The organism is Amycolatopsis thailandensis (assembly GCF_002234405.1).
GTDB classification, from domain to species: Bacteria; Actinomycetota; Actinomycetes; order Mycobacteriales; family Pseudonocardiaceae; genus Amycolatopsis; species Amycolatopsis thailandensis.
This window is the reverse complement of the sequence record NZ_NMQT01000059.1, coordinates 1-54,573: the sequence shown is the minus strand read 5'-3', so window position 1 is coordinate 54,573 and position 54,573 is coordinate 1. Positions and strand designations below refer to the sequence as shown.

Sequence of the window (54,573 nt, the reverse complement as noted above, 5' to 3'; positions counted from 1 at the left end):
AGAGTGAGGGTGAACATTCAGTTTTTTTTTTTTTTCAAGCATAAGCCGTAATACGATCTGATCATGTGACTGGAGTTAAAAGGTTTGCTCTTCCGTTCTCGGACCTGTGGCGCCGGTTCCCGCATCAGCTCTCGGGCGGGCAGCAGCAGCGCATGGCGCTGGCGACCACGCTGGTGACCCGGCCGGAGGTCCTCGTACTCGACGAACCCACGAGTGGTCTCGACCCGGCGAGCGGAGCGGCGCTCGCCGCCCGCCTTACCGAGCTTTCCCTTGCCGGGACGGCGTTGCTGATCCTGACCCACGACCTGACGCTGGCTCGCGCGTTGCCCGGCGACGTCGCCGAACTCCGGGACCGCCGGCTGGTTCCGTGCGAAATCGAGTCCGGCCAAGACACTCCTGACAAGTCTCCGTCGCCTTCACCGGCGTCACCGGTGCTCGTCGTTCGCGGGCTCACAGTGCGCGCCGGGCGGACGGCGCTCATCGAGGACCTCGACCTGGAACTGGCCGCGGGCAGCCTCACCACGCTCACCGGCGTCTCCGGAGCGGGCAAGACGACACTCGCCCGCGCGCTCGCCGGACTGACCCCGCCGAGCGCGGGCACCGTCGAAGTCGACGGAGTCCGCCTCCACCGGCAAGCCCGCCGTCGCGGGCACGCGCAGTTGCGGGCCTTCCAATACGTCCACCAGGACAGCCGCGCCTCTTTCGACGAGTTCCGCGGGGTGCTCGACCAGGTGGCCGACACCGCCTGCCTCCTTCGCGGCGCAGGCCGTTCCGCCTCTCGGCTCGAAGCGTCGGAAGTCCTGCGCGCTCTCGGTGTCGACCAGTCCGGTCATCGCCCGGGACAGCTCTCCGGCGGGCAGCTGCAACGCTGCGCCGTGGCCCGCGCTCTCCTGGCCCATCCGAGAGTGCTGATCTGCGACGAAGTGACGTCGGCTCTCGACGCGGCCAACCGCGCACGGCTTCGGGAAGTCCTCACGGCCGCGACGAAACGGCATGGCACCGCGCTGCTGATGATCAGTCACGACGACGCTTTCGCCGCGGATCGCGTACTCGCCTTGACAGAAGGGCGGCTGACGGAGCCCTGACCTCCTTCGCGAACGTTCAGCCGGTAGCCGTTTCGGCGAGCAGCGCGGCGAGTTCGACAGGCATGGTGATCATGCAGTCGTGACCGGTCGGCAACTCCCGCGTCCGCTCACCCGCCGGGACCGGACGACGCGTGATGCCCTCAGGTTTCCCCTTGACACAGTGGATGTGCGTGCGCGGGATCGTGCGCGCGGCCGGATCGTCCAGCCGGACCGGCTCCTGGAGACATCCCACGGGCTGGTCCGACAGCATCGAACGCAGCCAGGCGACGTCGTCCGGTTCGGTGACTCCGAACAGGCCGAGTGGCGGCGGCTGCTCCGGCAGCGGCGGAACCCGCCAGCCGTCCACAGCGGCGTCGACGAGCCGTTTGGTGACGGGAAGGACGTCGACGGCGGTTTCGCCGTCTTCGGGGACCATCGCGTCGAGGAAAACCAGATGCGCGATCCGCCCGGGGACGCGGTTCGAGACCCCCGAAATGACCATGCCGGCGTAGCTGTGCCCGACGAGGACGACATCGTCGAGGCCTTCTTCTTCGATCAGGGCGACTACGTCGTCGATATGGGTGCCGAGGCCGATCCCTGGGCTCAGCAGGTGCGCCTTGTCGCCGTAGCCGGTCAGCGTCGGCGCGAACACCCGATGCCCCGCCGACTCCAGCTCCGGGACAACGCGATCCCAGCTCCGTCCGCTGTGCCAGGCCCCGTGTACCAGCAGAAATGTCGCCATGACCGGCAGTTCCTCCTCGTGCCTCGGTATGCTTTGGTAACCATGACCATGGTGTCCGTGCGATGACCGGCGGGGCAATACGGCACTTTCAGGTGCCCCGGTTCTCAGGAGGTAACCGTGCAGGATCCGTGCAAGGCGCGTGAGGTTCTCGGGATCGTCGGGGACAAATGGGCGCTGCTGATCGTGCGCATGCTCAAGGACGGGCCCCGGCGCTTCACCGAACTCAAACGGGCCGTCGACGGCATCAGCCAGCGCATGCTCACCGTGACACTGCGAGACCTCGAACGCGACGGGATCCTGACCCGCACGGTCCGCAACGTCATGCCGCCGCACGTCAGCTACGAACTCACCACGATGGGCCGTACCCTGCGCGAGGCCACCGCACCGCTGCTCGAATGGAGCGTCACGCATCTGCCGCAGATCGATGCCGCCCGCGAGGCCTACGACGGACGCTCTATCAGTTGATTGAATCAAGTGATAGCCTCACGCGGTGAGCAGCACCGAGCAGCGGCTGATCGCCGCCGCGGAACGCCTTTTCGCCGAACAGGGCGTCGGTGCGGTCTCCCTGCGCACCGTGATGCAGGCGGCGGAAACGAACGTGGCGGCGATCCACTACCACTTCGGCTCCAAGGAAGGATTGCTCGACGCGGTCCTGCGCGGCCGCCTCGACCAGGTGACGGGCGAACGGAACGCGGCGCTGGCCGGACTGGCCGAGGGCGAGGTCACCGCGCGCGAACTGGCCGTCGCGTTCGTGCGGCCCGTGGTCGCGGTGCTCGGCTCCGGCGGCGAGCATTGGATCCGCCTCGTCGGCCGGCTTCTCACCACCGACGAGAAGGGGCTGAGCACCCTTTCCGACTCGTTCCTCCAGCGCAACGCGAGGTTCGTCGAACTGCTGGAGCGCGAGTCCCCCGGCACGCCCCGGAGAACGCTCGATTTCCGGCTGACCCAGGCCATGCACCTGACTCTGAACGTCCTGGGCGACATCGAGCGTGTCCGCCGGCTCGTCGCTCCGGACGCCGATCCCCGCGCCTGGCCGCTCGACGAGGTCGTCGCCGATCTCGTCGACGTCGTGACGGCCGTCCTCGCCGGACCCTCCGGCGAGCGCCAGATCCCGCCCAGCTTCAGGAGTTGACGATGGGACGTTTCAGCCTGCCCGAGGAGACCCCCAAGGGCCTGGACTCGCCCGTGACCGCCGCCGCCATGAAGTACATGGCCAAGGCACAGGTGAAGATCTTCGAACTGACCAACGGCCGCGTCGGCGCCAAATGGCGGGTCGGGGCCGCCTTTCGCAAACCGGCCCCGACATTGCTGCTGGAGCACCGAGGGCGCAAGTCCGGCCGCTTGTTCACCACTCCCCTGCTGTATCTGCGCCACCACGAGGATCTCGTCATCGTGGCTTCCCAGGGCGGTCTTCCGCGGAACCCGCAGTGGTACTTCAATCTGATCGCGGATCCCGCGACCCGGGTCCATCTCAAAGGGCGGCGCGACGTTCCCGTCACGGCGCGCGTCGCCCCACCGGAGGAACGGAGCGAGCTCTGGCCTCTCCTGGTCGATCTGTACGCCGATTTCGCGAAATACCAGGCGTGGACCGAAAGGGAGATCCCGGTCGTGGTGCTCAGTCCGCGCTGATCGCCGCGCGGCGCTTCCGGCGCTGACGGACGAAGGACGTCCAGTAGTGACTGCTGCTCAGAAGCAGCCACGCTCCGAGTCCTACGTTGAACCAGTTGTTCCAGCGCATCGGCCCCTCATCGGTCAAGCCCAGCACGATCCAGGAACTCCCGACGACATCCCAGAGCAGAGCGAGCCAAAGCGCTACCTTCGCGGGCATTCTCGTCTCGCCGAAACCCCATTTCCCCGAAGCCATAGCGTTCCCCTTCGCCGCCGATCGCCTCGCCACCGTGGTACCCGGAGCCGCAGTCGGCAAACCGCCTTCCGGTACCCGTTCCAGCGAGCGGCCGAAGCGTCAGAACGCGCCGCGGACCGTGCCCCCGTCGACGCGGATCGTCGCGCCGCTGACGTATTCGGCGTGCGGGCCGCACAGATACGCGACCGCGCCCGCGATCTCGTCGGGCCTCCCGTAGCGAGACCTGTCGTTGGGCACGAGCTCGCAAACCGAGTTGCGCTCGATCTCTTCCCAGCTCTCGCCCCAGCCGCGTTCCGGCGACAGCGCGGTCAGGAAGTCCTGGACCGCGGGGACGAGGATCGCGCCGGGCGCGACGACGTTGGAGGTCACGCGCGTGCCCGCCAGATCTCGGGCCAGTGAAACCGCCAGATTGTGCCGGGCGGCCAGTGACGCGTTGTAGTGCGGGTGACTGCCGAACGGCTGGGTGGCCAGGCCGCCTCCGATGGTGACGATCCGTCCGTAGTCGCGCTCGCGCATGGCGGGGACGAGCCGCTGGATCATCCGCACGCCGGAAACGACGTTGACGTTGTAGGTGTGCAGCCAGCTGTCAGAGGTGGCCTCGGCCCAGTTCAGGTGCTCGTAGGCGCCGGCGTTGTTGACCAGGATGTCGATGACGCCGCCCGCGAGCGCGTCCTCGGCGACCCGGTCCGCCCCGGCGTCGGTGCCGAGGTCGCCCACCGCGACGACAGCTTTTCCGCCGTTTTCGATGATCGAGCCGGCGATCGCCTGGGCCCGCTCGGCGTTCCGGCCGTGAATCACGACCTCGGCTCCCTCGGCGGCGAGCAGCCGGGCGGTGGCTTCTCCCAGCCCGGAGGTCGAGCCGGTGATCAGCGCCCGACGTCCCGTGAGCTGCAGATCCATGAAAATTCCTTCCGATCAACGCTATGTCTACAGCTGTATACTACGCTCCGTTATGTATCCACCTGTAGACTTGCTCGCATGAGCCGCACCACACCCCGCACCCGCAACGCGGCCGCGACCCGGCAAGCCATCCTCGAAGCGGCGATCACGGCGTTCACCCGCCACGGTTACGACGGCGTCGGCCTCCGCGAGATCGCGGCGGCGGCAGGCGTGACGGCGATCCTGATCAACCGCTACTTCGGTTCCAAAGAAGCCTTGTTCACCGAGGTCGTCGACGTCTCCTTCGCCCAACCCACGATGGTCCCGAAGGAGCCGGCGGACGACCTCGCTGCCCTGACCGCTCGTGCCCTCGTCGAGCGCACCGCCCCGGAAGCCGACCATCTCGGCCCGTTCGAGCTGCTGCTCAAGTCGGCGGCCAACCCGAGGGCGGCGGAGATCATGCGGGAAGGCATCCGGAAACACGTCGGCGCGCGGTTCACCGACGCCCTGTCAGGCGCTCACGCGGAGGAGCGCGCCGAGTTGGGCCTGGCCTTGCTGGCGGGCACCTGGCTGATGCGCCGGATCATCGGCACCCCCGCTCTGCGTGAAGCCGATCCCGAACAGCTGACGGCTCAGGTCGCCCACGTTCTCGCCGCGATCGTGGAGCTGGGGTCCGCGAGCGGCTGACCCGACGGGCAGGACCGCAAGTCGCGCGGACCGCCGCGTGCCGGAGTTCGCCGTGGCTTTACAAAGGCGTCTTTACTCTTCTGTCCGTGCCCGGTGGAAGGACTGCGAAGACGGCCGCGCGGCTGTTCGCCGTGCTGGCCGCGTTCACCATCGTCGCCCTGGTCCAGAGCGCGCTGTGCAGTGACGGCGCCGCCGCGGCCGGATCGCCCTGCGCTCCCCTGTTCGCCACGGAAAAGACCCATGCCGCGGCCGACGAATGCGAACCGGCGGCGCCGCAGGCGAGCCCAGCGGGTGACCACGCCGCCCGGCTCGTCCCGGGCGAGCCTCCGCACAACCACCTCGACGACGCCGCCGGGATCGGCCTGGCGCTGGCCGCGCTCTTCCTTCTCGTCCGGCGCCGCCGCCCCGACACCGCGGGCCTGTCACACGGCCTGCCGTTGTCCTCGCTGTCCAGGCGGTTGGCGACCACGCCGCCGCTCGTCCAGCTCTGCGTTTCCCGTACCTGATCGGCGATGCCGGTCGTGACCGGTCCGCCCCGAGGCGGACCGGCAGGCCATGCCGCCTTCAGTTGCCCGGAACCGAGCCAAGGACTCAGCAGAATGACCAAGAACACCAAGGTTTCCCTGACGGTCGTCGCCGTCGTCGTCGCGGTGGTGGCCGCGCTGCTCGTCTTCACCACGCGGGGCGAGGACGCCCCTGCCGCCCAAGCGGACGCGCCCCCGGTGGTGCCCGCGTCGATCCTGGTCCGGCCGGACAGTCATCGGCTGTCCGATCCGGCCGGCGCCAAGGTGACCGTCGTGGAGTTCCTCGACCTGGAGTGCGAGGCGTGCGGCGCCGCGTTTCCCGGTGTCGAGCGCCTGCGCGCCGAGTACGGCGACCGCGTCACCTTCGTGATGCGCTACTTCCCCATCCCCAGCCACCAGAACGCCGAACTCGCCGCGCGGGCCGTGGAGGCCGCCGGCCAGCAGGGCAAGCTCGAACCGATGTATCGCCTGATGTTCGAGAAGCAACCGGAATGGGGCGATCAGCAGGTCTCCCACCGCGACACCTTCGTCGGCTTCGCCCGCCGGCTCGGACTCGACACGGCAGCCTTCGAGACCGCGCTGGACGACCCGGCCACCCTCGGGCGGGTCCTGGCCGACCGCACCGACGGCGCGGACATCGGCGTCGAGGGCACGCCGACGTTCTTCGTCAACGGCGTCAAGTTCTCGGGGTCACCGTCCTATCAGGCCCTCAAGGCCGTCCTCGACCGGGAGCTGGCGAAATGACCGGGGAACGCGCGCCGTTCGCGGTCCGCGTGACACCGTGGGTGCTGCTGATCGGCGGCGCGATCGGCCTGGTGGCCGCGCTGGTGCTCACCGTCGAGAAGATCAAGCTCCTCAAGGACTTCTCCTACATTCCCACGTGCAGCGTCAACCCGGTCCTCAGCTGCGGGTCGATCATGAAGACGCCGCAGGCGGAGCTGTTCGGCTTCCCCAACCCGTTGCTGGGCATCGCCGGGTTCACCGTGGTCCTGACGACCGGCGTCGCGGCGCTGAGCGGGGCACGGCTCCCCCGCTGGTACTGGCTGGGCCTGCAAGCGGGTTCGGCGCTCGGCGTGGTGTTCGTGCATTGGCTGATGCTCCAAAGCCTGTACGTCATCGGCGCGCTCTGCCCGTACTGCATGGTCGTCTGGGCGGTCACCATCGCCGTCTTCTGGTACACGACCCTGCACAATCTCCACAAAGGACGGACAGTGCTCCGCTACCACAGCGTGGTGCCCGTCCTCTGGTACGCCGCCATCGCCGCCGCGGTCCTGCAAGCGTTCTGGAGCTACTGGAAGACGCTCGTCTAATACTAAGCGTCTTAGTAGGACTTCACCGTGCGCTCACAGCCGTCCCCGTACTACTAAGCACGATAGTTGACCCTGTACGACAGGAGATTCGGCACCCGTGACCCCACACCGGCGCTCACCGCGGCATCCCCTCGCCGCCACCGCCGCCGTCATGATCCTCGGCCTCGGCGCGCTTCCCGCGAGCGCGCAACCCGCACCGCCGGACGGCCAGGACCCGATGCGGCGCTACCAGGAACTCGGCGCCCAGGCGGCCAAGGCCGACGAGGACCTGCTGGAATCGCAAGACCGGCTGAAGACCCGCGAGACGGAACGCGACCAGGCGACGGCCGCGCTCGGACAGGCCGACAGTGACCTCACGCAGGCACAGTCGGCCATCGATCGCTTCCGGCCGCAGGTCGAGGCGATCGCGCGGTCCGCGATGAACGGCGAACAGCTCGGCAACGCGGTCCTGTTGCTCGACAGCGGAAGCAGGCAGGAGTTCCTCGACCGCTCGTCCGCGCTGGCGGTACTGGCCGGGGAGAAGGCCAACGCGTTGAACGGTCTGCGCGACGCGCTCGGGAAGGCGCGGACAGCCCGCGCCACCGCCGCGGGCGCGCGGGAGACGGCCCAGCTCGCGGCGAACGACGCGACCTTGGCGCTGGATCAGGTCCGCACGCGCAAGAAGGACCTCGACACCCAGATCGCCAAGGTCCGCGAAGCCCTCGGCGACCTTCCCTCGCCGGACAGGGCGAAACTCGGCAAGGTCCAGGACAAGGGCTCCTATCTCGGCCCGCCCGGCGCCGCGAACGACGCGCTCCAGGCGGCGTTGTCCAAACGCGGCTCGCAATACGAATGGGGCGCCACCGGGCCGAGCGAGTTCGACTGCTCCGGCCTGACGTCGTGGGCGTACAAACAGGCGGGCGTCTCACTCCCCCGCACCAGCCGCCAGCAGTACACCGTCGGCAAACCCGTCCCGCTCGACCAGCTCGTCCCCGGCGACCTCGTCTTCTACGACGACGGCACCGGCGATCCCGGCGCGATCCATCACGTCGGCATGTACGCCGGGCCGGGCAAGATGGTCGACGCGCCGACCGAGGGCCAACTGGTCGACGTCCGGTCGGTCAAGGGAGACGGGCATCTGATGGGCGCCCGGCGCATCGTCGGCTGAGCGGGACGCGCGCAGTATCCTTGCGGGCGGAGGTGTCATGCAACGGCTGGGCGAACTCGAAGCGTCGGTGATGGACGTGCTCTGGAATTCGGCGGAACCCTTGCGGGTGCGCCAGGTTCTCGAGGCGATCAACCAGCACCGCGATCTCGCCTACACCACGGTGATGACGGTGCTCGACAATCTGCACCGCAAGGAATGGGTCGTGCGGGAGATGGAGAATCGCGCGTACCGCTATCGCGCCGTGGCGACCCGCGAGGAGGCCACCGCGCAAAGCCTGCGCGAACTCCTCGACGCCTCGGACGACCGGGAATCCGTGCTGCTGCATTTCGCGCGTTCGGTCACCGAAGAGGAGTCGGACATCCTGCGGCGGGCGCTGCGGCGGAAGCCCGGCAAGCGATGATCCTGGCGGCGGTGCTCCTGTCCGGCGTCGTGCTGATCGGCTGGTTCTCGCCGCGGGTGCTCGGCAGGCTCACCGCGGGCGGGATCAGCCCCGGCACCGCGATCGCGTGGTGGCTGCTGACCGCGCTCGGCGTCCTCGCCGGCGCCTTGGGCGCCGTCCTGCTCCTCGTCCTGCCGGACCACGGTCCCGCCACGGCCATCACGCGGGTTCTCCACGACTGCTGGGCCGCGGTGGGCCACAGCGACCTGCCCGGTCTGGACCCCGTCGCCGCCACATTCGCGGGCGCCGCCTTCGTGCTCGCGGGGGTCCGGCTGGCCGTGGCGTCGGCACGGCGCCGGAAACGCGGCATCCGCCTGCACCGGCGTCATCTCGACGTGCTCCGGCTGTCCGGCGCCCGGCCGGGGCCGACGCTGTGGCTGCCCGAAGACCGTCCGATCGCCTACAGCCTCGGCGGCCTGATCGTCGCCAGCGAAGGGCTGGCCGCGCGGCTCTCACGCCCCGAACTGGACGCCGTCCTCGCCCACGAACGGGCTCATCTGCGCGGCAGGCATCACCTTCTGACCGCTTCGGCCGACGTCCTCGGCCGCGCGCTGCGGTTCGTCCCGCTCATGCGCGAACTTCCGGGCGCCGTCCGGCTGCTCGTCGAACTGGCCGCCGACCGGGCCGCCGCCGCCCGGCACGGATCCGGGACCGTGCGCTCGGCGCTGCTGTCCATCCACGCGGCGGACGGGCCGCGCCGCGCGCTCGGCATGGCAGGCGGCGACACCGAGATCCGGCTGCGCCTGCTGACCTCGTACCCCATCGGGCGGTTCCGTTTCCCGGCCCGGGCGAAAGCGGTCGCGGGCGGCACCCTCGCGTTGCTGGCACCGCCCGCCTTCGCCACCGGACTGCTGTTCGCGACCGGACTCGTCTCCTGCTGGTGAGCCTCAGGCCAGCTCGGGGATCAGCTCACCGATCAGGCGGATGCTCTTCAGCACCTTCTCGTGCGGGATGCCGCCGATCTGCTGCAGGCACATCATCCGGTCGATGCCCAGTTCCGCGTAGGCCTTCAGCTTCTTGCGGCAGGTCTCCGGGCTGCCGACGATCAGCGAGTCCTGCTCGCTCAGCACGGTGAAGATCTCGTCGTCCGGCACGGACTCACCCTGCAGGATCCGGGCGATGAGGAGGTTCGCCTCCGTCGGGGCGTTCGACGCCTCACCGCGCAGGAAGTCTCCGGTGAGCCCGCCACCGCCGGGCGCGGTGACGATCTCCTCCTGCCGGGCGTTCAGGCGCACGAACTCGCTCGCGGCCTCGAAGAACGTCAGCGCCGTCACCGTGTACCAGGCCGCGGCCGCGGCGGCACCGTTGCGCATCGCCTCCTCGTCGGTGTCCGCGCAGTGCACGAAGGTGAAGAACCCGACCTGGTCGTTGACGAACGCCCCGACCGGATCCGCGCAGCGCCCGGCCGCGTCCCGGTACAGCTTGATCAGCCGTCCCGCGCGTTCCAGCGATTCCCACATCGTCGTGCCGAGGACACCCACCCCGCGCCGTCCCGCCTCCTCGAACGACGCCGGACTCGCCGCCGCCTGCCAGAGCGGGGGATGCGGTTTCTGGACCGGTTTCGGCGAGATGGGCACGTCGTCGACGCGATAGGCGGCGCTTTCGTAGGAGAACCGTTCGGAAGTCCACATCCGCGGCACCATTTCGAACGCTTCCTGGGTCTGGGCACGCGCCTCGTCCGGTTCGATGCCGAAGAGGCGCCACTCCGGGATCGTCGACCGGGTCAGGCCGAGTTCGACCCGGCCCCCGCTGAGGTGGTCGAGGGTCGCGGCGCGTTCGGCGACGCGGATCGGGTGGTTGAACCGGCCGGGCGCGAGCACCGCGGAATGACCGAGCCGGATGCGGCTGGTGCGCTGCGAAAGCGCGGCCAGCATCAGCTCCGGCGCGGACGACAGGCTGAACTCCCCCGCACCGTGGTGCTCGACCTGCCACCAGCAGTCGTACCCGAGCTCGTCGGCGAGGACCGCCTGTTCCATCGCCTGGGAGAACCTGAGCCGCTCGTGTCCTTCGGGCCACGGCCGCGGGTTCTGGATCTCGTTGAACAGGTCGATCTTCATCCACGGCCTCCGTCTGCTCCGGGGTCACCGAAAGATCAGTCCGCAGGTGCGCGAGCCGCGTTACAGAGGTCGCACGTTCGGCGCAGCGAGACCTGTTCGTCATCAAAGCGGGCAAACGGGTTCAGCCGCACACAATCAGGTGACGAACGCGGAACCGGCCTTTTCCCGAATGCCACACCCCCGTCGCGGATTGTCGTGGACCGGACAACACATCGGGGACGGTAAATCGGGCATTCTCCACTCACAAGAGTGAGCGACACCCGGAAATGGCGCGCTCCTTTGCGCCGGAAAGGGGAATTGCAGGCGCTACTCATTCGGCGGCATTCGAACGGGACCGCGCTGTCGTAACGTCGATTCTCGCTGTACACCCCGCGAAGCATTCCCGCGATATCTGGAGGTTTTCGTGATACGACGTCCTCTGCGCACCTTCACCGTCCTGATCGGAGCCGCGGCAGCCGTCACCGCGTTCGCGACCCCGGCTTCGGCGTCCCCGGCGCTGAACGAAGCGGCGGGTCCGGCCACCCTGGCCGCCGCACAGCAGAAACTCGGTACGTCGCTCGGCGCCGCGTTCGCCGGGTCCTGGCTGGACACGGCGACCGGCGAACTGGTCGTCGGCACCACCGACGCTGCCCAGTCGGCGAGGATCCGGGCGGCGGGCGCCGTCCCGAAGGTGCTGCGGCACAGTACGGCCGAACTGAAGCATATTCAGTCCACATTGGACAACAGAACCGTGAGCCTGCCCGGCTCGGTCGCGGGCTGGTACATCGACGTCGTGGCCAACGACGTCGTCGTCAGCGTGGTGGGCGGCGACGCCACCGGCCGGGCGTGGGCCGCCTCCGCCGGAGTCCCGGTCCGGGTGGAGCAGGTGAAGAGCGCGCCACGACCGCTGTGGGACGTGATCGGCGGACAGGGTCTCTACTTCAGCGGCGGCGCGTGTTCGGTCGGGTTCAACGCCTATGACGACGACGACCGCTACGTGATCACCGCGGGGCACTGCACCGAACTCGGCGGCACCGTGCACGGCGTCGACGGCACGATCGGCAAGGTCGCGAAGTCGTCCTTCCCGGGTAACGACTACGGGACCGTCAAGGTGACCCACTCCGACGTGGACACCCCGCCCCGGGTCGACCGGTACGAGGACGGTAACGATGTGCGGATCGAAGGCGCGGACGTCGTCGGCGTCGGCGGGCGGATCTGCCGCTCCGGGATCACCACCCACTGGCAGTGCGGACGGGTCGAAGCGCTGGACCAGACGGTGAACTACGGCAACGGGAACGTCGTCCGGGGACTGACTCAGACGGACGCGTGCGCCGAACCGGGTGACTCCGGCGGCTCGTTCGTCAGCCGTCCGTCGTCGGGTTCCGGCACGAAGCTGGTGCAGGCGCAGGGTATGACCTCGGGTGGTTCCGGTGACTGCCGCTCGGGCGGCACCACCTTCTTCCAGCCCGTCAAGGAGGTGCTCAACCGCTACGACCTGACGCTGGAAAAGGACTGATCACCCCGCCGGGAGGGGCGGCCGATCCCTCGGCCGCCCCTTGACCCGTCCGGCGAGTTCGTCCGCCTCGTGGACGAGTTCCTCGATCTCGGCCCACCGGCGCCGGACCCGTTCGCCGTCCGCCACCAGCGTGCCGGAAACCATGCCCAGGAACAGGTTCGCGTCCGTCCCGATCTCCGCCAGCCGCAGGAAGGGAAGGCGATCTTCCTCGGTTCCCGCTCCGTGCGCCGCCGCCCATTCGCGGGCCCGCATCCCGGCGTCGTGACACGCGTCGACGAGGAGCGTCCGGATCTCCTCCGTCCGGTTCCCCGGACTCGCGGGAGGTTTCCCCATCAACGGGAAGATGTTCCAGGCCACCGAGAGCAGGCAGTCGGCCACGTCGTCCATCGACTCCACGTTCACCGCGCGGAGTGTTCCGGTCCGGGCCCGCTGCCAGGCGGAATGACTCGCGCGATCGGCAGGATCGACCCGATCGTGTGGCCGACGGCAGAAGCGGCTGGAACGCCCGCGCGGACGTTCCAGCCGCGAGCAGGAGGTGTCGCGAAAGCCACCTTCGCACCCTTCAGAACCGGCGCCCAGTCAGGCGAGACAAGCCGAAAGAAATCGCCTCGGCAAGGTTTCTCTTGAACCGTTCGGCACAGGTGTCCTGCCAGGTGACAAGTCCGTGAAGGTGAGGCGAAGGGAGCTTTCCCCTCATCGCACGCGCGGAAAGTCCCCTTCACCACAGGTCTTGCGGTCCCCGACGCCGGCACCCAGCGACCCCCGGACACGCCAAACCGGCCTTACCCCTCAAGAACGTCGGCCATCCCCGTCCTGACCGGCACCACTGTGAACGTCGACGGAGGCGGACGGCTTCTCCGAGACGTCGATCGCGCGCGCGTCGACCATCCGCAGCCCGGCGACGAGCCCGGACAGTCCTTTGTGGCCTTGCGGCCGGATCGCGAGGATGCCGCTGACGAAGAACAACAGGTTCGCCAGCGGCTCGAACCCGCCGTTCACCACCGATGCCAGGGTGAGCAGGGTGAAATAGCCGCCGGAGCCGGTCAAGAACCGCACGATCATCCGCCACAGGGCGGGTTTCCCGCCGTCCGGTCCGGCGGGGCGCAGCAGGACGACCCGCTGGCCGAAGCTGGCGCCGTTGCCCGCGACAGGGATGACGAAGAGGAGGAGCAGAGCCGGCGACAGGGTGCCGATCAGCGCGGTGACCACGGTGTTCGGTTCGCCCGCCAGCAAGGTCGTCACGATCCCGACGGTCGTGCCGAGCAGGACGACCGAGACCACGTCGACGGCCATCCCGAGCAGACGGCGGCGCGCGGTGACCGGCCGGGGCGCTCCCGGCGGCGCGGACGGCTCGTTCCCCGGCAGCAACCGCAGCAAGGGGGCGAGTCCGAAGCCGACGGCGGCGCCGAGGGTGTTCATCAGCAGGTCGTCGACGTCGGCCAGCCGGTACGGGCACTCGAACAGGAACCAGACGCCGGTGAGCTGGGTGACTTCGATGAACAGCGAGACCGCGAACCCGATGGCGACGGTGGTGAGGAAGCCCCGGCGGAAGAGATGGCGGACGAACATGCCCAGTGGCACGAAGAGCGCGATGTTGAACACCGCCTGCTGGACGGCGGGATTGCGCAGGAACGCCCGGAGACCGGCCCCGGCCTGTTCGCGGTGGATGTCGGCGACGAACTGGAACGGGCGCGGTTGCAGGTGACTGGACGCGTGCCCGGCGCACCACGACGCCGTCGTCTCCGGAATGGGCAAGAGCGTGTACGTCCACAAGGACATGACGTAGACCAGGAAACCGAAGACCAGCAGAACCCGCCAGAACCCGAGTTCACCGCGTCGCCGGTAGCTCGCGGCGACATACGGGACGGCCAGGAGGCCCGCGAGCACGAAACCCGCGAACACCGCGATGACCGCGGAGATGGTCGGATCAGTCACTCGCGGAAGCTAACAACGCTCGCTCCGGAGCACCCGTTACGCCACCTGGCCGGGTGACGGTTTCGGCCAGAGCTCGCTGATGCGCGAGAGCGGCGATGGCGAAAGTCAGATGGACGACGACCCAGTTCCGGTCCTCGCGGTGAACCTGTTGCAGGAGGTCGAGAGTGGCGTCGCCCGGAGCGCGGCCCTGACGGCAGGCGTCGATGTACGCCTGGGCCAGGTCGTCGACGTTCCTCCGGAATTCCGCGAAGGCGTCGGCGGGTTGGGCGTTGCTGCAGAGATCCACGGTCACGTCACTCAGCGTTCCATAGCGCGACACAAAGTTACGACTTCACAGGTTCGGAATCACTCACGTGAGGTAGCCCCACGCGACGATCTGTGCTCTGCGTCACGCCGAAGCGAGTCCGGCGGGCACCCGGTGTTCCCGTTCGGCCGCTTTGGCGGCCTTGGCCTGACGGGCGACCGGGAAACGCTGGTCGAGTTCGACCAGCAGCGGGGTCGCCGCCATCAGCACCAGCAGTGCGAACCCGGCGTAAGCGCCCAAAGTCGCGAAGATCGTCATGTCTGCCTCCTCGTCCCCGTGCCACCTGTTCCGGCGGCCTGGAACCAGGATCACCCGCCGACCGGGGCCGGCGGATCGGTCATCCGGCGGAGACGCCTCGACCGGTCGGCCTTTTCGACACAGACCGTTCGGCTGCCCCTGGACGGCGGTGCAGCAGATCGAACCGCGACCACATGGCCTCGGCCGCTTCGATGGATTCCCCGGTAAGAACCGGATCGACGGCGGCGAGCTGCGCGACGATCGCCTGGACCAGGCTCATACCCGCGGTCAGCGACGGGAAGAAGGTCACGCCCTCGGCCGGCACCATCAGCACCTGTTCGACGGCGCCCGCGAGCGCGGGACTGGCGGCGTCGGTGATGGCGAAGGCGCGGGCTCCCCTGGCTTTGGCCTCGTTCGCCGCGAGCACGGTGCTTTCGTACAGCCGCCAGAAACTGATCGCGATGAGCACGTCTTCGGCGGAGAGTTTCGCCGTGGCGTTGGCGAGTTCGGCGTCTCCGGCGGTGATCGCGTGGACGTCGTAACCGGCGAGCCGGGCGTTGTGCGCGAAGGCGATCCCGACGGCGGCGTAACTGCCATCGGCGATGACGAGCGTCCGGCGCGCGGCGGCGACGGCCTCCGCGACGTTGCGGATCTCGTCCTCGGCGAACCGCCGGTTGAGCAGAGCGAGGCTGTCGAGGTCACGGCGCAGCGACGCCGACCCGGGAGAGTCGACGTCCCGGTGCTCCTCGGCCACCTGCGGCGCGCTCAGCGACGACATGTACCGCGCCCGCAATTCCTGTTGCAGCGCGGGCCAACCGGCGAACCCGAGCGCCTGCGCGGTGCGGGTGACCGTGGCGACGTTGACCCCGGCGAGCTGGGCGAGCTCGGCCGTCGAGCCGAACGACGCCCGCCGCGGTTGCGAGACCAGCACTTCGAGCACCGCGGCCGACTTCGGCCGCAGGCCGCGTTCCGGCGTCCGTTCCCGAAGCCACGCCTCGAATCCGTCGTCGATTCCCGTCTCTGTCACGCACGCCCTCCCTCGACCGCGTCACGGTAACGCATCGTGCCCATCGGACCACTTGCAACAACCATTGCAGTTTTGTCGAAACGCAGTATACGTTGTCCGCACTCCTCGTCGCCCGAACCACGGAAGGCGTTCCCCATGACGCTTCTGGCACGACTGGACCGGCTCCCGCTGAGCCGTCCCCATTACAAACTCCTGCTCATCGGCGGGCTCGGCTACACCTTCGACGGCATGGACTCCGCCGTGGTCGCCTTCCTCCTGCCGAGCGCGAAAGCGGCCTGGGGCCTCGACAACGGGCAGCTCGGGCTGATCGGTTCGGCGACGCCGTTCGGCTTCCTCTTCGGCGCGATCGCCGCCGGCCTGCTGGGCGACCGCATCGGCCGCAAGAAGGTCATGATGTACGCGCTGGCCTTCTACGCGGTGTTCTCCGTCCTCGCCGCCTTCTCCCCCAACTACGAGATCTTCCTGGGCGCCCGGGTGCTGGCCGGGGCGGGCGCGGGCGCCGAAAGCGCGATCATCGCGCCGTTCCTGTCGGAGTTCGTCCCGGCCAAACGCCGCGGCTGGTTCGTCGGCGCGCTCGCCGGGTTCTTCTCGTTCGGGTTCGTCATGGCTGCGCTCATCGGACGGTTCGTAGTCCCGACGGTGCCGGAAGGCTGGCGGGTCGCGCAGCTCATCACCGCGCTGCCGATCGTCATGCTGCTGTGGTGGCGCCGATCGCTGCCGGAGTCACCGAGGTTCCTGGTCGCGAACGGACGGCACGCCGAGGCCGAGAAGATCGTCTCGAAACTGGAGCGGGACGTCGAAAAGGCGACCGGGCAGGCACTCCCGGCCGTCCCCGAGGCCGAAGCCCAGCCCGCGACCGAAACCCCCAAGGTCAACCTCTTCAGCGCGCTGAAGTTCCTGTGGAGCCCCGCGATGGCGCGCCGCACCGCGGTGATCTGGACCGTGTGGTTCGTGATCACGTTCTCCTACTACGGTTTCTTCTCCTGGATCCCGACGCTGCTCGTCGAACGCGGCATCACCGTGACCAAGAGCTTCGAGTTCTCGATCATCATCTATCTGGCGCAGATCCCCGGGTACTTCTCCGCGGCGTGGCTTTCGGAACGGCTCGACCGCAAGCACACCATCGCGCTGTACCTCGCGGGTTCGGCGGTGAGCGCGTTCTGGCTGAGCCAGATGGACGCGCCGTGGTCGATCACCCTCGCCGGGGCGGTGCTGTCGTTCTTCCTCAACGGCACCTACGCCGGCGTGTACTCCTACACCCCCGAGGTGTTCCCGACCTGGATCCGCGCCAGCGGGACCGGGCTGTCCAGCGCGTTCGGCCGGGTCGGCAGCATCCTGGCCCCGACGATCATCGGCCTGTCGGCGGCGAGCCTCGGCTTCGCCGGCGTCTTCGGCCTGACCACCGCAGTCCTGGCGGCCGGGGTGGTGTGCGTGGTCGTGTTCGGCCTGTCCACCGCCGGCCGTTCCCTGGAAGAACTGACCGAACACGGCAAGCCCGTGGAAACCGCGAAGGAGATGACGAAGTGACCGTGTCACTGTCCACCGTGGAGGACAAGACCCGGGCCACCATCGGCGTACGGCTGTTCACCGTGCTGGCCTGGGTGCCCGAACGGCGAGCGCTGCGGCGGGTGCACAGCAGTCACCCGGCGGAGTACCCGGTCGGTGGCGAGAAGACCGTCGAGGTGGCGGCGGGCTGGCTGGAGCGGTGCGTCACCGGGCAGGAACCCTATTTCGGCCCGGACAGCGCGGCCGTGCGGGAGATCTTCGCCGACCACGAGCTCATCGACAGGCTCGGCTGCGGCGCGGTGATCAACGTGCCGGTGGTGGACGACGGCCGCACCCTCGGTGTCCTCAACATCCTCGACGCCGAAGGCCGCTACGACGACGATTCCGTCGCGGCGGCCCGATCTCTGGCACCGTTGGCGGTCCCGGCCCTGCGCGAACTCCTGGAGGAAACCCGATGACCGGATCGCTGCTGCTGCGCAACGCCCGTCTGCTAGACCCGCTCAAGGGCGAGTACACCGAGGGAGACCTCCGGTGCGCCGACGGCCGGATCGTCGAGATCGGCCCCGGTCTCAGCGCGGACGACGCGCGGACCGAAGACCTGCGCGGCGCGTTCGTGCTGCCCGGTCTCGTCGACGCCCACGTGCACGTGACCGCGTCGACCGCGGATCTGGGCTCGCTTCCCGCGTCGTCGCCGACCTACGTGACCGCGCACAGCGCTCGCACCATGAGCCGGATGCTGGACCGGGGCTTCACCACGGTCCGGGACGCCTCCGGCGCCGACTACGGCCTCGCCGACGCGCAGGCCGAGGGCCTATTCCGCGGCCCGCGCCTGCTGTTCTGCGGGCGGGCGCTCAGCCAGACCGGCGGGCACGGCGACAGCCGCACCCGCGGCGCCCACGTCAGCGAAGACCATCCGTGCTGCGCGGGTCTCGGCCGGGTCGCCGACGGTGTCGACGCGGTCCGCGCGGCGGCGCGCGACGAACTGCGCAAGGGCGCGCACCACATCAAGGTGATGGCTTCGGGCGGCGTCGCCTCCCCCACCGACCGGATCGACTCGACGCAGTACTCCGCCGAGGAACTGCGCGCGATCGTCGAGGAGGCGGAGTCGGCCAACCGCTACGTCGCCGCGCACGCCTACACCGCCCGCGCGGTGAACCGGGCGCTGGAACTGGGCGTCCGGTCGATCGAGCACGGCAACCTGATCGACGACCTCAGTGTCGAACTGTTCCTCCGGCACGACGCGTACCTCGTGCCCACTCTGGTCACGTACTGGGCGCTGAAGGAGGAAGGGCGCGAGCACGGGCTGCCGGAATCCAGCTGGCGCAAGGTCGACGAGGTCCTCGGGGCGGGCTTGGCCGCTTTGGAGCGAGCCGCGCGCGGCGGCGTGAAGCTGGTGTACGGCACCGACCTGCTCGGCGGGATGCACCGGCACCAGAACCACGAGTTCCGGCTGCGCGGCGAGGTCCAGTCACCGCTGGAGGTCGTCCGCTCCGCGACGTCGACGGCGGCGGACCTGCTGAACCTGACCGGCGAGATCGGCACCCTGGACCCCGGCGCGCACGCGGATCTGCTCGTCGTGGACCGGGACCCGCTGGAAGACATCGGCGTCCTCGCCGAGCCGGAGAAGTTCCGGCACGTCATCCAGGCCGGGACCGTGGTCTCCGCCTGACGCGTTTCGTCCTCTGAATGCGGTACTTGCGCGTGCAAGGATCGCATTCAGAGGACGAAATGCGGGTCAGAGGACGAAGCCGGCGGGGAACGGGTCGTCCGGGTCCAGCAGGTAGGTGGCGTTGCCGGTGATCCACGCGCGACCGGAGAACTCCGGCACCACGGCGGGGACCCCGCCGACGGTGGTCTCGGCGACCAGTTCGCCGGTGAACGTGGTCCCGATGAACGAGCTGTTCTCGAACGGCGTGTGCAGCGGCAGCTCCCCGCGGGCGTGCAGCTGGGCCATCCGGGCCGAGGTGCCGGTGCCGCACGGCGACCGGTCGAACCAGCCGGGGTGGATCGCCATCGCGTTCCGCGAGGTACGGGCGTCCGAACCCGGGGCCAGGAACTGGACGTGTTTGCAGCCGCCGATCAGCGGGTCGGCCGGATGCTTCGGCGGGCGCTGGTCGTTGATCGCCGCCATGATGTCCAGCCCCGTTGAAAGGATCCGGTCCTTCTCCGCCCGATCGAACGGGATGTCCACTTGGGACAGTTCGAGGATGGCGTAGAAGTTACCGCCGTAGGCCAGGTCGTAGCGCACCTCGCCGAGCCCCGGCACCTCGACGACGGCATCGCGTTCGGCGAGGAACGAGGCGACGTTGCGGAGCTTGACGCGTTCCGCCCGGCCGTCCCGGACGTCGACCTCGGCGTGCACGAGCCCGGCCGGGGTGTCCAGGCGCACCACGGTCTTCGGTTCGGTCACCTCGACCATGCCGGTCTCCACCAGTACGGTCGCCACGCCGATCGTGCCGTGCCCGCACATCGGCAGGCAGCCCGACACCTCGATGTACACCACGCCCCAGTCGGCGTCCGGGCGCGTCGGCGGCTGCAGGATCGCGCCGCTCATCGCGGAATGCCCGCGCGGCTCGTTCATCAGGAACCGCCGCAGGTGGTCCAGATGTTCCATGAAGTACCGGCGGCGTTCCGCCATGGTGTCACCGGGGATGACGCCGACCCCGCCGGTCACCACCCGCGTCGGCATGCCCTCGGTATGCGAGTCGACGGCGGTGATCGACCGGATCGACCTCATCTACTCCACCCCCAGCGAGGCGAGAGCGCGGCGCATGTCGGCGGTGACCCGCTCATGGTGTTCGCCGGTCAGCGGCCCCCGGGGCGGACGGCACGGACCGCCGTAGCGGCCGACGAGGTCCATCCCGAGCTTGATCGCCTGGACGAACTCGGTGCGCGAGTCCCAGCGGAACGCGGCCACCAGTGGTTCGTAGAGCGCCCTGGCCTCGTCGAGCTTGCCGGATCGCGCCAGTTCGAACAGGCGCACCGACTCGGCCGGAAACACGTTGGGGAAGCCGGCGAACCAGCCCGTCGCGCCCATCAGCAGGCTTTCCAGCACGACGTCGTCGGCGCCGCTGATCACATCGAGACCCGGTGCCTGCTCGCGGATCTCCAGCACCCGCCGGACGTCACCGGAGAACTCCTTGACCGCGACCACGTTGTCGATCTCCGCGATTTCGGCCAGCAAGGCGGGCGTGAGGTCGACCTTGGTGTCGATCGGGTTGTTGTAGACCATCACCGGCAGGCCGACCGACGCCACCGCCTCGAAGTGCGCGAGCACCTCGCCGCGGTTCGCGCGGTACATCGTGGGCGGCAGGCAGAGCAGGCCGCCGGCGCCGTCCTCGGCCGCGACCTCCGCCCAGTGCCTGGCCTGATGCGAGCCGGGACCGTGCACACCGACGACGACGATCCCGTCCGCGCCGACGGTCTCGATCGCGGTGCGGGCGACGCGGCGGCGTTCCTCGTCGGTCAGCGAGGAGTACTCGCCGAGGGAACCGTTCGGGCCGACACCCCGGCAGCCGTTGTCGATCAGCCAGCGGCAGTGCGCGGCGTAGGCGTCGTAGTCCACGGCCAGCCCGGCGGGCGCCTTCTCGTCCGCCCGGTACGGGAGGGCGGTCGCGACGACGACGCCACCGAGATCGCGGGTGCTCATTCAGGTTCTCCTTCGGTTCGGGCGGCGAGCTCGCCGAGCCGGATCGGCTGGACGACGGGGCGGTGGTGCCGCTCGGTACCACCGCAGAGTTCGGACACGGTAGGGCCGCACATCCGGCCCTGGCATGGGCCGAGGCCTGCCCGGGTGCCGAGTTTCAGGGCGTGCGAGCCGGGGCAGGCCGGGTCCCCGGCCGCACGCGTCAATTCGCCGTAAGTCGTTTCCTCGCAACGGCAGACGATCGTTTCTTCCCGCAACCAGCCTCGCCAGGCCGATCCGATCGGATGAGCCGTGGCGAGGCGTTCGGCGAAGGCGCGAGCGCGGTCGCGCGCACGGATCAAGGCCGGTGCGGGCTCCGCCCCGGCGGCGGCGCATCCCGCCACCGCCCCCTCCGCCGCGGCGGTGATCGCGCCGCCGATTCCGGTGATCTCACCCGCGGCGAACACACCGTCCACTGTGGTCTGTTGGGTGCGATCGACCCGCACGAATCCACCGTCCAGGACGCAGCCCGCGGCGACGGCCAGCTCCGGCTGCGGGACGAAGCCGTGACCGACGCAGACCGCGTCGACCTCGTGCGTTCGTTCGGTGCCGGGGACGATCGACCAGTCCGCGCGGACCTTCGCGGTCACGACCTCGCGGACCCGGTCCGTGCCGCGTGCTTCGATCACGGCGCGGCCCGGCCGGTACGGGACGCGATGGCGGGCCAGCGTCGCGGCGTAACGCGCCAGCTCCCCCGCCTTGCCGACATGGGCGGCCAGGCGCCACGGACGCGACGACCATCCTTTTCGGACGGTCGCGAACGGGTTCGCCTCGAGGACCGCGACCACCTCGGCCCCGACACGCAGCAGCGATTCCGCGACCGGCAGCAAGAACGGCCCGGCACCGGCGACGAGGACCCGTTCGCCGATCGCGACCCGCTCCCCCTTCGCCAGCGCTTGCGCCGCGCCCGCGGTGTACACGCCGGGCAATTCCCAGCCGGGGAACGGCAGGGTGCGATCGTGCGCGCCGGTCGCGAGGACCAGCGCGTCGGGAACCAGGGTCAGCCGTCGACGTCCGCCACCGTCGGACTGTCCTCGCAGGAGGTGCAGGCGGCTTTCCACCCGGTCGAACGCCCAGACGGTGGACCCTGGCCACCACTGGCACCGGGGATGCGCGAGCAGGCGGCGATCGAACCCCTGTCGCCGTGTCGCGTCAGCCCCCAGCGGCATGCGGTGGTACTGGCCGCCGGGCGATTCCGCCTGGTCCAGCACCGTGACGCGGGCACCGGCCCGCAGGGCGTGTTCGAGGGCCGCGAGCCCGGCGGGCCCGGCGCCGACGATCACCACGTGCCGGCTCACGCGTGCTCCTCCCGGGTCTGGGTGCGGATCTCGTCGCCGTCGACGGCCGGACGCCGGCACGCGCGGACGTCGGGCACGTCGTTGACCGTGAGCAGGCAGTCGAAACACGCGCCGATCCCGCAGAACACGCCACGCGGTGCGCCGGAACGCGTGGTGCGCCAAGAGATACGTCCGGCGGCGAGCAGCACGCCCGCCACGCTCTGGCCGTCGATCCCGGTCAGCGTTTCGCCGTCGATGGTGATCCGGATCGGCCGGTCGCTCATGCGGCCGCTCCCGCCAGTACCGCCGGACGGTCGACGGTGAATTCGTCGACCGGCATCGCGGGTTCCGTCCCGGTGAGCAGCTCGCGCAGCAACAGCGCGGTGCCGACGCTCAGCCCGATACCGGCGCCTTCGTGCCCGGTGGCGTGCCAGAGGTTGCCCAGCCGCGGATCCTCACCGAGGACCGGCAGGTGGTCGTCGACGTAGGGCCGGAATCCGCCGTAGGCCCGCATCACCGCGACGTCGGCGAGCGCCGGGAACAACCGCAGGGCCTTGACCGCGATGGCGCTCAGCACGTCCGGGCGGATCGCGTCGTCGAAATCCACCCGGCGGCGTGACGAACCGATCAGCACGGTGCCGCCCCAGGTCGATTCGACGACGGCGGAGGTCTGCAGTTCTCCCGAATCCGCACCGACCGCGCCGACGTAATCGGCGTCGTAGACCTTGTGCCGGACGACACCGGTCATCGGCGTGGTCACCAGTACCTCGCCCCGACGCGGGCGGATCGCGATCGGAGCGCCGAGTCGCGCCGACACCTGGCCGGCCCACGGGCCCGCCGCGTTCACGACGACGTCGGCCTCGATGACCTCGCCGGGCACGCGGACGCCGGTGATCCGTCCCTTGTGGACGGACGCGCCGACGACCTCCACGCCGGACCGCAGCCGGGCGCCGTGGCGCAACGCGGATCCCAGCAGGGCCAGCGCCGCGCCCGCGGGCTGGACCTGCGCGTCCTCCGGGTAGTGGAACGCGGCGGTCACCTCGCGGGTCAGCGCGGGTTCGGCTTCGGCGAGTTCCTTGAGGGACAACGGTTCCGCGCGGACGCCGGATTGCGACGTGGCGAACGCCGTGAGAGCCCGGGCGCCGTCGTCCGTGGTGGCGACCACGATGCCGCCCTTGGGGTCGTACTCGATCCCCGAAGCTGCGCGCGCGTCCTCGTCGGCGATCTCGGCGACCACCCGGGGCCAGAGCCCTGTCGACAGCTTCGCGAGTTCGAGCTCGGGGCCGGGTCCCTTGTCGGAGACGAGGATGTTGCCCTCGCCGTGCGAGGTGGTTCCCCCGGCGGGACGGCCACGATCCACGACCACGACGTCGAAGCCCGCCCGGCTCAGCTCACGGGCGCACGCGGCGCCGACGATACCGGCGCCGAGTACCACCACGCGCGTTCGGTTCATCGACCCTCCAGCGTTCGGTAAAGCGAACGATCGGAGGGTAGGTTCCGCCCCGGAGAAGTGTCAATACCTCGGGAGCGGTCAGCCCTTCAGTACCGGATGCGGCCTGCCGTCGAGCCGCTCGTCGGCGCGGTACTGCAAGAGCAGGACCGAGTGCACCGGCCCCTCCGGGGCGGTGTAGCAATGCGGCTCACGGGCGTCGAAGGCGACGTAGTCCCCCGGGCCGACCTCGACGGTCCGGCCCGCCACCTCGACGCGCAGCGAGCCGGACTGCACGACGGTGTGCTCGACTCCCACGTGCCCCTGCGAGCGCTGCGGCGCGTCACCGCGCACCACCTGGTCGTACACCTCGAAGACACCGTCACCGGTCTCGATCCGCCGCAGCGGCCGGAGATCGACACCCTCGCCGCTGAGCACCTCGACGTCGGCGCCGCGCACCACGGTGAGCGCGCCACCGGCCCGACGGTCGAGCAGGTCGGAGATCGCCACCTCCAGCACCCGGGACAGGCTGAAGACGGTCTCGATGGTCGGATTCCCGCCGCCGGACTCCAGTTGCGACAGCGTCGCCTTGCCGATGCCCGACCGCCGCGACAGCTCCGACAGCGAGATCCCCCGCGCCGCCCTGGCCGCCCGCAGGTTGACCGCCAGCATGTCCCGGATCGAGGGCGTCTCGTCCTCCACCGCTTATCCCCTGTCGTTCGTCAGACCGTACGACCGGAGGGCGAATCGTTCGCTTTGCCGATCGAGCTCGCGGACATCATGACACGCCTTCTCCCGGGGAGGGCATAGCCGCGGCCGATGGGCCGACGCGATGGTGGGCGGCTCAGGCCGCGATGAAACTCGTTCACCAACCGGTGTGTCACCGTCGACACAGGGTCACGGGCGCACCGTCGTTCCCTCCAGCGAGGAGATTCCCGTGCAGCTGATCCGCAGATCCACGGGCCGACGGCTTCGAGCGTTCGGCGCGGTGCTCATCACCACCCTCGGGCTGACCGCCTTCGCGGCCACCACACCGGCGACGGCGGCCGCGAACGCCTGTCTCACCGGCACACTCGCCTTCGACCATCTCGACGCCGAAGCCGGGACGAGCAAACCCGTGCGCACGCAAGTGGCGCGGAACGCGAACTGGGAACTGTGGGGGCGCACCGGCTCCGGCGCGGCGAGCAGACTCGCCGCGGGAATCACCGGCGCGTCCGACGGCCGGTTCACCGCCTGCCACAACGCTTCCCTGGCCGAGGCCTACGTCCGGTTCCGGTCGAGCAGCACCTCGATGTGGCGGGTCGTCAAGGCCGCGAACAACACCACCGACTACACCTTCGACTCGGCCCGCCGCACGAACGTGTCCGGCACCCAGGACCTCGGCACGGTGAAGGTGCCTTCCACGCTGCAGCGCGCGTGGAAGGTGGTGGACACGCTCAACGTCCTCTACTGGAAGCGTGCGAACCCCGTTTCGTCCTGCTGGACCGCCCGGCAGTCCGACGGCCGGTGCGACCAGATCACCTTCGTCTGGGATCCGAAGGTCGCCGACGGAGGCTATTGGGACTACCCGAACACGAACTACGTCTTCCTCGGCGCGACGATGCCGGACTCGAAGCATCTCGTACTCCACGAGGCCGGGCACTGGCTGCAATGGCAGCTCTACGGGCGAGGTTTCCCCGTGGTCGACAACTGCAACCCGCACTACATCGAGAAGCACAGTTCGGAGTCGTGCGCGTGGACCGAAGGGTTCGCCGACGCCGTCGCCGCCTACGCCCTCGGCGATTACCGCTACGTCTACGACAACGGTGGCTCCTACAGTTTCCGGAACGACGCTTCGACACCCGGCTGGGACGCCGGCGACACCGTGCAGGGCCGGGTCGGCTCGTCGCTGCTGGACCTGTGGGCGACCGGCGGGCCGGACGGCGGGAACTGGAACCGCACGATCGCGCTGATGACCCGCGACTTCAGCCAGGACTTCCGTGAGTACTTCACCGAAGACCGGCCCGCCGCCGGGCTCTCCACGACCGGCGCGGCCGAGCGGATCCTCGCCGGGCACACCATCTCGTACTGACGGGGCTGAAGGGGACTTTCCCCGCATGTCATGCAGGGAAAGTCCCCTTCACCGCGTCGGACATGGGGAAAGCGTCCTTCAGCCTCTCGCGGCCTGGACCCAGGCGGTGATCTCGTCGGCGGTCGAGGGGAAGGCCGAGGAAAGCAGTTCGTGCCCCGATCCGGTGACCACGACGTTGTCCTCGATGCGGACGCCGAGGCCGCGCAGTTCCGGCGGCACCGTGCGGTCACCGGCGTGGAAGTACAGACCCGGTTCCACCGCCAGCGCCATGCCCTCGGCGAGCGTTCCCTGACGGTAGGCCGCGGGACTCGCGGAGGCGCAGTCGTGGACGTCCAGCCCGAGGAAATGACCGGTCCCGCAGACGATGTACCGCCGGTGCTGCTGCCCGTCCGGCGACAGCGCTTCGTCCACCGACACCGGGAGAAGACCCCAATCGTGCAACCCCGACGCCAGCACGCCCAGCGCGGTCGTCTGGAAGGCGGCGAAGTCCTGCCCTGGCCGCACCTCCGCCAGTGCCGCGAGATGTGCCTTGTACACCAGGTCGTAGACGTCGCGCTGGGCCGTCGTGAACTCCCCGCCGACCGGGAACGTGCGGGTGATGTCCGCCGTGTACAAGGAATCCAGCTCGACTCCCGCGTCGAGCAGCAGGAGGCTGTCCTCGGTCACCTGCCCGTCGCAACGCGTCCAGTGCAGGATCGGCGCGTGCGGCCCGGCCGCCACGATGGAGGCGTAACCGGGGCCGGTGCCCTCGGTGCGGGCGCGCCGGTCGAAAGTGCCCTGCAGCCAGCGTTCACCGCCGCCGCGGACCGCCTCCGGCAACGCGGCCAGCACGTCGGCGAACCCGAGCGCGGTGGCGTCGACGGCGTCGCGCAACTGGCCGATCTCCCAGTCGTCCTTGATCCGGCGCAGGTCCGCGAGAACCGTCCGGAGCCGTTCGCTGTGGCCGAAGCCGTACGCGTCCAGCGCGGGATCGACCCCGGCGCCGACCAGGAAACTAGGGTTCCGCCCCCGCAAGCCGTGCGGGAGGTCCTCCAGCGGACGGCATTCGATACCGAGCGTGTCCCCGTACGCGGCGGGCCCGGCGGCGGTGCCGACCCACAGCGGGCTGGTGTCGGCGTCGCCCACGAAGTCGGGCTCGTCCGGCTCGGCCGGGCGCGGGACGTACAGCGTGGCGTGGTGGCTGTCCCCCGCCGGGGTCAGCACCAGGATCGCGCCCTCGCGCTGGCAGCCGGTGAGCCAGACGAAGTCGCTGTCGGCGCGGAAGCCGTGGTAGGTGTCGTTGGACCGCACGACGGCCCGTCCGGCGGCGAGCGCGATCCGCTGACCGGGCAGTTCCGCCGACAGTCTGCCGCGATGCGCGGCGGCGGCCTCGGCGGTCCCGGCCGGCACGTCGACGGTGGTGTCGGCGGGCTCCCAGCCGTCGCTGATCCAGTTCCGGAACCCTTTGGCGGCCAGCAGCGCGCGCAGATCCGGCCGGGTTCGGTCGCCGGTCATCGGCTCCCCCTTCAGGTAGACACGGTCGTGGTCGCACCTTCACACCGCGAACGGCCGGGACGTAATGACCGGCGGCGATAGACTCCGCCTATGGCCCTGGAGATCCGGCACCTGCGGGCGATCTGCGCCATCGCCGAGGCGGGCAGCCTCTCGCAGGCGGCCGCCGCGCTGGGCATGTCACAGCCGTCGCTGACCTCGCTGCTCCAGCGGCTCGAACGGCAGATCGGCGCGCCGCTGTTCGTCCGCAGCCACACGGGGGTGACGCCGACTCCGTTCGGCGAGCAGACGCTGCGCCGCGCGCTGACCCTGCTCGTGGAATTCGACCGGTTCGAAAGCGATCTCCTCGGCGCGCTGGGCGACGGCCCGGTCCGGCTGGGATCGTCCCAAATGGACTGTCTGCCGACCTTCGTCGAGCAGCTGGACGACGCGCTGCCGGGCCTGGACGTGACCGTCCATCTGGAACCGTCGAGCGCGGTGCTGGCGCAGGCGCTGGCCCGCGCGACCCTCGACATCGCCGTCATCGCCATGTCCGACGACCAGGAAGTGCCGCTGGCGAAGCATTTGGGGCATCGGGTGCTGTTCTCGTGGGTGCCGGTCTTCATCGGCCTTCCCGCCCGGCACCGGCTCGCCGACGGCTTCGAGGTCGACCTCGCCGAGCTCGCGGACGAAGCGTGGATCGGACCGCCGGGCCCCGAAGACGGCTCGCTGACGTCACTGCGCGCGGCGACGCATCGCGCCGGGTTCACCCCGCGGATCCGCTTCGAATGCCCCAACGGCGGCGGGCGGACCCTGATCGCCGCCGGACAGGCGGTCCAGCTCGTGGAACCCACCGCACCGGAGCTGCCGGGCATGGTCGTCCGGCCGCTCAAGGGCGACCCCATGCGGATGCGGCTGGTACTGGCGTGGCGCAAGGAGCGGCTGACGTGGGACCAGGCGGAGAACGTGTACCGCGCGATGATGACGTCCTACACGCAGCACGCGATGGCGTCCACACCGTTCCGGACCTGGTGGGAGCGGCGGCGGAGTTCCCGGTCCGGCGACGGGCTGGTGGACTTCTTCCGGGTGGCCGGTTCTTGAGGCCCGGAGGGCCTTCGGCGCGGAGCCGGTCAGGGCCGCGGCAAAGTCGCTTCTGTGCTGGTCAAGGAGGTTGTGAAAGCCACTTTCGCAACGTTGAAGGTTGCGAAAGTGGCTTTCGCGACGCGGCGCGCTGAGTCCCTTGAATGCCCCTGGCCGCCGGACCGGCGCGATCCCGACACCACCCACACGCAGAGCGGCCCGCGTGGTCGTGAGTGGCGTTTCGGGTTAGAGCGGACCGGTGTTTACCTACCCACGCCTGACCGGGCGTACGTGGTGGTTCCGCGGCTGACAGAGCGCGACGATGAAGGAATTGGGACGTTGAACGTCCCAATTCCTTCATTGTCGCCCGGGGACGCACGGTCTCGGACCTTGATCAACGGAGGATCCGGGACGCTCAACGTCCCGGATCCTCCGCTGATCAAGGTCGTGGCAGGCGCGACCGGTGACGGGGGAGGATTCCGGACACTCAACGGCCGGAATCCTCCCCCGTCACTCACGACACCCGCTTACGCGACTTTGCCGAAACCCTGGCCCTGAAGGTAGTGAAGGAGGCCTTCACGGACACCGCGCCCCTCGGCACGGCCCCGAAAGCACCGAGTCGGGTGGTCTGGCGGGAACTGGCGCAGCGGCTGTCACAACGTCGCCCGGCGACACCGGCCCGCCCGACGGGCAAACTCACGAACACCTGGACGGAACCCGGCCTGCCACCAGGAAACCACCGCTTTCGAACAACCTGTAACCCGATCCCGCCTCGCCGCGATTGACCTCCCGTACCAGGCGAACGGAGACGGGAGATGATGACGCAACGGCTGTGGCTGGGACTGGCGGTCGTCTACACGTGCACCGCCGTGATCCAGCTTTACCTTCTCGCCAGCACCGGCGCCGTCTGGGCCGGAACCCTCACCGCGGCCGGTTTCGTGGCGGCGCTCCTGTGCGTCCTGGCCGCGTGGAAGGCCTCGAGAAGAGAACGGGAAGACACGACGGAAGTCGACTCGCGCCGACCCTAGCGATCGGCGTGTCGCGCCCAGTGGAGTGCCGGGGCCTCACCTGGGAAAAGGCCCTGGACGAGTGATCATGCGTGAGCGTGAATCCCGTACGCGCTCTTGCCAGGAGAAGTGAGCAGCGTACGGTGAGGAGTACGTGAGGTTGAGTCCACCAGCCCGCGCGAACGACCCGCATGTCCGCGGCCCCGCTGCTTTCACAGGGCGACATACCAGGGCGACGCGGCGGCGAGTTGACTTGCGCAGCCGTTGTGCAGGCTTACCCGTTGTCCGTCTCGTCCCCGGCTATCCGGGAGACCAGCATCATGACCGACCGTATTCCGTTCACACGAGGCAGCCGCGACGGCCCCGCCCTCCGCACCGTCATCCACCCCGCCGTTCCTCAACAGCGCCCGTCGGTGGAGAACCTTCTCCGGATCCAAAGAACCCGATGGAGTGAAGATCTGCTCGTCGTTTCCGCGGTGGGTGAGGTCGACCTAGCCACCGCCGGACGGCTCGAGCACGCGCTCCGGGACGGCCTTCCCGCCGCGACGGTGCTCGACCTCACCGAGGTCAGCTTCCTCGGCGTCGCCGGGCTGCGGGTCATCGAGTCCGCAGCAGCCCGCGCCCACGTCGAACGCCGCACCACCGGCGTCGTCGCCGACACCCGGCCTGTCCTACGGCTGCTGCACCTGTTCGGCGTCGAGGCCCACATCCCCGTGTACCGCTACCTCGACAGCGCGATCCGCGAAGTCCCGCACGCCTTCCCGGCGCCGAACCACTGATCCGGCGGTCAGGATCCGGCGAGCGGCAGAAGCGTGGAAAGCCCCGTCTTCAGCGCCAATCGCCGGATCGTGGGCGACGGCAGGAAACTCAGGTCGACGCCCTGCGTGGTGCACCGGTCGTTGATCCTGACCAAGGTCGCCAGCCCGGTGGAATCGCAGAACTCCACGCCTTCGAGGTCGACGACGAGTTTGCCGGGCGCGGGTTCCAGCGCCTCCTCGACCGTCTCCTTGAGGTCCTCGGACGTCGTCAGGTCGATTTCGCCCGCCACCGCGATGACCACCGCGGCGCCATCGGGCCTGGCGACGGACACCGAGAACGGAACTTCGCGGTCGTCGCCATCTCCACTCGTCACCGTCATCCACCCCTCACGATCGGTACACCGAGTCTCCCGAACATATCGGATGGCGCCGCACCTCCGCGCGGCACTCGCGTCCCGATTCCGGCGGTGCCTTAGCCTTGTCCATGGATCCGGCGGTCTTCGACCGCGGCGGACTAGGAGGAGTGCTCCGTGATGCCGATCGACGAGCCGGTGCGCGACAGGCCTACAGGCGCCGACGAGCTGGTCCTGGCGGTCGCCGCCGTGCCCGCCCAGGCAGCCGCGTTGCGGGACCGTCTGGCGAGCTGGGCGCTCGAACGCGGCCTCCCCCGGGAACTGGCCGAGGATCTCAAGCTCACCGCCTACGAAGCGATGACGAACGTGGTCAAGCACGCTTACCCGGACGGCACCGACGACAACGTCATGACCATCACCGCCACCCACGAAGACGGCTACATCAAGATCACCGTCGCCGACGAGGGACGCTGGCGGGACGGCAGGCGGCCGGACGGTGGGCGTGGTCTGCCGATCATCCGCGCTTTCGCGCCGGAAGCCTCGGTGACGAGCACGCCCACCGGCACCATGGTCCGGCTGGCCTGGCCCTGCCCTCCGGCCTGACCCGCGTCAGCTCGCCAACGGGTCGGCGAGGATTCCGTTGACCCAGCTGCCCGGACGCGTGGCAGCGTCCTGACGGAGCACCGGCAGGTCGGACGGCCAGTCCACGCTCAGCGCCTCACTCTGTCCCGGCGGGATCGTCACCAGCTTCGAAGGCGTCCAGGAGGCGGAGCCACCGCTGCCGGCCGAGCCCTCCGTCCGGGACAGCACGGTGACGGTTGCGGTCGCCGTCGATCCCGGCGGGACCTCGTTGACGCGCACACCGTCGTCCACGCGCGGCAGGTGGTAGACGGGTCCGTTCGGATCGTCCGGTCCGAGCAGGTCGACGCCGGGTACCCCGTGCAGACCGCAGGCGCGCGACGAGATGTTCTTGAACGTCAACGGGACGTCGTACTGACCTGTCGCCTCTTCGAGCTGTTTCGGCTGCCCCAGCGAGACCGCGAGATCCTCCGTCCCGCACCGCTCCGTGGCGGCTTGGGCCGGGACGACCGCAGTCAGCGCGAGCGTTCCGGTCAGCACCGCGACGCCGAGGGAAACACGCTTGATCTGTTTGCCGGACATGGTTTCCTCCTCGTTCGGCGGGATTCAGGCGGTGACGGCGGTGACCTGGACGGTGGCGCCCTTCAGCGGCTCACCGGTGGGCCAGCTCGCGACGACGGGAACGCCATCCGGCCCGGTCGGCAGGTCGAAGGTGATCGTCGTCGGGGTGCGCGGGTTCGGCGCCTCGGCGGAGGCCTGCACGATGCGCGACACGGCAGGGTGTCCCTCGCGGAGATTCACCGGTGCCGCGTTCGCCGCGGTGGCGTCGGGCACGACGGCGACGTCGTCGACCGGCTGCCCGTCCGAGACGAACGACAGCGCGGTCGGCGCGCCCTGGAGCTTGCAGTTCGTGGTCGGCGACGTCGCGGTGTAGGTGAGGACGTAAGCCTCGTGGCCCGTCGAGTGCGACGGATCCGGGGTCACGGTCACCTCGACGTCGGACGCGCCGCAGAGTTTGTCGCTCGGCATCGCCCCGGCGACGCCGCCCGCGACCAGGAGCCCGCCCGTCACCAGTCCCCCGACGGTCATCGCCGCGGCCGCTCGCTTCACCTGGACGTTCATGACATCTCCTCCCGTTCGGTGATCGATTCACGTTGATCGAACTCACTGGGAAAGATGCCCACCCACGCCCGGAAGATGCGTGAAGATGATGTTGATCCCCCGAAAGCAACCCTTGGGAGTGACGGACGTCTTCAAGAACGTCGCACCGCGTGCGCGGCCCAGCGGCCGTTGATGCGATGCACCTCGACGTCCCGTTCGTAACAGGCCGAAAGCCCCTCGTCGGTGAGGACCTCGTCGATCGGCCCCGCGCCGGTGACCTTGCCGCGGCGCACCATGAGCGCGTGCGTGGCCGTCGCCGGGATCTCCTCCAGGTGATGCGTCACGGTGACCGTCGCCAGTTCCGGCTGGGCCAGCGTCAGGTTCTCCAGCGCCATCAGAAGATCCTCGCGGCCGGGCAGGTCGAGACCGGCGAACGGCTCGTCCAGCAGGAGCAGCAGCGGGTCGGCCATCAGCGCCCTGGCGAGCCGGACCCGGGCGCGTTCACCCTGCGAGCACACGCGCACCGGCCGGTCGCGCAGTTCGGTGCAGCCGACCAGTTCGAGCAGTTTGGCCGCCCTGTCCCGGATCGCGTCGTCGTAGCGGTCCCACAGCGGGAGGACGCTTCCGCTGAACCCGGTGAGCACCACGGTGTGCGCGTCGTGGTTCTCCGCGTCGGGCAGCCGCTGGTTCGCCCCGACGAAACCGAGGTGCGTCCGGACGTCGCGCAGGTCGACCGCGCCCATGCGGTGCCCGAGCACGACGGCCGTGCCCGCGCTGGGGAACCGCTGGGTCGAGGCCACCGAAAGAATCGTCGACTTCCCGGCGCCGTTGCGGCCGAGGACGACCCAGCGCTGCCCGTAGTCCACCCGCCAGTCCACGTCCGACACCAGCGGCACGCGGCCGACGTGCACCTCGACCCCGGCCAGCTCCACCGCCGGTCCGTCGAGATTCGGCTGGACGAAGACAGGCTTGTTCATGCGGATCATGATCGCAGGACGCGCGGCCCGTTCAGGCCCGGGGTCCGATCATCGGACGATGTCGTAGACCAGCTTCTGGACACCGTTGCCGTAGGCCTCGCTCTCCACGAGCTTGAGGCTCTGCTTGTCCTTGTCGGTGTCGCTGAACAACTTCTTGCCCGCGCCGAGCAGGACCGGGAACATCAACAGGTGGTAGCGGTCGATCAGGCCCGCGTCGGAGAGGTTCCGGTTCAGCTCGGCGCTTCCGTGGAGGATGATCGGCCCGCCTTCGGTCTCCTTGAGCTTCGCGACGTCGTCCAGCGAGCGCAGGATCGTGGTCTCGCCCCAGTTGCCGACGAGGTCCTCGTCGGTGAGCGTGGTCGACACGACGTACTTCGGCATCGCGTTGTAGCCGGCGAATTCGACGGTCATGTCCGGCCACACCGGCGAGAACGCCTGGTAGCTGACCCGGCCCATCATCATCGCCGTGGCCTCGCCCTGCTCACGGCCTTTGAGCTCGTAGGCCGCTTCGTCGAACTCGATGCCGTTGAAGGTCCAGCCCGAGTTGCGGTAGCCGGGCTCCCCGCCGGGCCCTTCGACGACGCCGTCGAGCGAAACGAACGCGGTGGCGATCAGGGTGCGCATCTGGTTTCTCCTTGGTGGTTCCGAACTGCTTTCGACACTGCGTCGAGCGGGGACCGGCGGATTCGACAACGTGCCGGAAGAAAGTTTCAGCTTTCCGCGTCGCGGACCAGCAGGGCGATCTGGACCCGGTTTTCGGCGCCCAGTTTCGAGAGCATGCTGCTGGTGTGGGCCTTGACCGTCGCGACGGTGATGTCGAGCCTCCGCGCGATGTCGGTGTTGGACAGCCCCTCGGCGATGGCACCCGCGGTCTCGCGTTCGCGGTCGGTCAGGGTGGCCAGCAGCCCGGCGGCCGTCTCGCGGGACGCCCGGCGCGCGTCCGAGGAGTGCGGACCGGTGGCCGCGGCGATTAGTCGTGCGGTGGCGGCGGGCGACAGCGCGGGTTCGCCGGTCGCGACCGTCCGGATCGCCGCCAGGATCCGCGGCGGCGGGGTGTCCTTGAGAAGGAACCCGAGGGCGCCGACGCGCAGCGCGCCCAGCACCATCTCGTCCGAGTCGAAGGTGGTGAGCACCAGGACCCGCGGCGGTTCCGGCAGCCGGAGGATCTCCTCGGTCGCGCTCAGGCCGTCACGGCCGGGCATCCGGACGTCCATCAGGACGACGTCGGGCCGCTGCTCCCCCACCACGGTGACCGCGGTGTCGCCGTCGGCGGCCTCCCCGACCACGACGAGGTCGGGTTCGCCGTCGACGATCAGCCGCAGCGCCATCCGCACCAGATGCTCGTCGTCGACGAGCACGACCCGTACCCGCTCGCTGTCCATTCACTCGCTCCCTTCGCGGACCGGCCACGGCAGCCGCGCGGCGAGGACGAACCCGCCACCGGGGTCCGCGTGGTGGTCCAGTTCGCCGCCTGCCAGATCCACTCGTTCGGACAGGCCGAGCAACCCGAAACCCGACGCCGGCGGGCCCGCGGTCTTCCGTGCCGCACCGGAATCCCGGATCGTCGCCCGCAAGCCGTCGCCCGCCTTCCCCTCGACGGTGACCGTCACCCTGGCTCCCGGCGCGTGTTTGCCCGCGTTGGTCAGCCCTTCCTGCACGATCCGGTAGACGGTCCTCGCGATCGCGTCGGGCGGCTCACCCGCCGTCGTGGTCGTCAACGTGACGTCCAGCCCCATCGCCCGCGCGTCCGCGACGAGAGCGGGCAGCTCGGCCAGTGAGGGTTGCGGCGGCTCCAGCTCGTCCGGACTCGCCCTCAGCACACCGAGGACGTCTCTCAGCTCCTCCAGCGCCTGGTGCGAGCCGTCGGCGATCCCGCGCGCCAGCTCCGCGACCTGGTCGGGCGGCAGGTCCGGGCGGTGCCCCAGTACCCCGGCCTGCATGGCGACCAGCGAGACCCGGTGCGCGAGGACGTCGTGCATCTCGCGGGCGATCCGGTGGCGCTCCACGATCCGTGCCTCGGCCGCGCGGGCGGCCTGCTCCCGCTCCGCGCTTTCGACCTGCTGCCGCAGGGAGCGCACCTCCTCGCGGCGCGCGCCGATCGCCGCTCCGATGGCCACCGTGATGCCCACCATCAGGGTCGGGAGGCTGATCACCAGCCACAACGGCCCCGGCGTCTCACGATGCGGGTAGAGGTCGTTGCCCAGCACCGCCGTGACCACGGACAACACTGCGGCGACCGTCGTTTCCGCCGGTCGACGCCGGGCGGCCAGCGAACAGAGCGCCAGCAACGACGCGCCACCGGACAGGACCGAAGCCGTCGACGCGAGGATCACCGCGAGCGTGACCGTGACGGGGAACCGACGGCGCCACAGCAGGGCGATCAAGCAGAGGACCGCCAGCGCCGGATCACCGGTGATCATCCACTCGATCCTCGGTCCCGACGCGCCCACCGGCAGCTGCGACGCCGTGATGATCCAGAGCAGCACGCCCAGCGCGGCCGCGGCGAGCAGGCGCCAGGCCTGACCCCACGGACGGAGGAACGGCTGGGCGCCGGCGTCGGTGATCACGCGCCCATCATGGTCGACCCGCCCGGAGCGGCGCAGCCGGACACAGGACCATCCCTGCCCCGACCTCGGTCGCGGGCGGGATCGACTTTGGTCGAACGCGACGCGAGACGCGATGCCGATGTGCTCGCGGTGTGCCCGGGGAGATGCTGGGCCCACCAAGGGAAAACAGGAGGCGGGGAACATGGGCAAGGGTGGCTGGCTGGGGACACAGATCGTCGGGATGGTGGCCGTCGCCGTCTTCGCGCAGGCAGCCATCCGCAGTCTGTTCGACCATTCCGCGACCCAGTTATGGGGGGCTTTCGACTGGGTACCCGGTGAGTGGGGCGGCAGGCTGATCGTGTTCCTGCTGCTCGCGGCGGTGGGAGTCGTGCTGGCGGGCTGGGCGCACGACCGCGGCAAGCAAGTGTCCCGCTAGCGGCGCATCGGTCCGCTAGGATCCCCAGCCGGGCGATTTCCGTCTACATCGGACGGAGGTCGCGGATCTGGGTGAATCGCGGGAGAGTGCATGGCGGACGGAGCTGGCTCGCTTTCGGGGTGGTCGCCGGATCCCACCGAAGTGACCAGTTACGTGGGCCGCGACGTCGAGACCGGCGAGGCGCGGCGCCTGCTCGAAGCCTCTTCGCTGGTCACGCTGACCGGCCCGGGCGGCGTGGGCAAGACCAGACTGGCGTGGCGGGTCGCGGCGGCCCACCGGGAAGCGACCGCCGACGAGGTCGTGTTCGTGTCACTCGCCGAACTTCGGGAACCCGCGCTGCTGGTGCCGACCGTGGCGAACGTCCTCGGTTTCGGCGACCGCTCCGCGAAACCGGCCATCGAGGTCGTCGTCGAAGCGCTTCAGGCGAGCCGGTTGCTGCTGGTACTGGACAATTGCGAGCATCTGGTCGACAGCTGCGCCTGGTTCGCCGACACCGTGGTCAGGGCCTGCCCCCAGGTGACCGTGCTGGCCACGAGCAGGCAGTCCCTCGGGGTGGCGGGCGAACGGGTCCTGCCGGTGCCGCCGCTGGCGATCCCGGAGCAAGGCGATTCCTTCGAACGCGCGGTGAACGACGAATCGGTGCGGCTGTTCGTGGATCGCGCGACCGCGGTCGCGCCGTCGTTCCGGCTCACCGAGTCCGACACCGAACCGTTGATCCGGCTGTGCCGCAGGCTCGACGGGCTGCCGCTGGCCATCGAGCTGGCCGCCGTCCGCGCGCGGGCGTTGTCCCTGCGCCAGCTGGCCGACCGGCTCGACAAGCAGTTCTCCGTGCTCACGAAGGACCGGCGCGGGCGGCCGGAGCGGCACGAGACCATGCGGGCCCTGATCGACTGGAGCCACGACCTGTGCACGGGCCCCGAGCGGCTGTTGTGGGCGCGCGCGTCGGTGTTCTCCGGCAGCTTCGACCTCGACGCCGCCGAGCAGGTCTGTTCCGGCGGTGAACTGCCGGGTGAACGCGTCCTCGAAGTCGTCGACGGGCTGCTCGACAAGTCCATCCTGCTGCGCGAGGAGTATCCCGGCGGCGTGCGGTACCGGATGCTGGAGTCGGTGCGCGAATACGGCGTCGACCGGCTCCGCGAGACGGGCGGGACCGCGGACCTGCGGAAACGGCACCGGGACTGGTTCGCCGAACTCGCCGGCCGGTACGCCACCGAGTGGCTGGAGACCGATCAGCTCGCCTGGATCGGCCGGTGGCGGCGCGAGCACGCGAACCTGCGCGTCGCCCTCGACCACTGCACCGGCACCCCCGAGGACGCGGTCGTCGGCCTGCGGATGCTGCGCGACGTCAAGGAGTTCTGGATCGTCCGGGGGCTGAACACCGAAGGGCGGATGTGGGTCCGGCGGCTCGACGAGGCCGCGGGCCCTGGCGTACCGGAACGGGCGCACGGGCTTTGGCTCTCCGGTTTCCTGGCGCTGGTGCAGGGAGACATGCCCGCCCATCGGTGCATGCTGGACAGGGCGGCCGCCGAAGCCGAGGCGAGCGGCGACGAACTCGCCGCCGCGTACGTCCTCCACGTCCGCGCCTACGCCGCGCTGATCGGCAACGACATGCCCGAGGCGTCGCGCCTGTTCGGCACGGCCATCGACCTGTTCCGCGCCCACGGCGACGAAGGCGCGGACCTGTGGGCGAGCTACAACCACGGACTGGCCGTGTGGCTGGACGGCGACATCGACCACGGCCGGGCGGTGCTCGCCGAAGCCGTCGAACGCTGCGAGCGGCGGGGTGAGGTCTTCTGGCGGGGATGGGCGCTGTGGTCGCGTGCCGCCGCCGAGTACCTGCAAGGGGATCTCGCCGTCGCGAGCCGGTGCTGCGAGCAGGTCCTCCGCCTGCACGAGAGGGTCGACGACCGCGTCGTCGTCGGGTTCACGCTCACTGTCCTGGCCGGCTGCGCGGCGCGCACCGGGCGTCCCAACCGGGCCGCGATCCTGCAGGGCGCCGCGATGGACGTCTGGCGCACGGTGGGTGCCTGGCCGACGCGGTACGAGGCGTTCACCGAACCGCTCCAGACCGACACCGACACGGTGACCGCCGCGCTGGGCTGGGAGGTCGCGATCAAGGAGTTCGCCGACGGCGCCGCGATGCCCATCGGCGACGCCATCGCGTACGCGCTGGAAGAGCGCTCCCCCGAACCGCCGAAGCAGGCCGCGCAAGTGCTCACCAAACGCGAGACCGAGATCGCGCACGTGGTCGCCGAGGGACTGACGAACCAGGAGATCGCCGACCGGCTCGGCATCGCCCGCCGCACGGTGGACACCCACATCGACCACATCCTGACCAAACTCGGCTACTCGAACCGGGTCCAGGTCGCCACCTGGGTGACCCGGACCGCGGACCAGGCCTGACCCTCACGCCGCCCTGATCGGGGTGGCGGCCCCGGCCTGCTCGGGGGCGAGCAGATCCGCGCGCAGGGCGATCCGCATGTCCAGCCGCGCCTGCGGGTCGTCGAGCCGCGTCCCGAACAGGACCCGGAGACGGCGCAGGCGGTTGCGGACAGTCTGCGGGTGGACGCCCAGGTTGTTCGCGATCTCGGGTGCCCCGCCGCGGGCGGCGAGCATCGCGTCGAGGGTTTCGGCGAGTTTGGTGCGCTCGTTCGACGGCAGATCGGCGATCGGGGCCAGGCTGCGGGTGACGAGCGCCGAGGTGAGCACCTCGTCGGCGAACAGCCAATGGGTGGTCAGATGGTCCGACCAGCGCACGAGGGGACCGTCCTCGATCACCTCGCGCCGGACGAGCTCCAGCGTCCGGCGGGCCCATCGCAGCGAGGCCGCGGCTTCCGCCGGTGCGACCGCGGGTCCGACCGCCGCCCGTGCGCCCGCCAGGACGCCGCTGATCTCGACGTCGTCGGGCACGAGGAGGTGCGGATACTCGCCGGTGAGGTCCGCCAGCACCTCCGGGCCGAACGAGGCGCGGACCGCGCCGGGCTCGGCGGCGACGGCGACCACCCGCGCGGGCGGCACCCAGCCCGCCGCGGCCGCGAGCCCCGCCCATTTCGCGGGCGGGCGGCCGCTCAAGATCTCCCTCAGCAGATCCCGGCGCACCTCGGCCGTCGAAGGCGTGTGCGCGGCGCGGTAGGCGGCGGTCGACAACCGGATCAGGACGTCGGCGCAGCGGAGCAGGGCCTCGACACCGGTGTCCATCAAGGCCGATCCGGCCCCCGGCTGCCGTGACAGTGAGGCCAGCACGGGCAGGGCGCCCCGGCCGGCCGAGTGGTAGGCGCGGGAGAGCCGGGCCAGTTCCTTGCCGGCCGCGTACTCGGCGACGCCGACCTGCCGGAAGGCGTCCGCGCCCACGGCGATCCCCGGCGCGGAGTTCATCCCGTCGTGCTCCAGCACCAACGCGACGAACTCGACGGCGCGCGCGTCGAACAACGGCGCGTGCTCGGGCAGCGAGTGCCGGATGTTGTCGACGACCACGCGGGCGATCACGAGGGCGGCGGAGCGGGCCGGGGCCGAGGGGGCCGGGGCGGGACGGACTGGAGCGTGGGACGCGGTCATCGTCGACCTCCGGGGCAGCGGGAATCGTCGGGCCGCCGAGTCTGCTACTCCGCGGTAGCGGGGCACATCGGGTGAATTACGTACTCGCGCCCATCCCGCCTACGCATCACCCGTTCGTGGTGGTCACCTCGGGGGCTGAAGGGGACTTTGCCCGCATGCGACGCGACGAAAGGGCCCTTCACCGCGTCGCATGCGGTGAAGGGCCCCTTCAGCCCCCGGCGTTCGGTGACCGGACTCAAGCGTTCGGGTCGAAGGGGATCCCGGCCGGTTTCGCCTTGGCGAGTTCGCCGTTGAACGACGAATCCCGGATCCCCAGCTGGGCGCTGCCGAAGTCGTGCCCGGTCAGCTTGTCGCGCAGGCCCGGCGGGTAGCCGTCCCAGCCGATCAGCGGCGGGTACTGCCACTGCTTCTTGTGGTTTTCCGGCTCCTCGCCGAAGTTCGCGTGCCGGAAGCAGTGCGTGCTGATCCCGTCCTTGTGGTAGATCACCTTGGGATGTTTGCCCGTCTCGTCCCACGGGACCTGGTCGCGCTGGCGGGTCGTGTACTTGCCGTGCGCCGACGTCGACACGTACTGGCCCCACTCCCCCTGGACCAAGACGACGACGTGCTCCCAGTCGTGCCGGTGACCGGCGCTCCCGGGGCCCAGCGCGGCCTGGTCCTTCTCGAAGTAGAGCGCGTACAGGTAGGCGCACCAGCCGTTGTTGCACTTCACCCGCGAGTACGCGTTGGTGTTGTCCAGATCGGACAGGTCGCGGCACTGGCCGTTGACGTCGCCGCCCAGCGCGAGCCCGGGCGCGAGGGTGCCGTCACGGCCGATGGCCGGGGTCGGATAACAACCGTCGCCGTCGTAGTCGAAAGCGGGCTCGTAGGTTCTGTCGGCCCCGGGCGCCGACCAGTCCAGTGCCTGCGGTGGGACGGCCGAGGCTGTTCCTGTCACGAAGAGCAGAGCGGCGAGCGTGCCGAAGAGGACCGTGCTGAACCGTCGCATGTGGTTATTTATTCACGACTTGATTCAACACGGAACCCTCCTTGGTCGCCTTACTCGCAGACAGCCCCGTGCGCGGCGCTCTGGACGACCTTGGCGTACTTGCCGAGGACACCGCGCGTGTACGCCGGAGGCCTGGGAGCCCAGCCTTCCCGGCGTGCCCCGATGTCGTCGATCTCGACCTCCAGGGTCCGGTTCGCGACGTCGAGCGTGATCGGGTCCCCGTCGCGCACGAACGCGATCGGCCCGGCGTCGACGGCTTCCGGCGCGATGTGGCCGACGCAGAGGCCGGTCGTGCCGCCGCTGAACCGGCCGTCGGTGATGAGCAGGACGTCCTTCCCGAGTCCGGCGCCCTTGATCGCGCCGGTGATGGCGAGCATTTCCCGCATGCCCGGGCCGCCCTTCGGACCTTCGTAGCGGATGACGACGACGTCCCCGGCGACGATGCGGCCCTCGGCGAGCGCGTCGAGGGCGGCCCGTTCGCCGTCGAACACCCGCGCGGTGCCGGTGAACGTCGATTCGTCGAAGCCCGCCGACTTCACCACCGCGCCTTCCGGCGCCAGCGATCCCTTGAGGATGGTCAGCCCGCCGGTCTTGTGGATCGGGCGGTCGAGCGGCCGGATGATCTCGCCGTCGACCCCGGCGGGCGCGATGCCTTCGAGGTTCTCGGCCATGGTCTTGCCGGTCACGGTGAGCACGTCGCCGTGCATGAGCCCGGCGTCGAGCAGCGCCTTCATCACCACGGGGATGCCGCCGACCTTGTCGACGTCGTTCATCACGTACTTCCCGAACGGCTTCAGGTCCCCGAGGTGCGGGACCTTGTCACCGATGCGGTTGAAGTCGTCGATGCGCAGGTCGACCTCCGCCTCGCGCGCGATCGCGAGCAGGTGGAGGACGGCGTTGGTCGAGCCGCCCAGCGCCATCACGACGGCGATCGCGTTTTCGAACGCCTCCATGGTCATGATCTGCCGCGCGGTGATGCCCTGGCGGAGCATGCCGACGACGGCTTCTCCCGAGCGGTGGGCGAAACCGTCACGGCGCCGGTCGACGGCGGGCGGGGCGGCCGACCCGGGCAGCGACATGCCGAGCGCCTCGGCCACCGACGCCATCGTGTTGGCGGTGTACATCCCGCCGCAGGCGCCTTCGCCGGGGCAGATCGCGCGCTCGATCCTGTCCACCTCCGCGCGGGTGATCTTGCCCGCGAGGCAGGCGCCGACGGCCTCGAAGGCGTCGATGATCGTGACGTCCTGCCCGTCCACCTGACCGGGCATGATCGAGCCCGCGTAAAGGAAGACGGAGGCGAGATCGAGCCGGGCCGCGGCCATGAGCATGCCCGGCAGCGACTTGTCACAGCCCGCCAGCAGCACGGAGCCGTCCAGCCGTTCGGCCATCATCACCGTCTCGACCGAGTCGGCGATCACCTCCCGCGAGACCAGCGAGAAGTGCATGCCCTCGTGCCCCATGGAAATGCCGTCGGACACCGAGATCGTGCCGAACTCCAGCGGGTAGCCACCGCCCGCGTGCACCCCGTTCTTGACCGCCTTGGCCAGCCGGTCGAGCGACAGGTTGCACGGGGTGATCTCGTTCCACGAGGACGCCACCCCGATCTGCGGTTTGGCGAAGTCGTCGTCGTCCATCCCGACCGCGCGGAGCATCCCGCGGGCCGCCGCGCGCTCCAGGCCGTCGGTCACGTCGCGCGAACGAGGCTTCAAATCCGGCTGGTCCTGCGGCATCGGAACACCTTTCTTCGTGGTGGGACACCGGGCACGGTGCCAACCCGGCGCGCCCGGCGCAACTCACCGCACCGCGTTCGCTCCACGGTGCAGGGCCACGCGCGTGATCGCGTGATGCTCGACGCCGAGCACTTCGGCCGTCCAGCCCGAGACCACCACCCGGTCGCCCGGCTTCTCCGGGATCCGGCCGAGGACCACGAGGATCAGCCCCGCGATGGTCGCGTACTCCCCCGGCGGCGCGTCCCGCAGTTCGACGCCGACGTCGACGAGGTCGTGCACCGGGAAGGTGCCGGGCAGCACCAGGGAACCGTCCTTGCCGTCGCGCACGGCCAGCACGTCCCGGTCGGTCTCGTCGTAGATCTCGCCGACTATCTCCTCCAGCAGATCCTCCAGCGTGACCATGCCCGCGACGGCGCCGTGCTCGTCGACCACCAGCGCCATCTGCTCCCGCTCGGCCTTGAAACTCCGCAGCGCGTCCGAGACCCGCAGCGAATCGGGGAACACCACCGCCGGCCGGACGACCTCGGCGAGGTCTTCGTGGTCGCCGAGCAGATCACGCAGGCGCACGACGCCGACGACGTCGTCCAGATGCCCACCGCGGGCGACCGGCGCCCGGGAGAACCCGGACTCGGCCAGCTGCCGTCGCGCCGATTCGAGGTCCTGTTCGGCCGCGAGCGTCAGCACCGCGCGGCGCGGGACGAGCACTTCCCGCAGCCGTCGTTCGTGGATCTCCAAGGCGCCGTTGATGATCATGCGCTGCTCGGCGTTCAGGCCGCGTTGCGCCGAGACCAGTTCCCGCAGTTCCTCTGGCGACATCTGGTCCGGATCGGCCTCCGCCCGGCCGCCCAGCGCCCGCACGACGAAGTTCGTCGACGCGCTCAGCGCCCACACCACCGGCCGCGAGATCGCCGACAGGAAGTTCAGCGGACGTGCCACCAGCAGCGCCCACCTCAGCGCGTTCTGCATGGCCAGCCGCTTCGGCGCCAGCTCGCCGAGCACCAGGGTCAGGAACGTGAGGACCATGGTCACCAGCGCGACGGCCACCGCTCCGGCGGCGTTGCCGAGGAAACCCAGCAAGGGAACCAAGGGTTGCGCGAGGGACACCGCCGCCGTCGCCGAGGCGAGGAACCCGGCGAGCGTGATGCCGATCTGGATCGTCGCCAGGAAGCGATTCGGGTCGCGCGCCAGCCGCACCAGCGTCCGGGCGGACGCCCGGCCATCCCGTTCCAACGCCCGCAGTTGCCCTTCACGCAACGAGATCAGCGCCATCTCGCTGCCCGCGAACACCGCGTTGAGCACCACCAGCACCGCGACCAGCGCGATGTCGAACCCGTAGCCGCCCACAAACACCCCCCGGCCCGCCCGAGATGCAGAACATTACCGAGAGGAACGCGGCTCCGCAGATGTCACGAGCGCCTGGCTACTGACGGGTAGTTCCGATACCTTCGAAGGAACCCGCACGGACGGAGTCCTGATGTTCGCACTCAAGACCGCTCCCGCACGGACCTTCCTGCGCCGGGCGGAGGAAATCGCCAAACCGGTCACCCGCTGGAGCCTCGGCCACGCGATCCCCCGGGTCGCCCTGCGGGCCGCGGCGCGGCGCGGCGACCTCCAGGGCAGGCTGTCCGTCGAGGCGAGCGGCGGAGCGGACCTGACCGGATTGTTCGACGAGATCCGCGCGCACGGCGCGGTCGCCACCACCCGGGTCGGGCACGTGACCACGCGGCATTCCGCGTGCAAGGACATCCTCACGAGCGACGCGTTCAAGACAGTGCGGTTCGTCCCGGAGAACGCGGTGCTCAACCGGCTCGTGGCCTGGTCCGAGTCCGGGCTGATCCACCCGATCCAACCGCCGTCGCTGCTGGCGAGCGAGCCACCCGATCACACCCGCTACCGGAAGCTGGTCACCCGCGTCTTCACCGCCCGCGCGGTCGAGCAACTGCGGAGCCGCACCCAGGCGATCGCCGACGAACTGCTCGACGGCCTCGATCCGGCGAACCCCGTCGACCTCATCGAGCGGTACTGCGGGCTCCTGCCGGTCACCGTGATCAGCCAGATCCTCGGTGTCCCGCCGGAGGAACGCGACAGGGTGCTCGCGCTGGGCGGCGCCGCGGCCCCGAGTCTCGACCTCGGGCTGCCGTGGCGGACCTTCCGCACCGTCGAGGCCACCCTGGCCGAGTTCGACGCCTGGCTCACCGTGCACCTGGAGAAGCTGCGGGTGAATCCCGGTGACAACCTGCTCAGCAAGCTGATCGCCGCCCGCGAGGATGGCGTGGGCCTGACCGAGCGGGAACTCAAGGCCACCGCGGGACTGGTGCTGGCGGCCGGCTTCGAAACGACCGTCAACCTGCTCGGCAACGGCATCGCCCTGCTCACCCGGCATCCGGACCAGCTCGCGAAACTGCGCGGGAACCCGGACCTGTGGAGCAACGCCGTCGACGAGGTCCTCCGCTACGACCCGCCCGTCCTGCTCACCGGCAGGCTGTGCGCGCGGGACACCGAGATCGGCGGGGTGCCGATCCTCCGGGGTTCGATCGTCAGCACGGTGCTCGCCGGCGCCAACCGCGATCCCGAGATCTTCGACGCCCCTTCGGCTTTCGACGTCGAGCGGGCGAACGCGCGGGACCACGTGTCGTTCGGCGCCGGCCGGCATTACTGTCTCGGCGCTTCGCTGGCGAGGATGGAAGGGGAGATCGGGCTGCGGTCGATCTTCGAGCGGTTCCCCGGCCTGCGGCCGCTGGACGGCGCGCGACGGCGGCAGACCCGGATCCTGCGCGGGTTCGAAACGCTTCCCGCCACCCTCACCTGACTCGTGAGTGGTGGAGACGGTTCTGGTGGGCCGGTATCTGGTTACCTTGATCAGCGCGGCGCGGGTTGTGAAAGCCACTTTCGCAACGTTGAAGGTTGTGAACGTGGCTTTCGCATCACGGCCACTTACCACTCACGAGAAAGTACCGAATGGCCTCCGCCGCCATCGGTCCACAAAGGACCAAAGACTTCGCCACCCAGCTCGACGAACTCCGGGACTATCTGAACCCACGAGAAGACGCCGAAGTGAAGGCGATCCCGTTACTCGGCAGCAACGTTCCGGAACTCTGGCTACTCGGCCGCTCCTACGAATTCCTCGCCTCGCTCTCCGGCGGGCTCATGGCGCGTACGAACAGGTCGGCCAGCTCCCGCGCATAGGTCGCGACGTCGGTATCGGGCCTCGCCAGCAGTTCGGCCGGGGCCGCCTCCATCGCGGCGATGATCGACACCGCCATCACCCGCGGGGAGAACTCCCGCAGCTCCCCCAGCCGCTGTCCCTCGCGGAACATGTCCTCCATTTCGGCCAGCGTCTTCGCGCTCTGCCGCTCGAACCAGCTTCGCGCGGCCTCGGCGTCCCTTGACGCCGAAGCGATCTGGCCGATGGCCATGATCTCCTTCGGCCGCTCCGCGGAATAGAACACGAAGCCCTCGATCAAGGAGCGCACGGCGGCGGCGTGACTCCCGGCCCCCTCGGCCCGCGCGCTCAGCGCCTTGTCCATCGAGGTGTGCACGGTCTGCATGACCTGCTTCATCAGTTCTTCACGCTTGGCGAAGTGGTACGTGATCAGTCCCGGGCTGATCCCCGCCCGCCGCGCGATCTGCACGAAGGACGCCTTCGCGTAGCCGATCTCCGCGATGGTCTCGATGGCCGCCGAAACGATCTGCCCGCGCCGGGCCTCCTCGATGAACGAACGCCTCCCCTGGTCGCTCGGCTCATTTTCTGGTTGCATGAACAGTAGCCTAGTTGAGCAACTAGCAAGGGGGAAGTCGTGATCACTCGCAAGACGTTCCTGAAATCCGTCGCGGGAGCGGTGGCGGTCGCGGGCCTCGGCGGGGGCGTGGCCGAGGCGGCGGCAGGCGGCCCGCACCGGCTACGAGGAGGGGTCGCCTACGACACCGGGGTCCTGCACGCCGCGGGCGAACCGCTGAGCCGGGCGCGCTGGAGCCGCCGCCGACTGGAGCAGGAGATCCGGGTGATCGCCGACGGCCTGCACTGCCCCTCCATCACCGCGTTCGGCACCGAGATCGGCAGGCTCACCGAAACGACGGCCGCCGCGCTGGGACGCGGGATGGAGGTGTACGTCCAGCCGAGGCTCTACGACCATCCGCAGGACGAGGTCCTGGAGCACATGGCCGAATCCGCGCGGCAGGCCGAACGGCAGCGCGACGGCGCCGACGTCAAATTCGTCGCCGGCTGCGAGCATCTCCTCTTCACCCCGGGCATCGTGCCGGGCGCGACCTTCCAGGAACGGATCGCGAACATCGGCGAGATCCCGCCCGGGGAATGGCCCAAGATCATGGAACGGCTGTCCGACTTCCTCGCCCGGGCGGCCGACGTCGTCCGCCGGAACTTCCGCGGCCGGATCACCTACGCCGCGATCGGTGGCGCGGAGCAGATCGACTGGAACCTTTTCGACATCGTCGGAATCGACTACTACCAGTACTTCGCCACCGATGCGGAGTACACAAAGGACCTCGCCCCGTACCGGCGGTGGAACAAACCCGTGGTGGTGCTGGAATTCGGCGCGTGCACCTTCACCGGCGCAGCTCAGGCGGGCGGGATGGGCTGGGACATCGTCGACCGCGACCAGGAGCCGCCCCGGATCAAGCCGGGCCACGTACGGAACGAGCACGAACAGGCCCGGCACCTGACGCGCCTGCTGCGCGTGTTCGGCGCGGCGGGGATCCAGGGCGCGCATGCGTACACGTTCATCGCGCCGGGCCTGCCGCATCATCCGTCACGGCCGGAGTACGACTACGACATGGCGTCGTACAGCCTGGTGAAAACACTGCGGGAACGGCACCACGACGAGGAATCACCGTACCGGTTCGAGCCGAAGCGATCTTTCACGGCGATGGCCCGGCACAACCGCGGACAAGCGGGCATTTTTACCGGACCGGCTTCGGAAACCGGCCAGTAACCTCCCCTCGGTGACCACTCCGGAGCGCCAGGGCAAGGAAGCTCCGGAGCTGCCCGCGTTCACCATGATCGGGTGCCTGATGGGCTTTTTCATGACCTTGCTGGTCCTGATCGGCCCGGGCCTGCTCTGGATCAGCACTTCTTTCGAGCCCGGTGATGACGACCGCCTGGTCGTCATCACCATGGGCGCGGTGTTCACGATCGGCGGCTTGGCCACCGTCGGCTCGCACCTCCGGCAGAACGCCAGGGCCCGCGAGACCCACCGCGCGCTCGACCGGACGGGTGTCCGCGCGAAGGCGGAAGTCGTTTCCAGCAAGCGGATCTGGGTCGACGAGGTGAGTACTCCCACGGACGACGTCGATCTCGTCGTCACCGGCCCGGGAGTGACTCCGTTCAGTGCGCGAGTGCTCACCGAGGACGTCGGCCGCTACGAAACGGGCAAGGTGGTACCCGTCGACGTGGACCCTCGGACCCTCCTGTTCCGCCTCGCCGACTGACCGGGACACGACCTGGTCGCGATCATTGCCCGGCAGCATCGTATCGCTTATCGTATATGAAATTCACCCCCCGATGCTGCGAGGTGACCTCGTGACCACCGCCGACCCGACCACCACCACGGTCGCGCGAGATTTCACGGATTTCCGCACGGTGGTGTCGCAATCCTTCGTGCCGCTGCACGTGACGAGCGAACACCGCGACCACTTCCGCGGCCGCATCCGCTCGTGCGGCGCCGACGACGTCCAGCTGACCGAGGTGACCGCGTCGGCGCACGTGGTCGAGCGGACGCCCGAGCTCATCGCGAGGGCGGACAGGCACTACTACAAGCTGAGCCTGATCCTGTCCGGGACCGGGCTGCTGATCCAGGACAACCGCGAGGCGATGCTGCGCCCCGGTGACGTGGCGTTGTACGACACGCACCGCCCGTATTCCCTGGCGTTCGAAGAGGACTTCCGCACGCTCGTGGTGATGTTCCCGCAGCGGCTCATCGATCTCCCCCGTGACCTGGTCGGCCAGCTGACCGCGGTCCCGATGTCGGGCAAGCGCGGCATGGGCAACGTGGTGGTGCCCTTCCTCGCCCAGCTCGGCAGCAACCTCGACCAGCTCGGCGGACCGGCAGGCGTCCGGCTCGCGCATACCGCGGTCGATCTGCTCGCCACGCTGTTCGCCAGCGAACTCGACCTCGCCCGTGCCACCGCCGGGCCGCACCACGAGCTGATGCGGCGCGTCCTCGCCTTCATCGACACGAACCTCTCCTCCACCGATCTCGGCCCGGCGCAGATCGCCGCCGAGCACTACATCTCCACGCGGCATCTGCACGGCCTCTTCCACGAACAGGGCACGACCGTCTCGGGCTGGATCCGCACCCGCCGCCTGGAACACTGCCGCCGTGAATTACTGGACCCCGTGCACGCTTCCCGGCCGGTCGCCGCCATCGCGGCGAAGTGGGGTTTCGTCGACGCGCCGCATTTCAGCCGGGTGTTCAAGACGGAATTCGGCTGCTCGCCGAGCGAACTGCGGCGCGGCTTGACCGTGAGCGAGCGGTTGTTGCCGCCCAGCGCGTGACAGCTGGCCCTCCCCCGGTGGTCGCCTGAACGATGACCGCATGTCCGATGCACCCGAGGAACAGTGGCGTACCTATGACGAGTTCGCCGCCGGAATAGCCACCTACCGCCTGCCGAACGCGGACCTGTCGGGACGCGAGCTCACCGTCACCCTCGACGACGGGACGACGCTCGCGCTGCGGTTCGAGGACGCGGAAACCGTCACCTGCAACGGCATCAAGGATCCGTACGACGCGGTCGCCGTCCGGGAAGACGTCTTCTTCGTGAATCTCCCCCACGCCAGCGTGGAAGGTGAAGCGCTCACCGTCGTCTTCTCCACGACGACGCATCGCGCGCTCGCCGTGCGCTCGGTGATCGGCGCCGAAGACGTCGAGGGAGTTCCCCGTGTCTCCCAGACGTTCTGGTCCGGCACCACCGACGCGGGCACACCGACCGGTGAGGTACCGGGACCGTCGCGTGACCTGATCGGCAAGCGCAACGTCTACCGCTACAGCCCGGAACACCTTTACGAGCACGTGTACGTGTCTTCGCAGCGCTATGCCTGGCAATGCCTCGAAGGCGTGCAGCGCGGCCACGGGGACATGGACCTGTCGACGGTCTGGAAGTTCCAGGACGGGCTCTACCTGTTCTGCTTCCGCGAATTCCGCATCGCCGTGGCCAGCGTGTGGTTGCACGACCTCGGCTACGCACTGAAGACCACCGGAGTCTTCCTCGGCCTGACCGGCGACGGCCGGTCGGAACATTCCCGCGCGGGCGGGCACATCTACCCGCTCGGCGCCGTCTCTTATCCCGACGCGCAACCGGTCTAAGGAGCCCAAGTGTCCAATTCAGACATCATCGCCGCGCACTACGCCGCGAGCGACCGGGGCGATCTGGCGGGCATGCTGGCCCCGCTCGGTCCCGAGACCACCTGGACGGAGGCCGCCGGTTTCCCTTACGCCGGCACCTACACCGGTCCGGACGAGGTCAAGGAAAAAGTCTTCGGCGCGATCGCGAACGACTGGGACGGCTACGGTTTCGCCCTCGGCGAGCTGGCCGACGCGGGTGACACGGTGATCGGTATCGGCACCTACCAGGGCACGCACCGGGAGACCGGTCGCTCCTTCACCGCCCGCGTCGCGCACGTGTGGAAGTTCGACGGCGGCAAGCTCGCCTCGTTCGAGCAGATCGTCGACTCCGCGCCCGTCGTCAAGGCCATGAACGCGTCGGAGAACCGGTGAAGCCCGCGCGACGCCTGGTCGCCCTCGCAGCCGCCGTCCTGCTCGCCACGGCGGGCTGCGCCGGAGCCGAAAGCGGTTCGAGCGGCCCGATCAAGGTCGGCTCGGTCAACGCGCTCAGTGGCGCGGCCACCTTCCCCGAAGCCTCCCAGGCCGCCAAGGCGGTCTTCGACGCGGCCAACGCGAGCGGCGGCGTGAACGGAAGACAGATCGAGTACAAGGCTCTCGACGACAAGGGTGACCCGGCCGCCGCGGCGGCGGCCGCCCGTGAGGTCGTCGGCCGCGACGAAGCGGTCGCGCTGGTCGGCTCGTCCAGCCTCATCGAGTGCGAGATCAACAACAAGTACTACGAGCAGCAGAAGATCCTGTCGATCCAGGGCATCGGCGTCGACCCGGCGTGTTTCACCAGCCCCAACATCGCCCCGGCCAACGTCGGTCCGTACCACGACATGACGCTGACCCTGCTCTACGGCTCGGAAACGCTGAAGCTGAACGACATCTGCGCGCTGCTGGAGATCGCGGGCAACACGCTGCCGTCGTACCAGGCGGCCATCGACGAGTGGTCGGCCATCACCGGCAAGAAGCTCAAGTACCTCGACGCGACCGTGCCCTACGGCGGTTCCGACTACACCTCCTACATCGTCAAGGCCCGCAACGCCGGGTGCAAGGCGATCACGGTGAACCCGGTCGAGCCGGACTCCATCGGGCAGCTCAAGGCCGCCGCGGCGCAGGGCTGGAACGACGTCACCTGGTTGCTGCTGACCAGCGTCTACAGCGAGAACTACGCCAAGGCCATCACCAACGCCGGCGCCGGGGTGTACGTGCCCGCGGAGTTCTACCCGTTCACCGACTCGACCAGCCCGCAGAACAAGGACTGGCGCGAGCTGATGACCAAGAACAACATCCCGCTGACCTCGTTCAGCCAGGGCGGCTACCTGGCGGCGAAGTACTTCCTGGAAGTCGCCAAGGGGATCAAGGGCGACGTCACCCGCGAGTCGGTGACCAAGGCGCTGCGCGAGATGAAGCCGATCACCGATCCGATGGTCGGCACGCCGTACGTCTTCGGACCGGGCCAGACCCACCACGACAACACCGCGGGCTGGCCGATCAAGCTCGCCTCGGGCACCAACAAGTGGGAGCTCGTCGCCGACGACTGGCTGCGGATCCCCAAGAAGTAACTGGAGGAAACGATGCTGCAGGGAGCGCTGGCAGGCCTGGCCGCCGGCGGACTGTACGCGGTGTTGGCGGTGTGCCTGACGCTGATGTCGCGGCTGGTGCGGGTGGTGAACTTCGCCCAGTCGGCCACCGGGATGTTCGGCTGTTACGTGGCGGTGTTCCTGGCCGTCGATCTGGGCCTGCCGATGTGGCTCGCCACCGTCGCGGGGATCCTGCTCGGCGGGCTGCTCAGCGCGCTGCTCGGCTGGATCGTGTCCACCTGGCTCGCCGAGGCGGACACCGGCACCCGCTCGGCGGTCACCGTCGCGGTGCTGCTCCTGCTGATCTCGTTGTCGTTCATCCTGTTCGGCAACAAACCGCAGCCGTTCCACCCGATCCTCGACGGCCCGGCGGTCACCGTCGGCGGCGTGGTGATCAGCCAGGTCACCGTGGTCACCGTCGCGCTGGCGGTACTGGTGGCGCTGGCCAGCAGGCTGGTGCTGAGCAGGACCCCGGCGGGTGTCCAGCTCAGGGCGCTGTCCGAACGCCCGACGACGGCCGAGCTGCTGGGCATCCCGGCGAAACGGCTCAGCGTGGCGGTCTGGGCGGTCACCGGGGTGGTCAGCACGCTGGTCATCTCCATCGTCGCGCCGTCGCAGTCCAACGACGCGACGTCGCTGGCGATGCTGGTCGTCCCCGCGGCCGCGGCGGCCCTGCTCGGTGGGTTCCGCCGGCTGGATCTCGCGGTCGCGGGCGGGCTGGGCCTCGGCCTGATCCAGGGCGCGGCCGCTCAGGTCGACGGCCTTTCGGTGGTGCGGTATTTCCTGCCGTTCGTCGTGATCGTCGCGCTGCTGCTGTGGTCGCAGCGCAAGGAGGTGTGGGATGCGGCTCGCTGAACGCGGGATACGCACCGGGATCCCGTTCGTGGTCGCCATCGCGGCGATCGCGGTGGGCTACGGCCTGAGTGTCGGGCTCGACGGGTACTTCGTCTACCTGGGCATGAGTGCCGTCGTCGCCGGGATCTCACTGCTCGGACTGGGCGTGGTGACCGGCAGCGCGGGGATGATCTCCCTGTGCCAGCTGACCTTCGGCGCCGTCGGCGCCTGGGTGGTGTCGGCGCTGAACGAGGCGCAGGCGCCCGGCGGATTCCTCACCTGGCTGGTCCTCGGCGGTCTCGCCGCCGGGGTGGTGGGCGTGCTCGTCGGGCTCCCGGCGTTGCGGCTGCGCGGGATCAACCTCGCCGTCGTCACGCTGGGACTCGCCGCCGCGGCGGACCTCGCGCTGGTCCAGCTCCAGTTCCCCGGTGTCTCGGGCGGGATCTCGGTCGAACGGCCGGACGCCTTCTCCGACGACCGGAGCTACTTCCAGCTCGCGATCGTGGTGCTGGTGCTGTGCTGCCTGGCCGTGTACTTCCTGCGCCGCGGGCGCTGGGGCAGCGCGTGGCAGGCGGTGGCGTTCTCCGAACGTGGGGCGGCGGCGGCGGGCACGAGCGTGCGGACGTCGAAGCTGACCGCGTTCGCGGTGAGCGCCACCCTCGGCGGGATCAGCGGCGGCCTGCTCACCGGGCAGGTCGGGCTCGCGTTCCCGGCCAGCTTCACCGCGATCCAGTCGCTGGCGCTGTACGTGCTGGCGATCATGTCGGGCGCGCATCTGATCGACATGGCCGTGTTCGGCGCGGTGCTGTGGGTCGGGGTGCCGGAACTGCTGAAGCGCTGGGGAATCCCGCAGGACTGGGGATTCGTGGTGTTCGGCGTGCTCGGCGTCCAGGCGCTGGCCAGCGGCGGGAACCTGGGCACCACGGTGCGGCAGGTGTGGTACCGGCGATCGAAGAAGGAACCCGCGAAACTCGACCTCGCCGCCGGGACCACGGAGATCGAGCCCAAGGCGCCTGGCCCGCCGGTGCTCACCGTGCGCGGGCTGAGCGTGAACTTCGGACACGTGGCCGCACTGTCCTCAGTGGACATCGCGGTGCCGGAACACGGGGTGCTCGGTGTCATCGGCCCCAACGGCGCGGGCAAGTCGACACTGGTCGACGCGATCAGCGGTTTCCTGCCGAACGCCGAGGGTTCGGTGGAACTGGGCGGCAAACCTCTGACGGGGTCACCGTCGAACCGGGCCCGCGCGGGACTGCGCCGGACGTTCCAGCAGGACCGCGTCCCGCCGGGACTGACTGTCGGGGCGTACCTGAAGTTCCTCGCCCGCCGTCGGCTCACCGCCGACGAGATCGGCGAGGCCCTGGACTTCTTCGGCTGTCCCGCCGCTCGCACCCCACTGTCGCAAGTGGACGTCGGCGCGCGCCGGCTGGTCGAGGTCGTCGGGCATCTGCTCGCGCGGCCGCGGGTCCTGCTGCTCGACGAGCCGGCCGCGGGGCTCCCGCACGAAGAGCACGTCGCGTTCGGGGAACGGTTGCGGCAGGTTCCCGCGCGATTCGGGGTGTCGGTGCTGCTCATCGAGCACGACCTCGACCTGGTGCGTTCGGTCTGCGACACGATCACCGTGCTCGACTTCGGCAGTGTGCTGGCCTCCGGCCCGCAGGCCGAGGTGCTCGCGGATCCGGCAGTGCTCAAGGCGTACATGGGCGAAACGGAGATGCTGTGAACGCGTTGCGGATAGCGGGGCTGACGGTCACCCGCGGTGCCGGGCCGGTGATCTCCGACGTCGACCTGACGCTGGAACCGGGCCGGATCACCGCGCTCGTCGGCCCCAACGGTGCCGGGAAGACCAGCCTGCTCGAGGCCGTCTCCGGCGTGGTGCCCGTCGCGTCGGGGACCGTCCACATCGGACCGGACGAGATCACGAAACAGTCGCGGGTCTCCCGTGCCCGGCGGGGTCTGGCGCATATCGAGCAGGGGCGCGCGGTGTTCGGCGGGCTGACGGTGACGGAGAACCTGATGCTGACCGCGCGCACCCGTGCGCGAGCCGACGAACTGTTCGAGCTGTTCCCCGAGCTGGAGAAACGCCGCGATTCGCCTGCCGCCCTGCTCAGTGGGGGCGAACAGCAGATGGTGGTGCTGGCCCGCGCCTTCGCCGCGCGGCCGTCGTTCCTGCTGATCGACGAGATGTCGCTGGGACTCGCGCCGGTGGTGTTCACCCGGCTGCTGCCGATGGTGACCCGGTTCGCCGAGGAGGGGGCGGCGATCCTGCTGGTCGAGCAGTTCACGCACCTCGCGCTCGGAGTGGCGAGTGACGCTCTGGTGGTTTCTTCGGGGCGGGTCACCTACGCGGGGTCCGCGCAGAGCCTGCTGGACTCCCCCGGCACCCTGCACGCCGCCTACCTCGGCGAGTCCTGACGGTCCGCGAGTCCGTGAAGGCCTCCTTGAGGGACTCTGGGTCCCTCAAGGAGGCCTTCACGGAATGTTGTGAGCCCCCACCGGCCACGTCGCGACTGGCGGGAATCACGTCGGTGACGTAGCGAAGGCCTCCTTCCCTACC

60 protein-coding genes are annotated in these 54,573 nt (G+C 69.7%); 32 read left to right on the top strand and 28 right to left on the bottom strand.

Going from position 1 to position 54,573, the window contains the following annotated elements:
- The first annotated feature begins 65 nt into the window (after positions 1–65).
- Positions 66–1,085 carry an ABC transporter ATP-binding protein gene (locus tag CFP71_RS17050; RefSeq protein WP_279629228.1) on the top strand — a complete coding sequence of 340 codons (1,020 nt, stop codon included), beginning with the start codon at positions 66–68 and terminating at the stop codon, positions 1,083–1,085.
- A 16-nt stretch (positions 1,086–1,101) separates the two neighbouring features.
- Here the strand turns inward: CFP71_RS17050 and CFP71_RS17045 are convergent, their stop codons facing one another.
- Positions 1,102–1,806 carry an alpha/beta fold hydrolase gene (locus CFP71_RS17045; RefSeq protein WP_093934841.1) on the bottom strand — a complete coding sequence of 235 codons (705 nt, stop codon included), beginning with the start codon at positions 1,804–1,806 and terminating at the stop codon, positions 1,102–1,104.
- A gap of 117 nt (positions 1,807–1,923) precedes the next feature.
- On the opposite strand from CFP71_RS17045, the gene CFP71_RS17040 reads away from it, so the two are divergent.
- Genes CFP71_RS17040 through CFP71_RS17030 form a run of 3 tightly spaced genes read left to right on the top strand, consistent with a single transcriptional unit; the run spans position 1,924 to position 3,435 of the window.
- Entirely contained in the window at positions 1,924–2,271 is a 348-nt protein-coding gene (locus CFP71_RS17040; protein WP_093934840.1) for a winged helix-turn-helix transcriptional regulator, read from the top strand.
- A gap of 25 nt (positions 2,272–2,296) precedes the next feature.
- Complete coding sequence (locus CFP71_RS17035) at positions 2,297–2,938, top strand: TetR/AcrR family transcriptional regulator (protein ID WP_093934839.1); 642 nt, start codon at positions 2,297–2,299, stop codon at positions 2,936–2,938.
- A gap of 2 nt (positions 2,939–2,940) precedes the next feature.
- A complete protein-coding gene (locus CFP71_RS17030; RefSeq protein WP_093934838.1) occupies positions 2,941–3,435 on the top strand; it encodes a nitroreductase family deazaflavin-dependent oxidoreductase in 495 nt (164 codons plus the stop codon).
- Here the strand turns inward: CFP71_RS17030 and CFP71_RS17025 are convergent.
- The gene (locus CFP71_RS17025) at positions 3,422–3,670 is read right to left on the bottom strand and encodes a hypothetical protein (protein WP_093934837.1); all 249 of its coding nucleotides are present in this window, start codon (positions 3,668–3,670) and stop codon (positions 3,422–3,424) included. The genes CFP71_RS17030 and CFP71_RS17025 overlap by 14 nt on opposite strands.
- Before the next feature lie 99 nt (positions 3,671–3,769).
- Complete coding sequence (locus tag CFP71_RS17020; RefSeq protein ID WP_093934836.1) at positions 3,770–4,570, bottom strand: SDR family NAD(P)-dependent oxidoreductase; 801 nt, start codon at positions 4,568–4,570, stop codon at positions 3,770–3,772.
- A 78-nt stretch (positions 4,571–4,648) separates the two neighbouring features.
- Here CFP71_RS17020 and CFP71_RS17015 point away from each other — a divergent pair, with 78 nt between their 5' ends.
- From CFP71_RS17015 to CFP71_RS16985, 7 genes are all read left to right on the top strand, one after another.
- The gene (locus tag CFP71_RS17015; RefSeq protein WP_093934835.1) at positions 4,649–5,236 is read left to right on the top strand and encodes a TetR/AcrR family transcriptional regulator; all 588 of its coding nucleotides are present in this window, start codon (positions 4,649–4,651) and stop codon (positions 5,234–5,236) included.
- An 86-nt stretch (positions 5,237–5,322) separates the two neighbouring features.
- On the top strand, positions 5,323–5,742 hold the full coding sequence (locus CFP71_RS17010) for a hypothetical protein (protein ID WP_093934834.1): 420 nt from the start codon (positions 5,323–5,325) through the stop codon (positions 5,740–5,742).
- A 93-nt stretch (positions 5,743–5,835) separates the two neighbouring features.
- Entirely contained in the window at positions 5,836–6,504 is a 669-nt protein-coding gene (locus CFP71_RS17005; protein ID WP_093934833.1) for a DsbA family protein, read from the top strand.
- Complete coding sequence (locus CFP71_RS17000) at positions 6,501–7,070, top strand: vitamin K epoxide reductase family protein (protein WP_093934832.1); 570 nt, start codon at positions 6,501–6,503, stop codon at positions 7,068–7,070. Before CFP71_RS17005 ends, CFP71_RS17000 begins: the two co-directional genes overlap by 4 nt.
- A gap of 97 nt (positions 7,071–7,167) precedes the next feature.
- The gene (locus CFP71_RS16995; RefSeq protein WP_093934831.1) at positions 7,168–8,217 is read left to right on the top strand and encodes a C40 family peptidase; all 1,050 of its coding nucleotides are present in this window, start codon (positions 7,168–7,170) and stop codon (positions 8,215–8,217) included.
- Between the two features lie 37 nt (positions 8,218–8,254).
- A complete protein-coding gene (locus tag CFP71_RS16990) occupies positions 8,255–8,617 on the top strand; it encodes a BlaI/MecI/CopY family transcriptional regulator (protein WP_093934830.1) in 363 nt (120 codons plus the stop codon).
- A complete protein-coding gene (locus tag CFP71_RS16985) occupies positions 8,614–9,540 on the top strand; it encodes a M56 family metallopeptidase (protein ID WP_093934829.1) in 927 nt (308 codons plus the stop codon). The genes CFP71_RS16990 and CFP71_RS16985 overlap by 4 nt, the downstream gene beginning before the upstream one ends.
- A gap of 3 nt (positions 9,541–9,543) precedes the next feature.
- On the opposite strand, the gene CFP71_RS16980 is transcribed toward CFP71_RS16985, so the two are convergent.
- On the bottom strand, positions 9,544–10,713 hold the full coding sequence (locus CFP71_RS16980) for an LLM class flavin-dependent oxidoreductase (RefSeq protein ID WP_093934828.1): 1,170 nt from the start codon (positions 10,711–10,713) through the stop codon (positions 9,544–9,546).
- A gap of 403 nt (positions 10,714–11,116) precedes the next feature.
- On the opposite strand from CFP71_RS16980, the gene CFP71_RS16975 reads away from it, so the two are divergent.
- Positions 11,117–12,208: a S1 family peptidase gene (locus tag CFP71_RS16975; RefSeq protein ID WP_093934827.1), complete on the top strand. Its 1,092-nt coding sequence runs from the start codon at positions 11,117–11,119 to the stop codon at positions 12,206–12,208.
- Here the strand turns inward: CFP71_RS16975 and CFP71_RS16970 are convergent, their stop codons facing one another.
- The 5 genes from CFP71_RS16970 to CFP71_RS16955 form a co-directional block, all read right to left on the bottom strand.
- Complete coding sequence (locus CFP71_RS16970) at positions 12,209–12,610, bottom strand: hypothetical protein (RefSeq protein ID WP_093934826.1); 402 nt, start codon at positions 12,608–12,610, stop codon at positions 12,209–12,211.
- A 387-nt stretch (positions 12,611–12,997) separates the two neighbouring features.
- The gene (locus CFP71_RS16965; RefSeq protein WP_093934825.1) at positions 12,998–14,143 is read right to left on the bottom strand and encodes a VanZ family protein; all 1,146 of its coding nucleotides are present in this window, start codon (positions 14,141–14,143) and stop codon (positions 12,998–13,000) included.
- On the bottom strand, positions 14,136–14,435 hold the full coding sequence (locus CFP71_RS16960) for a hypothetical protein (RefSeq protein WP_093934824.1): 300 nt from the start codon (positions 14,433–14,435) through the stop codon (positions 14,136–14,138). Before CFP71_RS16960 ends, CFP71_RS16965 begins: the two co-directional genes overlap by 8 nt.
- A gap of 96 nt (positions 14,436–14,531) precedes the next feature.
- Positions 14,532–14,705 carry a hypothetical protein gene (locus CFP71_RS44190; protein ID WP_167406155.1) on the bottom strand — a complete coding sequence of 58 codons (174 nt, stop codon included), beginning with the start codon at positions 14,703–14,705 and terminating at the stop codon, positions 14,532–14,534.
- Positions 14,706–14,784: 79 nt separating this feature from the next.
- Positions 14,785–15,711: a MurR/RpiR family transcriptional regulator gene (locus CFP71_RS16955; RefSeq protein WP_093934823.1), complete on the bottom strand. Its 927-nt coding sequence runs from the start codon at positions 15,709–15,711 to the stop codon at positions 14,785–14,787.
- Between the two features lie 135 nt (positions 15,712–15,846).
- Between CFP71_RS16955 and CFP71_RS16950 the strand changes: the two genes are divergently transcribed.
- The 3 genes from CFP71_RS16950 to CFP71_RS16940 are packed head-to-tail and all read left to right on the top strand — an operon-like array spanning position 15,847 to position 18,886.
- The gene (locus CFP71_RS16950) at positions 15,847–17,238 is read left to right on the top strand and encodes an MFS transporter (RefSeq protein WP_093934822.1); all 1,392 of its coding nucleotides are present in this window, start codon (positions 15,847–15,849) and stop codon (positions 17,236–17,238) included.
- Positions 17,235–17,675, top strand: coding sequence for a GAF domain-containing protein (locus tag CFP71_RS16945; RefSeq protein ID WP_093934821.1), 441 nt, complete (start codon positions 17,235–17,237; stop codon positions 17,673–17,675). Before CFP71_RS16950 ends, CFP71_RS16945 begins: the two co-directional genes overlap by 4 nt.
- Positions 17,672–18,886: a metal-dependent hydrolase family protein gene (locus CFP71_RS16940; protein ID WP_093934820.1), complete on the top strand. Its 1,215-nt coding sequence runs from the start codon at positions 17,672–17,674 to the stop codon at positions 18,884–18,886. Before CFP71_RS16945 ends, CFP71_RS16940 begins: the two co-directional genes overlap by 4 nt.
- A 66-nt stretch (positions 18,887–18,952) precedes the next feature.
- Here the strand turns inward: CFP71_RS16940 and CFP71_RS16935 are convergent, their stop codons facing one another.
- From CFP71_RS16935 to CFP71_RS16910, 6 genes are all read right to left on the bottom strand, one after another.
- Positions 18,953–19,954: a proline racemase family protein gene (locus CFP71_RS16935; protein ID WP_093934819.1), complete on the bottom strand. Its 1,002-nt coding sequence runs from the start codon at positions 19,952–19,954 to the stop codon at positions 18,953–18,955.
- The gene (locus tag CFP71_RS16930) at positions 19,955–20,866 is read right to left on the bottom strand and encodes a dihydrodipicolinate synthase family protein (protein WP_093934818.1); all 912 of its coding nucleotides are present in this window, start codon (positions 20,864–20,866) and stop codon (positions 19,955–19,957) included.
- Positions 20,863–22,200 carry an FAD/NAD(P)-dependent oxidoreductase gene (locus tag CFP71_RS16925; protein ID WP_093934817.1) on the bottom strand — a complete coding sequence of 446 codons (1,338 nt, stop codon included), beginning with the start codon at positions 22,198–22,200 and terminating at the stop codon, positions 20,863–20,865. The genes CFP71_RS16930 and CFP71_RS16925 overlap by 4 nt, the downstream gene beginning before the upstream one ends.
- Positions 22,197–22,463 (bottom strand): (2Fe-2S)-binding protein, encoded by a 267-nt coding sequence (locus tag CFP71_RS16920; protein ID WP_093934816.1) that lies wholly within the window; start codon positions 22,461–22,463, stop codon positions 22,197–22,199. The genes CFP71_RS16925 and CFP71_RS16920 overlap by 4 nt, the downstream gene beginning before the upstream one ends.
- Positions 22,460–23,632 carry an NAD(P)/FAD-dependent oxidoreductase gene (locus CFP71_RS16915; RefSeq protein WP_093934815.1) on the bottom strand — a complete coding sequence of 391 codons (1,173 nt, stop codon included), beginning with the start codon at positions 23,630–23,632 and terminating at the stop codon, positions 22,460–22,462. Before CFP71_RS16915 ends, CFP71_RS16920 begins: the two co-directional genes overlap by 4 nt.
- A 78-nt stretch (positions 23,633–23,710) precedes the next feature.
- Positions 23,711–24,310: a helix-turn-helix domain-containing protein gene (locus tag CFP71_RS16910; protein WP_167406156.1), complete on the bottom strand. Its 600-nt coding sequence runs from the start codon at positions 24,308–24,310 to the stop codon at positions 23,711–23,713.
- A 235-nt stretch (positions 24,311–24,545) separates the two neighbouring features.
- Here CFP71_RS16910 and CFP71_RS16905 point away from each other — a divergent pair, with 235 nt between their 5' ends.
- Entirely contained in the window at positions 24,546–25,679 is a 1,134-nt protein-coding gene (locus CFP71_RS16905; protein WP_093934814.1) for a metalloprotease, read from the top strand.
- Positions 25,680–25,757: 78 nt separating this feature from the next.
- Here the strand turns inward: CFP71_RS16905 and CFP71_RS16900 are convergent, their stop codons facing one another.
- Complete coding sequence (locus CFP71_RS16900) at positions 25,758–27,173, bottom strand: aminopeptidase P family protein (RefSeq protein ID WP_093934813.1); 1,416 nt, start codon at positions 27,171–27,173, stop codon at positions 25,758–25,760.
- A 90-nt stretch (positions 27,174–27,263) separates the two neighbouring features.
- Between CFP71_RS16900 and CFP71_RS16895 the strand changes: the two genes are divergently transcribed.
- The 3 genes from CFP71_RS16895 (at position 27,264) to CFP71_RS16885 (ending at position 30,015) form a co-directional block, all read left to right on the top strand.
- Entirely contained in the window at positions 27,264–28,250 is a 987-nt protein-coding gene (locus CFP71_RS16895) for a LysR family transcriptional regulator (RefSeq protein ID WP_093934812.1), read from the top strand.
- A gap of 794 nt (positions 28,251–29,044) precedes the next feature.
- Positions 29,045–29,257, top strand: coding sequence for a hypothetical protein (locus CFP71_RS16890; RefSeq protein ID WP_093934811.1), 213 nt, complete (start codon positions 29,045–29,047; stop codon positions 29,255–29,257).
- Positions 29,258–29,556: 299 nt separating this feature from the next.
- A complete protein-coding gene (locus tag CFP71_RS16885) occupies positions 29,557–30,015 on the top strand; it encodes an STAS domain-containing protein (protein ID WP_093934810.1) in 459 nt (152 codons plus the stop codon).
- A gap of 8 nt (positions 30,016–30,023) precedes the next feature.
- Here CFP71_RS16885 and CFP71_RS16880 read toward each other — a convergent pair whose 3' ends face one another.
- The gene (locus CFP71_RS16880) at positions 30,024–30,374 is read right to left on the bottom strand and encodes an STAS domain-containing protein (RefSeq protein WP_093934809.1); all 351 of its coding nucleotides are present in this window, start codon (positions 30,372–30,374) and stop codon (positions 30,024–30,026) included.
- Between the two features lie 153 nt (positions 30,375–30,527).
- Between CFP71_RS16880 and CFP71_RS16875 the strand changes: the two genes are divergently transcribed.
- Positions 30,528–30,950, top strand: coding sequence for an ATP-binding protein (locus CFP71_RS16875; RefSeq protein WP_093934808.1), 423 nt, complete (start codon positions 30,528–30,530; stop codon positions 30,948–30,950).
- A 6-nt stretch (positions 30,951–30,956) separates the two neighbouring features.
- Here the strand turns inward: CFP71_RS16875 and CFP71_RS16870 are convergent, their stop codons facing one another.
- The 6 genes from CFP71_RS16870 to CFP71_RS16845 all read right to left on the bottom strand — a co-directional run bounded on the left by CFP71_RS16870 (position 30,957) and on the right by CFP71_RS16845 (position 35,571).
- A complete protein-coding gene (locus CFP71_RS16870; RefSeq protein ID WP_093934807.1) occupies positions 30,957–31,508 on the bottom strand; it encodes a DUF4232 domain-containing protein in 552 nt (183 codons plus the stop codon).
- A 24-nt stretch (positions 31,509–31,532) separates the two neighbouring features.
- A complete protein-coding gene (locus tag CFP71_RS16865; protein ID WP_093934806.1) occupies positions 31,533–32,048 on the bottom strand; it encodes a DUF4232 domain-containing protein in 516 nt (171 codons plus the stop codon).
- A 131-nt stretch (positions 32,049–32,179) separates the two neighbouring features.
- A complete protein-coding gene (locus CFP71_RS16860) occupies positions 32,180–33,004 on the bottom strand; it encodes an ABC transporter ATP-binding protein (protein WP_093934842.1) in 825 nt (274 codons plus the stop codon).
- A gap of 48 nt (positions 33,005–33,052) precedes the next feature.
- The gene (locus tag CFP71_RS16855; RefSeq protein WP_093934805.1) at positions 33,053–33,628 is read right to left on the bottom strand and encodes a dihydrofolate reductase family protein; all 576 of its coding nucleotides are present in this window, start codon (positions 33,626–33,628) and stop codon (positions 33,053–33,055) included.
- Between the two features lie 86 nt (positions 33,629–33,714).
- A complete protein-coding gene (locus CFP71_RS16850; RefSeq protein ID WP_093934804.1) occupies positions 33,715–34,386 on the bottom strand; it encodes a response regulator in 672 nt (223 codons plus the stop codon).
- On the bottom strand, positions 34,387–35,571 hold the full coding sequence (locus CFP71_RS16845) for a sensor histidine kinase (RefSeq protein ID WP_093934803.1): 1,185 nt from the start codon (positions 35,569–35,571) through the stop codon (positions 34,387–34,389).
- A gap of 181 nt (positions 35,572–35,752) precedes the next feature.
- Between CFP71_RS16845 and CFP71_RS16840 the strand changes: the two genes are divergently transcribed.
- Positions 35,753–35,986 (top strand): hypothetical protein, encoded by a 234-nt coding sequence (locus CFP71_RS16840; RefSeq protein ID WP_093934802.1) that lies wholly within the window; start codon positions 35,753–35,755, stop codon positions 35,984–35,986.
- A 90-nt stretch (positions 35,987–36,076) separates the two neighbouring features.
- Entirely contained in the window at positions 36,077–38,389 is a 2,313-nt protein-coding gene (locus CFP71_RS16835) for a LuxR C-terminal-related transcriptional regulator (protein WP_093934801.1), read from the top strand.
- Positions 38,390–38,392: 3 nt separating this feature from the next.
- Here CFP71_RS16835 and CFP71_RS16830 read toward each other — a convergent pair whose 3' ends face one another.
- From CFP71_RS16830 to CFP71_RS16815, 4 genes are all read right to left on the bottom strand, one after another.
- Positions 38,393–39,541, bottom strand: a complete 1,149-nt coding sequence (locus CFP71_RS16830) for a helix-turn-helix domain-containing protein (RefSeq protein ID WP_093934800.1) — start codon at positions 39,539–39,541, stop codon at positions 38,393–38,395.
- A 235-nt stretch (positions 39,542–39,776) separates the two neighbouring features.
- Positions 39,777–40,529, bottom strand: a complete 753-nt coding sequence (locus CFP71_RS16825) for an NPP1 family protein (protein ID WP_093934799.1) — start codon at positions 40,527–40,529, stop codon at positions 39,777–39,779.
- 50 nt (positions 40,530–40,579) lie between these two features.
- Positions 40,580–42,259 carry a dihydroxy-acid dehydratase gene (gene ilvD / locus CFP71_RS16820; RefSeq protein ID WP_093934798.1) on the bottom strand — a complete coding sequence of 560 codons (1,680 nt, stop codon included), beginning with the start codon at positions 42,257–42,259 and terminating at the stop codon, positions 40,580–40,582.
- Between the two features lie 63 nt (positions 42,260–42,322).
- Complete coding sequence (locus tag CFP71_RS16815; protein ID WP_093934797.1) at positions 42,323–43,603, bottom strand: hemolysin family protein; 1,281 nt, start codon at positions 43,601–43,603, stop codon at positions 42,323–42,325.
- 130 nt (positions 43,604–43,733) lie between these two features.
- Between CFP71_RS16815 and CFP71_RS16810 the strand changes: the two genes are divergently transcribed.
- Positions 43,734–45,068, top strand: a complete 1,335-nt coding sequence (locus tag CFP71_RS16810) for a cytochrome P450 (protein WP_093934796.1) — start codon at positions 43,734–43,736, stop codon at positions 45,066–45,068.
- Positions 45,069–45,372: 304 nt separating this feature from the next.
- Here the strand turns inward: CFP71_RS16810 and CFP71_RS16800 are convergent, their stop codons facing one another.
- Positions 45,373–46,017, bottom strand: coding sequence for a TetR/AcrR family transcriptional regulator (locus CFP71_RS16800; RefSeq protein WP_093934794.1), 645 nt, complete (start codon positions 46,015–46,017; stop codon positions 45,373–45,375).
- 39 nt (positions 46,018–46,056) lie between these two features.
- On the opposite strand from CFP71_RS16800, the gene CFP71_RS16795 reads away from it, so the two are divergent.
- The 9 genes from CFP71_RS16795 (at position 46,057) to CFP71_RS16755 (ending at position 54,431) form a co-directional block, all read left to right on the top strand.
- Complete coding sequence (locus tag CFP71_RS16795) at positions 46,057–47,208, top strand: hypothetical protein (RefSeq protein ID WP_093934793.1); 1,152 nt, start codon at positions 46,057–46,059, stop codon at positions 47,206–47,208.
- A 10-nt stretch (positions 47,209–47,218) separates the two neighbouring features.
- Complete coding sequence (locus CFP71_RS16790; RefSeq protein WP_093934792.1) at positions 47,219–47,704, top strand: hypothetical protein; 486 nt, start codon at positions 47,219–47,221, stop codon at positions 47,702–47,704.
- Positions 47,705–47,777: 73 nt separating this feature from the next.
- Positions 47,778–48,770: an AraC-like ligand-binding domain-containing protein gene (locus tag CFP71_RS16785; RefSeq protein WP_093934791.1), complete on the top strand. Its 993-nt coding sequence runs from the start codon at positions 47,778–47,780 to the stop codon at positions 48,768–48,770.
- Between the two features lie 40 nt (positions 48,771–48,810).
- Positions 48,811–49,578 (top strand): MoaF C-terminal domain-containing protein, encoded by a 768-nt coding sequence (locus CFP71_RS16780; protein WP_093934790.1) that lies wholly within the window; start codon positions 48,811–48,813, stop codon positions 49,576–49,578.
- Positions 49,579–49,587: 9 nt separating this feature from the next.
- Positions 49,588–49,989, top strand: a complete 402-nt coding sequence (locus CFP71_RS16775; RefSeq protein ID WP_093934789.1) for a nuclear transport factor 2 family protein — start codon at positions 49,588–49,590, stop codon at positions 49,987–49,989.
- On the top strand, positions 49,986–51,164 hold the full coding sequence (locus CFP71_RS16770) for an ABC transporter substrate-binding protein (RefSeq protein ID WP_093934788.1): 1,179 nt from the start codon (positions 49,986–49,988) through the stop codon (positions 51,162–51,164). The genes CFP71_RS16775 and CFP71_RS16770 overlap by 4 nt, the downstream gene beginning before the upstream one ends.
- Before the next feature lie 12 nt (positions 51,165–51,176).
- On the top strand, positions 51,177–52,037 hold the full coding sequence (locus CFP71_RS16765; protein ID WP_093934787.1) for an ABC transporter permease subunit: 861 nt from the start codon (positions 51,177–51,179) through the stop codon (positions 52,035–52,037).
- On the top strand, positions 52,024–53,739 hold the full coding sequence (locus CFP71_RS16760; RefSeq protein ID WP_093934786.1) for a branched-chain amino acid ABC transporter ATP-binding protein/permease: 1,716 nt from the start codon (positions 52,024–52,026) through the stop codon (positions 53,737–53,739). The genes CFP71_RS16765 and CFP71_RS16760 overlap by 14 nt, the downstream gene beginning before the upstream one ends.
- Positions 53,736–54,431, top strand: a complete 696-nt coding sequence (locus tag CFP71_RS16755; protein WP_093934785.1) for an ABC transporter ATP-binding protein — start codon at positions 53,736–53,738, stop codon at positions 54,429–54,431. The genes CFP71_RS16760 and CFP71_RS16755 overlap by 4 nt, the downstream gene beginning before the upstream one ends.
- The last annotated feature ends 142 nt before the right edge of the window (positions 54,432–54,573 follow it).

Bases quoted from the DNA above. Each gene is read 5' to 3' on its own strand.
- CFP71_RS17015 (WP_093934835.1), top strand. From the start codon at position 4,649: ATGAGCCGCACCACACCCCGCACCCGCAACGCGGCCGCGACCCGGCAA.
- CFP71_RS16800 (WP_093934794.1), bottom strand. From the start codon at position 46,017: ATGCAACCAGAAAATGAGCCGAGCGACCAGGGGAGGCGTTCGTTCATC.
- CFP71_RS17020 (WP_093934836.1), bottom strand. From the start codon at position 4,570: ATGGATCTGCAGCTCACGGGACGTCGGGCGCTGATCACCGGCTCGACC.
- CFP71_RS16985 (WP_093934829.1), top strand. From the start codon at position 8,614: ATGATCCTGGCGGCGGTGCTCCTGTCCGGCGTCGTGCTGATCGGCTGG.
- CFP71_RS16990 (WP_093934830.1), top strand. From the start codon at position 8,255: ATGCAACGGCTGGGCGAACTCGAAGCGTCGGTGATGGACGTGCTCTGG.
- CFP71_RS16830 (WP_093934800.1), bottom strand. From the start codon at position 39,541: ATGACCGCGTCCCACGCTCCAGTCCGTCCCGCCCCGGCCCCCTCGGCC.
- CFP71_RS16930 (WP_093934818.1), bottom strand. From the start codon at position 20,866: ATGAGCACCCGCGATCTCGGTGGCGTCGTCGTCGCGACCGCCCTCCCG.
- CFP71_RS17045 (WP_093934841.1), bottom strand. From the start codon at position 1,806: ATGGCGACATTTCTGCTGGTACACGGGGCCTGGCACAGCGGACGGAGC.
- CFP71_RS16880 (WP_093934809.1), bottom strand. From the start codon at position 30,374: ATGACGGTGACGAGTGGAGATGGCGACGACCGCGAAGTTCCGTTCTCG.
- CFP71_RS16860 (WP_093934842.1), bottom strand. From the start codon at position 33,004: ATGAACAAGCCTGTCTTCGTCCAGCCGAATCTCGACGGACCGGCGGTG.
- CFP71_RS16765 (WP_093934787.1), top strand. From the start codon at position 51,177: ATGCTGCAGGGAGCGCTGGCAGGCCTGGCCGCCGGCGGACTGTACGCG.
- CFP71_RS16855 (WP_093934805.1), bottom strand. From the start codon at position 33,628: ATGCGCACCCTGATCGCCACCGCGTTCGTTTCGCTCGACGGCGTCGTC.
- CFP71_RS16865 (WP_093934806.1), bottom strand. From the start codon at position 32,048: ATGAACGTCCAGGTGAAGCGAGCGGCCGCGGCGATGACCGTCGGGGGA.
- CFP71_RS16915 (WP_093934815.1), bottom strand. From the start codon at position 23,632: ATGAACCGAACGCGCGTGGTGGTACTCGGCGCCGGTATCGTCGGCGCC.
- CFP71_RS16780 (WP_093934790.1), top strand. From the start codon at position 48,811: ATGTCCGATGCACCCGAGGAACAGTGGCGTACCTATGACGAGTTCGCC.
- CFP71_RS16920 (WP_093934816.1), bottom strand. From the start codon at position 22,463: ATGAGCGACCGGCCGATCCGGATCACCATCGACGGCGAAACGCTGACC.
- CFP71_RS16840 (WP_093934802.1), top strand. From the start codon at position 35,753: ATGGGCAAGGGTGGCTGGCTGGGGACACAGATCGTCGGGATGGTGGCC.
- CFP71_RS17025 (WP_093934837.1), bottom strand. From the start codon at position 3,670: ATGGCTTCGGGGAAATGGGGTTTCGGCGAGACGAGAATGCCCGCGAAG.
- CFP71_RS16875 (WP_093934808.1), top strand. From the start codon at position 30,528: ATGCCGATCGACGAGCCGGTGCGCGACAGGCCTACAGGCGCCGACGAG.
- CFP71_RS16940 (WP_093934820.1), top strand. From the start codon at position 17,672: ATGACCGGATCGCTGCTGCTGCGCAACGCCCGTCTGCTAGACCCGCTC.
- ilvD (WP_093934798.1), bottom strand. From the start codon at position 42,259: ATGCCGCAGGACCAGCCGGATTTGAAGCCTCGTTCGCGCGACGTGACC.
- CFP71_RS16900 (WP_093934813.1), bottom strand. From the start codon at position 27,173: ATGACCGGCGACCGAACCCGGCCGGATCTGCGCGCGCTGCTGGCCGCC.
- CFP71_RS16760 (WP_093934786.1), top strand. From the start codon at position 52,024: ATGCGGCTCGCTGAACGCGGGATACGCACCGGGATCCCGTTCGTGGTC.
- CFP71_RS17000 (WP_093934832.1), top strand. From the start codon at position 6,501: ATGACCGGGGAACGCGCGCCGTTCGCGGTCCGCGTGACACCGTGGGTG.
- CFP71_RS16890 (WP_093934811.1), top strand. From the start codon at position 29,045: ATGATGACGCAACGGCTGTGGCTGGGACTGGCGGTCGTCTACACGTGC.
- CFP71_RS16870 (WP_093934807.1), bottom strand. From the start codon at position 31,508: ATGTCCGGCAAACAGATCAAGCGTGTTTCCCTCGGCGTCGCGGTGCTG.
- CFP71_RS16885 (WP_093934810.1), top strand. From the start codon at position 29,557: ATGACCGACCGTATTCCGTTCACACGAGGCAGCCGCGACGGCCCCGCC.
- CFP71_RS16785 (WP_093934791.1), top strand. From the start codon at position 47,778: ATGCTGCGAGGTGACCTCGTGACCACCGCCGACCCGACCACCACCACG.
- CFP71_RS17005 (WP_093934833.1), top strand. From the start codon at position 5,836: ATGACCAAGAACACCAAGGTTTCCCTGACGGTCGTCGCCGTCGTCGTC.
- CFP71_RS17030 (WP_093934838.1), top strand. From the start codon at position 2,941: ATGGGACGTTTCAGCCTGCCCGAGGAGACCCCCAAGGGCCTGGACTCG.
- CFP71_RS16895 (WP_093934812.1), top strand. From the start codon at position 27,264: ATGGCCCTGGAGATCCGGCACCTGCGGGCGATCTGCGCCATCGCCGAG.
- CFP71_RS16850 (WP_093934804.1), bottom strand. From the start codon at position 34,386: ATGGACAGCGAGCGGGTACGGGTCGTGCTCGTCGACGACGAGCATCTG.
- CFP71_RS16950 (WP_093934822.1), top strand. From the start codon at position 15,847: ATGACGCTTCTGGCACGACTGGACCGGCTCCCGCTGAGCCGTCCCCAT.
- CFP71_RS16835 (WP_093934801.1), top strand. From the start codon at position 36,077: ATGGCGGACGGAGCTGGCTCGCTTTCGGGGTGGTCGCCGGATCCCACC.
- CFP71_RS16810 (WP_093934796.1), top strand. From the start codon at position 43,734: ATGTTCGCACTCAAGACCGCTCCCGCACGGACCTTCCTGCGCCGGGCG.
- CFP71_RS16935 (WP_093934819.1), bottom strand. From the start codon at position 19,954: ATGAGGTCGATCCGGTCGATCACCGCCGTCGACTCGCATACCGAGGGC.
- CFP71_RS44190 (WP_167406155.1), bottom strand. From the start codon at position 14,705: ATGACGATCTTCGCGACTTTGGGCGCTTACGCCGGGTTCGCACTGCTG.
- CFP71_RS16980 (WP_093934828.1), bottom strand. From the start codon at position 10,713: ATGAAGATCGACCTGTTCAACGAGATCCAGAACCCGCGGCCGTGGCCC.
- CFP71_RS16825 (WP_093934799.1), bottom strand. From the start codon at position 40,529: ATGCGACGGTTCAGCACGGTCCTCTTCGGCACGCTCGCCGCTCTGCTC.